General features: G+C 61.8%; 47 protein-coding genes (1 of these 47 cut by a window edge). 23 read left to right on the top strand and 24 right to left on the bottom strand.

Features of this window, described 5'->3' with window-relative positions:
* Positions 1–340: 340 nt before the first annotated feature.
* Together AC3QL2_RS01605 and AC3QL2_RS01600 are read right to left on the bottom strand one after the other, a co-directional pair.
* Positions 341–781, bottom strand: a complete 441-nt coding sequence (locus AC3QL2_RS01605) for a hypothetical protein (RefSeq protein ID WP_493236347.1) — start codon at positions 779–781, stop codon at positions 341–343.
* A 143-nt stretch (positions 782–924) separates the two neighbouring features.
* The gene (locus AC3QL2_RS01600) at positions 925–1653 is read right to left on the bottom strand and encodes a DUF2971 domain-containing protein (RefSeq protein WP_493236348.1); all 729 of its coding nucleotides are present in this window, start codon (positions 1651–1653) and stop codon (positions 925–927) included.
* Between the two features lie 290 nt (positions 1654–1943).
* On the opposite strand from AC3QL2_RS01600, the gene AC3QL2_RS01595 reads away from it, so the two are divergent.
* Complete coding sequence (locus tag AC3QL2_RS01595) at positions 1944–2564, top strand: tyrosine-type recombinase/integrase (protein ID WP_493236349.1); 621 nt, start codon at positions 1944–1946, stop codon at positions 2562–2564.
* Between the two features lie 273 nt (positions 2565–2837).
* On the opposite strand, the gene AC3QL2_RS01590 is transcribed toward AC3QL2_RS01595, so the two are convergent.
* The 4 genes from AC3QL2_RS01590 to AC3QL2_RS01575 all read right to left on the bottom strand — a co-directional run bounded on the left by AC3QL2_RS01590 (position 2838) and on the right by AC3QL2_RS01575 (position 7649).
* On the bottom strand, positions 2838–4328 hold the full coding sequence (locus AC3QL2_RS01590) for a GIY-YIG nuclease family protein (protein WP_493236351.1): 1491 nt from the start codon (positions 4326–4328) through the stop codon (positions 2838–2840).
* A 639-nt stretch (positions 4329–4967) separates the two neighbouring features.
* A complete protein-coding gene (locus AC3QL2_RS01585; RefSeq protein WP_493240332.1) occupies positions 4968–5156 on the bottom strand; it encodes a hypothetical protein in 189 nt (62 codons plus the stop codon).
* Positions 5157–5273: 117 nt separating this feature from the next.
* Complete coding sequence (locus AC3QL2_RS01580) at positions 5274–6845, bottom strand: hypothetical protein (protein WP_493236353.1); 1572 nt, start codon at positions 6843–6845, stop codon at positions 5274–5276.
* Positions 6846–7103: 258 nt separating this feature from the next.
* Complete coding sequence (locus AC3QL2_RS01575; protein WP_493236354.1) at positions 7104–7649, bottom strand: tyrosine-type recombinase/integrase; 546 nt, start codon at positions 7647–7649, stop codon at positions 7104–7106.
* Between the two features lie 322 nt (positions 7650–7971).
* Here AC3QL2_RS01575 and AC3QL2_RS01570 point away from each other — a divergent pair, with 322 nt between their 5' ends.
* Positions 7972–8646 (top strand): hypothetical protein, encoded by a 675-nt coding sequence (locus tag AC3QL2_RS01570; RefSeq protein WP_493236356.1) that lies wholly within the window; start codon positions 7972–7974, stop codon positions 8644–8646.
* Positions 8647–8799: 153 nt separating this feature from the next.
* On the opposite strand, the gene AC3QL2_RS01565 is transcribed toward AC3QL2_RS01570, so the two are convergent.
* Positions 8800–9894 (bottom strand): IS5 family transposase, encoded by a 1095-nt coding sequence (locus tag AC3QL2_RS01565; RefSeq protein ID WP_493240271.1) that lies wholly within the window; start codon positions 9892–9894, stop codon positions 8800–8802.
* Between the two features lie 185 nt (positions 9895–10079).
* On the opposite strand from AC3QL2_RS01565, the gene AC3QL2_RS01560 reads away from it, so the two are divergent.
* Both AC3QL2_RS01560 and AC3QL2_RS01555 read left to right on the top strand, forming a co-directional pair.
* The gene (locus AC3QL2_RS01560; protein WP_493234312.1) at positions 10080–10310 is read left to right on the top strand and encodes a hypothetical protein; all 231 of its coding nucleotides are present in this window, start codon (positions 10080–10082) and stop codon (positions 10308–10310) included.
* 75 nt (positions 10311–10385) lie between these two features.
* Positions 10386–10820 (top strand): hypothetical protein, encoded by a 435-nt coding sequence (locus tag AC3QL2_RS01555; protein ID WP_493234311.1) that lies wholly within the window; start codon positions 10386–10388, stop codon positions 10818–10820.
* Between the two features lie 624 nt (positions 10821–11444).
* Here the strand turns inward: AC3QL2_RS01555 and AC3QL2_RS01550 are convergent.
* Complete coding sequence (locus AC3QL2_RS01550) at positions 11445–12905, bottom strand: efflux transporter outer membrane subunit (protein WP_493234309.1); 1461 nt, start codon at positions 12903–12905, stop codon at positions 11445–11447.
* A 53-nt stretch (positions 12906–12958) separates the two neighbouring features.
* Here AC3QL2_RS01550 and AC3QL2_RS01545 point away from each other — a divergent pair, with 53 nt between their 5' ends.
* From AC3QL2_RS01545 to AC3QL2_RS01520, 6 genes are all read left to right on the top strand, one after another.
* On the top strand, positions 12959–13618 hold the full coding sequence (locus tag AC3QL2_RS01545) for a TetR/AcrR family transcriptional regulator (protein ID WP_493234308.1): 660 nt from the start codon (positions 12959–12961) through the stop codon (positions 13616–13618).
* A gap of 83 nt (positions 13619–13701) precedes the next feature.
* Positions 13702–14817: an efflux RND transporter periplasmic adaptor subunit gene (locus AC3QL2_RS01540; RefSeq protein WP_493234307.1), complete on the top strand. Its 1116-nt coding sequence runs from the start codon at positions 13702–13704 to the stop codon at positions 14815–14817.
* The gene (locus AC3QL2_RS01535) at positions 14814–17882 is read left to right on the top strand and encodes an efflux RND transporter permease subunit (protein ID WP_493234306.1); all 3069 of its coding nucleotides are present in this window, start codon (positions 14814–14816) and stop codon (positions 17880–17882) included. The genes AC3QL2_RS01540 and AC3QL2_RS01535 overlap by 4 nt, the downstream gene beginning before the upstream one ends.
* A gap of 55 nt (positions 17883–17937) precedes the next feature.
* On the top strand, positions 17938–18744 hold the full coding sequence (locus AC3QL2_RS01530; RefSeq protein ID WP_493234305.1) for an oxidoreductase: 807 nt from the start codon (positions 17938–17940) through the stop codon (positions 18742–18744).
* Positions 18745–19178: 434 nt separating this feature from the next.
* Complete coding sequence (locus AC3QL2_RS01525; RefSeq protein WP_493234304.1) at positions 19179–19343, top strand: hypothetical protein; 165 nt, start codon at positions 19179–19181, stop codon at positions 19341–19343.
* A gap of 89 nt (positions 19344–19432) precedes the next feature.
* The gene (locus AC3QL2_RS01520; RefSeq protein WP_493234303.1) at positions 19433–21238 is read left to right on the top strand and encodes a sensor histidine kinase; all 1806 of its coding nucleotides are present in this window, start codon (positions 19433–19435) and stop codon (positions 21236–21238) included.
* Positions 21239–21340: 102 nt separating this feature from the next.
* Here the strand turns inward: AC3QL2_RS01520 and AC3QL2_RS01515 are convergent, their stop codons facing one another.
* Positions 21341–21859 carry a carboxymuconolactone decarboxylase family protein gene (locus AC3QL2_RS01515; RefSeq protein WP_493234302.1) on the bottom strand — a complete coding sequence of 173 codons (519 nt, stop codon included), beginning with the start codon at positions 21857–21859 and terminating at the stop codon, positions 21341–21343.
* A 74-nt stretch (positions 21860–21933) separates the two neighbouring features.
* Between AC3QL2_RS01515 and AC3QL2_RS01510 the strand changes: the two genes are divergently transcribed.
* Both AC3QL2_RS01510 and AC3QL2_RS01505 read left to right on the top strand, forming a co-directional pair.
* Positions 21934–22620 (top strand): SDR family oxidoreductase, encoded by a 687-nt coding sequence (locus AC3QL2_RS01510; protein ID WP_493234301.1) that lies wholly within the window; start codon positions 21934–21936, stop codon positions 22618–22620.
* Between the two features lie 257 nt (positions 22621–22877).
* A complete protein-coding gene (locus AC3QL2_RS01505; RefSeq protein WP_493234300.1) occupies positions 22878–24704 on the top strand; it encodes a pyrroloquinoline quinone-dependent dehydrogenase in 1827 nt (608 codons plus the stop codon).
* A gap of 43 nt (positions 24705–24747) precedes the next feature.
* Here AC3QL2_RS01505 and AC3QL2_RS01500 read toward each other — a convergent pair whose 3' ends face one another.
* Positions 24748–26361, bottom strand: coding sequence for a phospholipase D-like domain-containing protein (locus tag AC3QL2_RS01500; RefSeq protein ID WP_493234299.1), 1614 nt, complete (start codon positions 26359–26361; stop codon positions 24748–24750).
* Positions 26362–26510: 149 nt separating this feature from the next.
* Entirely contained in the window at positions 26511–27035 is a 525-nt protein-coding gene (locus tag AC3QL2_RS01495) for a Crp/Fnr family transcriptional regulator (protein ID WP_493234298.1), read from the bottom strand.
* 252 nt (positions 27036–27287) lie between these two features.
* Here AC3QL2_RS01495 and AC3QL2_RS01490 point away from each other — a divergent pair, with 252 nt between their 5' ends.
* The 5 genes from AC3QL2_RS01490 (at position 27288) to AC3QL2_RS01470 (ending at position 31279) form a co-directional block, all read left to right on the top strand.
* The gene (locus tag AC3QL2_RS01490; protein WP_493234297.1) at positions 27288–28073 is read left to right on the top strand and encodes a response regulator; all 786 of its coding nucleotides are present in this window, start codon (positions 27288–27290) and stop codon (positions 28071–28073) included.
* Positions 28074–28249: 176 nt separating this feature from the next.
* Complete coding sequence (locus tag AC3QL2_RS01485; protein WP_493234296.1) at positions 28250–28855, top strand: DUF1326 domain-containing protein; 606 nt, start codon at positions 28250–28252, stop codon at positions 28853–28855.
* Positions 28821–29633 carry a DUF2182 domain-containing protein gene (locus AC3QL2_RS01480; protein WP_493234295.1) on the top strand — a complete coding sequence of 271 codons (813 nt, stop codon included), beginning with the start codon at positions 28821–28823 and terminating at the stop codon, positions 29631–29633. The genes AC3QL2_RS01485 and AC3QL2_RS01480 overlap by 35 nt, the downstream gene beginning before the upstream one ends.
* Positions 29634–29771: 138 nt before the next feature.
* Positions 29772–30182 carry a hypothetical protein gene (locus tag AC3QL2_RS01475; protein WP_493234294.1) on the top strand — a complete coding sequence of 137 codons (411 nt, stop codon included), beginning with the start codon at positions 29772–29774 and terminating at the stop codon, positions 30180–30182.
* 206 nt (positions 30183–30388) lie between these two features.
* Positions 30389–31279: an AraC family transcriptional regulator gene (locus AC3QL2_RS01470; protein WP_493234293.1), complete on the top strand. Its 891-nt coding sequence runs from the start codon at positions 30389–30391 to the stop codon at positions 31277–31279.
* A gap of 93 nt (positions 31280–31372) precedes the next feature.
* On the opposite strand, the gene AC3QL2_RS01465 is transcribed toward AC3QL2_RS01470, so the two are convergent.
* Both AC3QL2_RS01465 and AC3QL2_RS01460 read right to left on the bottom strand, forming a co-directional pair.
* Complete coding sequence (locus AC3QL2_RS01465; protein WP_493234292.1) at positions 31373–32431, bottom strand: alpha/beta fold hydrolase; 1059 nt, start codon at positions 32429–32431, stop codon at positions 31373–31375.
* Positions 32432–32464: 33 nt separating this feature from the next.
* Entirely contained in the window at positions 32465–34114 is a 1650-nt protein-coding gene (locus AC3QL2_RS01460) for a flavin-containing monooxygenase (protein WP_493234291.1), read from the bottom strand.
* Positions 34115–34740: 626 nt separating this feature from the next.
* Between AC3QL2_RS01460 and AC3QL2_RS01455 the strand changes: the two genes are divergently transcribed.
* Positions 34741–35553 carry an amino acid kinase family protein gene (locus AC3QL2_RS01455; RefSeq protein WP_493234290.1) on the top strand — a complete coding sequence of 271 codons (813 nt, stop codon included), beginning with the start codon at positions 34741–34743 and terminating at the stop codon, positions 35551–35553.
* 11 nt (positions 35554–35564) lie between these two features.
* Complete coding sequence (locus AC3QL2_RS01450) at positions 35565–36395, top strand: amino acid kinase family protein (RefSeq protein ID WP_493234289.1); 831 nt, start codon at positions 35565–35567, stop codon at positions 36393–36395.
* A gap of 57 nt (positions 36396–36452) precedes the next feature.
* Here AC3QL2_RS01450 and AC3QL2_RS01445 read toward each other — a convergent pair whose 3' ends face one another.
* On the bottom strand, positions 36453–36926 hold the full coding sequence (locus tag AC3QL2_RS01445) for a universal stress protein (RefSeq protein WP_493234288.1): 474 nt from the start codon (positions 36924–36926) through the stop codon (positions 36453–36455).
* Between the two features lie 209 nt (positions 36927–37135).
* Here AC3QL2_RS01445 and AC3QL2_RS01440 point away from each other — a divergent pair, with 209 nt between their 5' ends.
* Positions 37136–37621, top strand: coding sequence for a hypothetical protein (locus tag AC3QL2_RS01440; RefSeq protein WP_493234287.1), 486 nt, complete (start codon positions 37136–37138; stop codon positions 37619–37621).
* Between the two features lie 42 nt (positions 37622–37663).
* Here AC3QL2_RS01440 and AC3QL2_RS01435 read toward each other — a convergent pair whose 3' ends face one another.
* From AC3QL2_RS01435 to AC3QL2_RS01425, 3 genes are all read right to left on the bottom strand, one after another.
* Entirely contained in the window at positions 37664–38215 is a 552-nt protein-coding gene (locus AC3QL2_RS01435) for a hypothetical protein (protein ID WP_493234286.1), read from the bottom strand.
* Between the two features lie 90 nt (positions 38216–38305).
* Complete coding sequence (locus tag AC3QL2_RS01430; RefSeq protein ID WP_493234285.1) at positions 38306–41899, bottom strand: response regulator; 3594 nt, start codon at positions 41897–41899, stop codon at positions 38306–38308.
* A 71-nt stretch (positions 41900–41970) separates the two neighbouring features.
* Positions 41971–43212, bottom strand: a complete 1242-nt coding sequence (locus AC3QL2_RS01425; protein ID WP_493234284.1) for a sensor histidine kinase — start codon at positions 43210–43212, stop codon at positions 41971–41973.
* Positions 43213–43419: 207 nt separating this feature from the next.
* Here AC3QL2_RS01425 and AC3QL2_RS01420 point away from each other — a divergent pair, with 207 nt between their 5' ends.
* A complete protein-coding gene (locus AC3QL2_RS01420) occupies positions 43420–43704 on the top strand; it encodes a type II toxin-antitoxin system HicA family toxin (protein WP_493234283.1) in 285 nt (94 codons plus the stop codon).
* Between the two features lie 30 nt (positions 43705–43734).
* Here the strand turns inward: AC3QL2_RS01420 and AC3QL2_RS01415 are convergent, their stop codons facing one another.
* The 7 genes from AC3QL2_RS01415 to trxB all read right to left on the bottom strand — a co-directional run bounded on the left by AC3QL2_RS01415 (position 43735) and on the right by trxB (position 54660).
* Positions 43735–46116 carry an exo-beta-N-acetylmuramidase NamZ domain-containing protein gene (locus AC3QL2_RS01415; protein ID WP_493234282.1) on the bottom strand — a complete coding sequence of 794 codons (2382 nt, stop codon included), beginning with the start codon at positions 46114–46116 and terminating at the stop codon, positions 43735–43737.
* A complete protein-coding gene (locus tag AC3QL2_RS01410) occupies positions 46113–47360 on the bottom strand; it encodes a putative glycoside hydrolase (protein ID WP_493234281.1) in 1248 nt (415 codons plus the stop codon). The genes AC3QL2_RS01415 and AC3QL2_RS01410 overlap by 4 nt, the downstream gene beginning before the upstream one ends.
* A gap of 241 nt (positions 47361–47601) precedes the next feature.
* A complete protein-coding gene (locus tag AC3QL2_RS01405) occupies positions 47602–48024 on the bottom strand; it encodes a transcription regulator (protein WP_493234280.1) in 423 nt (140 codons plus the stop codon).
* Positions 48021–50201 carry a 4Fe-4S binding protein gene (locus tag AC3QL2_RS01400; protein ID WP_493234279.1) on the bottom strand — a complete coding sequence of 727 codons (2181 nt, stop codon included), beginning with the start codon at positions 50199–50201 and terminating at the stop codon, positions 48021–48023. The genes AC3QL2_RS01405 and AC3QL2_RS01400 overlap by 4 nt, the downstream gene beginning before the upstream one ends.
* Positions 50202–50392: 191 nt before the next feature.
* The gene (gene nosZ, locus AC3QL2_RS01395; RefSeq protein ID WP_493234278.1) at positions 50393–52336 is read right to left on the bottom strand and encodes a TAT-dependent nitrous-oxide reductase; all 1944 of its coding nucleotides are present in this window, start codon (positions 52334–52336) and stop codon (positions 50393–50395) included.
* A gap of 289 nt (positions 52337–52625) precedes the next feature.
* Positions 52626–53627, bottom strand: coding sequence for a Smr/MutS family protein (locus AC3QL2_RS01390; protein WP_493234277.1), 1002 nt, complete (start codon positions 53625–53627; stop codon positions 52626–52628).
* 73 nt (positions 53628–53700) lie between these two features.
* Positions 53701–54660, bottom strand: coding sequence for a thioredoxin-disulfide reductase (gene trxB / locus AC3QL2_RS01385; protein ID WP_493234276.1), 960 nt, complete (start codon positions 54658–54660; stop codon positions 53701–53703).
* A gap of 215 nt (positions 54661–54875) precedes the next feature.
* On the opposite strand from trxB, the gene AC3QL2_RS01380 reads away from it, so the two are divergent.
* Both AC3QL2_RS01380 and AC3QL2_RS01375 read left to right on the top strand, forming a co-directional pair.
* The gene (locus AC3QL2_RS01380) at positions 54876–55547 is read left to right on the top strand and encodes a Crp/Fnr family transcriptional regulator (RefSeq protein ID WP_493234275.1); all 672 of its coding nucleotides are present in this window, start codon (positions 54876–54878) and stop codon (positions 55545–55547) included.
* 145 nt (positions 55548–55692) lie between these two features.
* Positions 55693–57671 carry the 5' portion of a DNA translocase FtsK gene (locus AC3QL2_RS01375; protein WP_493234274.1) on the top strand. 313 nt of this gene lie beyond the right edge of the window, so 1979 of the gene's 2292 nt are visible here — the first part of the coding sequence; the start codon lies at positions 55693–55695; its stop codon lies beyond the right edge, outside the window.

Raw genomic sequence — 57671 nt, 5'->3', positions numbered from 1 at the left:
CATAGCGTTGTGCGATCTTCGGGGGGGGGGCTGAATCGGTTGAGGGCGCTGATCTGGTTAATCAACTCCGCTGATGGAGGGGCTGCTTGTCGGCCATTGCAGACGCTCATGGCCAGCGGAAGAAATGACTGCTATCAGGCAGTCAGCGGTCATCCAGGCTACTTCGAGTCCGAACGGCAGCTTTCCCTGCTGCAGGCGGGCAGGATCCGACCCAAAGCGGTCTGTCAGACGTAGGAAAAGCTGCCGTCTAGGAGCGTTTGACGTTAGGGGGCGCAAAGGGAATCCATAAGCGCAGTTTGTGGACGGTCCTTCTAGACGAAATTGTTAGGTAAAGGTTGATTCACAGTAGCTTTGCCTTCGACGGATCAGCGGTTGCAACAAGGTTTGAAAAGAACTCAAAATCTTGAGCGAGCGCTTCGACCCTATCAATGAAGATTAACGCATCAATTGAAACCAACTGCTCCCTGGGCAGTATCGTTTCCTCTAGCTCTTTGTTAAATAATCCGTAGAGATTGTGAGCCAGATAGTTGCGCTTCCTGGTTATGTCATCAAAGTGGCTCTTGCCGTTTTCGGTGAGAAGATCGGCAGCGTTGAGCTTTTTCACTAAACTGCCAAGTGTAGCTGTTCGGTTGTAATCAATAGATCTTGCATTTAGGTAGCTGCGCAAAGTTGATTCAAGCATGCCGGCTGCCAACATGACCTTACCTAGCCCGCAGCAAAAGTCTTTGTTGTCATTCAACTGACGGAAAAATTCTTCTGGTTCAACGAAGTCAAAAGGCATGGTGTCTAACGCCCTAGGTAAGCGGTGCCGGTAGAGTGCCGACAAGGACCATGAAAATACTTAACGCATAGCCCTTGTTCGCGTTCGCTTGACCGCCCAGTTAGGCCGAGTGTGTTAGATGTTGAAGCGTTTGCGCTACCCATTTATTTATACCTTGGTGTACCCAGCATACTAGATGTCCGTATGCACTCGCTAAGGCCAATCGCTGACGCGGCTTCACGAACAGCCTGCTCGTCGGATGGGGGAAGCGATGGGCCGATGAAGATGCGATAGACGAGTTGCGGTACGTCAAACTTCACGTTGATGCCTTCCGCTGGAACTGGGACTCCGAATTCTTCTGCTGTCCGGAGGGAGATTGCGAGACGGAACTCCCTTTCCCAAGAAAACGCTAAATGTTTGTACCAAAAGCGGTGAAGCATACTTACTCCGAGCCGCTCTTTGAGAAGATCAACGTACCGGACGTTTCCGGCCCAAAGATTTTCATAGCCGTATTCAGGTTTCAGTCGGAATGGTTCCACAGAAGCTGTGATGCGACTCGGGGTGCTGAGCATTGCGACACCTTTCCACGCTCCAGCATACAACTGCCACATCGCGTCGCTCTCGTACTGGGCTCGGTGCCAACAATTGATTTTCGTGAGGCGCCGTAGTTCCTCGAAGGCCCTATCTTCAGGCTCGATTCCTGCATAGCGCGGGTCAGCGGGGAAGCCCGGAGGAAGTACTGCAACAGCACCTTCGAAAGGGTCTTGAAATTGTCGGGCTGCTGCGAAGTAAAGATATCCGGTCTTTAGGAATTCTAGAAAACGCTCTGTCTTAAAATAGCGCCAGATCGGTTGTTCAAGGTCTATAGGTTCATCTTCGAAGACGGTTCGCAAATAACTCTCCTGTGAGGCCTAGCTGCTATTAAACGGACCCCTTAGGTCCATATATGAATGGATGCACATCCAGGAATTATGAGTCCGAAATCGATCGTAAAACGAGGAAGCATTCCCAGCGAATTCCATTCAACATAATGGACACAAATAAGACGGCTGGGACGTCCGCTATCTGGACAAATCATCAATGACCTTTGATGGCCGATAGTACCCCCCCAGCATCCGTTCCGGTAGCGGCCCTTCGCCATGAGTTCAAGAATTTGACTCCGATAAACAGCAAGGAGCCAATCATGGAGACCCGCGAACATCCGTATCGGGACGCCTGGAACAAGGGGAAGTTGGTTGGGCAGAAGGCACCCCTCAAACCCAAAGACATCTGGGCGATTCGTATTCATCTCCAGAATGCGCACGCAGTGCGAGACCTTGCCATGTTCAACCTGGCGATCGACAGCAAGCTCCGAGGCTGCGACCTCGTCGCTCTACGGGTGCGCGACGTGACGCACGGAGGCCAGTTGCTCTCACGCGCGATGGTTGTGCAGCGGAAAACGCAGCGACCCGTGCAGTTCGAACTGACCGAGCCTACACGCACGGCTGTGGCTGCCTGGATTGCGAAAGAGGGATTGAGGTCGGAGGACTTCCTCTTTTCGAGCCGGGTACGGAACTCCCCGCACATCTCCACGTGGCAGTACGCGAGGATCGTCGAGCACTGGGTCGTGGCGGCCGGGCTTGATCCAACCGCCTACCGTACGCACTCGATGCGGCGTACGAAGGCGACCTTGATCTGCAAGCGCACTAAGAACCTGCGGGCCGTCCAACTCCTGCTGGGACACTCGAAGCTTGAAAGCACGGTGCGATGCCTTGGCATCGAGGTGGATAATGCACTGGAGATCTCGGAGCAGACGGAGATCTAGTTAGTCATCTGCGGCCACACGAGCAACTGCTCGTGTGGCCGCTTTCTGGCATCATGTCGAACACGTACTTTCGGCCAGAAGCAGTCATGCAGGGATGGAGCCGGCAAAGACGGGTTCAGGCTGAACGGAGTCATTCGCCGCAAGCAGTCACTGCGAATGTCGAGTTCGTTAACCGACATTCAACCTCGCGCGGCATTTGGACCCAGACCGCCTTGAACTGAAACGCATCCCGGTGGGCGGCCCGCTGATTCGCACGGCCTAGACTGCGAGAGCTCAGAAGGCGCCCGTGTTGAAGCGGTACTTGGCCTGGTCTTCCGTGATGCCTCGCGTTTCTGCGATATAGAGAATCGCCTGACGCTTCGACCGGAACTCACGGCCATCGACCACTATCGGGTGTTGGGAGTGCTTGTAAGAAGTGGCGGCCAGGGGCGCGGCTATGGCTTGCTCAACAGACATGCCCTGCTGGTTGATGCGGTTCTTCAGTGTGCTCACGCCGATGCCATGTGTTCTGGCTACAGCAGTCAACGAGGGGTAGCTGACCCCGTTAACCGTGAGCTCCTTGCCATGCACCCTCTCGATCTTGGTTTGGGTGTTGACCCATTCGAAGTTGCCGGGACCCCAGGGCTCATTAGGTCGCTTCCGGACCAACTCCATGTCGGCAGGCACAGGTGATACATCAGCCTTGAAGCTGTCATAGTTGCCGACCCATTCGGCTACGACAGCGTCAGCGTGCCGTTTTTGCATCGATTTCCAGCGTCGGAATAGGTCAGAACCGGCTTCTGGATGCCAGCTACGTTGCCGTACCTTGTCTGCCTCCGGGAGGGGCAGGACTTTCTGGAGCCGGGTGCGAATGACATGCTTCGCCATGCCGAGGCGCGCACTCAGCACATCGGCTGCTTCCTCGATGGACCGAAACGTCTCGTCTCCATACTGGACGATCTTGCCGCCCGGGCTTCCTAGACCACCGGGCTTGGCTGTATTGAGACCCTGAGGCCCTAGCGCACCCAGACGCTCAACCCAGAAGGCTTCACGGGCTGGCAGCAAGAGGGGGTCCATGATGCCGGTTTCGAGGGCATCAATATCGAATCCCGCGGCTCCGTCCTCGCGGATCGCCATATGGAGCTTCGATGTCGACCCCTCAGTTGCTCTGCGCACATGAAAGGCCCAACGCTGTTCGACCGAAGTCACTGTAAGACCGACATACACGGCGCCGGTTTTGCGGCGTATGACGCGATAGATCGAACCGGACCGGTGACTGGCGAAGGCCGTAGGAACTGAGAGCGCGTCGTCAAGGTTCCAGCCGGCCTTCAGCCGAGACCAAACCAACGCGCGATCTTCGTACCTGTTCAGCGTGTGCAGCAATGCCGCAACGCTGTGAAAGTGCTTACCTGACTGCTCGGGATACTCGTCACCGTCATAGACGAAGCCCTTGCGACGACCACCGCCGTAAAAGCTCCGCCAGGTTGCCGCTGGCAGGGTCAAAGCATGCGAGAGAGTGTCGCCAGAGAGTTGGTTGCCTTTAGCCAGTGCACGCACACGCTGCCAGAAGTTTCGATAGTCCACCACCGCTTCTGTAGAGTGAGCCGAGTAGTAGGCCTGTATGTCGGTCGACTGCCCATCAATTTCGACCAGAGTGCGGCGTGCTCCGTACTTACGCCTGAACTCATCCGCAGTGAGCCAGAGGGCTTCGTCGATGTTTTCCGAGGAAAGCGCGCCGGCCTTGACCAGGCGCAGAAATCGGGCGCTGAACGTGGCGAGTGACACTGCGGGCGCACGCTCTGTAGACCAATAGATGCTGGCCGGGCCCGCATGGTCCTTGCCCCCATACCTGACGACATCAGGTGCCTTCGAATTGCTAGGTCGTCGCCCAGAAACCATCATCCCCCCAAGGTTGCGTTCTATAACGCTACGTCATGGTACAGAGAACGGGCAATGACTGCTTCCCGCCATGCAACGCGATCTAGGGGGCCAATCGCGAATGGCCGCAACCGCTGCATAGCGGTCACACGGTCTGGTTTAGTGACCGTCGGCTCAGGGTCGGTAGTTCCAGTTGGCAGGATGGAGAAGCCGCCGTTCACCGTCGCCTGACGCTCGAACGGCAGGTGACCAGCACATTGCTGCCTGACTGCGCCATCAAGCCACCGGCAGCTGAGGCCGAGGTTCTGCCGTTGATCTGAAAGGCTGTTCATCGGCCTTTGCTGACAGTGGCCTGATGAGCGGGGATAGGCTGCAATCTGTCGGTCACCGGCCGTTCAGCCGCCGATGACCTTCAAGGACCGCTCTCAGCCTGAGGCTACGACCGGGCACGCCCCTCAACGGCCCTTAGTTCAGCCCGTACTCGGAAGTCGTGTAACAAAGAACAGCAGCCGTGCCGGACTATCTCTCTCGACGGAGTTATTAGGCCTAACCAGCGCCCGACTTACTTTTTCCCACCGCCAGCGGGTGCATTGCTGCGCCCTCCACCAGATGGATTGCCTGTTCCACTGGGCCATCCACCGCCATTCCCTTGGCCACGACCACCTCCAGCTGATCCGCCACCTTTCCCACCACCGCCTTGGGAGCCACCACTACGGCCACCGCCGTTACCGCCATTTTTGCTCATTTTCTTTCTCCATGCCGGATAACTGAGGGTTACATCACTCTCCGGCGTAGTGATGCATTTTTTTAAATGCCATGCTTAGCTGGAAGCGCCCTGGAATTCGGGGCGTTTCAGCAGCGTAAGGTTCTTGCGAATGCGTCGATTTCTCTGATAAACCACTGAGTCTTCAGAGGAAGTGTTGTATGGGGCATCAGAGTTTCGGGATTTCGCACGTACTGTGGAGTATAGCCAATCAATCCTGCATAATTTGCTGCGCTCTGGCCCAAGCCTTCGTAAAAGCGATCAAACAACTCAACCTCATTTCGCTCGGAAAGCAATCGATACTGAGATTTGCAGAACGCACATACTTGGATGTAAAAAGAGACGAATAGTGGCCCGGCGGCGTACTTTGCCTGTTCAAGCGCTGACTTGAAGTGCGAGAGAGCCAGCAGGCTGTCACGGGCAAACATCGCATCACGGGCGCGTGCCCATTCGATGAGCCAACTGGGGGCAGTTTCTAACGTTACATGCCAAGCCCCTTCAGTGAACCGCCTATGTTCATTCTTGTAAGCGAGCTCAGCGCTGCCGGGCATGTCTGCGGCGAGGTTGAGTGAGCCAGGTAAGCTCCTGATCCTGTCGAGCAGCGCTTGATAGCGGTAGGGCGCCTGTTGAGCGACAGATTCGTCGGTAATGATGTAACCGTTGAGTTGCAGATCCATCAAGTCGCTGCTGGGAATTGAATGGCTGCGCTCTGCCAGGTGGTTCGTCAAGCAGCCTCGCTCCGAAGGCGCGAATGGCCCGAAACCTGCCACATGGACATTGAGGTTGTGCGCGATCATTGCCGCAAACGCATGAATCGCGAATACCTTTTCGCTGACCGCCTTCGGCAGGTGGTAGGTCAGCGGTTGAAGGGTTGGATAAAAGGTTTCCCACTTCATCCTACTGTGCTTACGTAGTCGATCGATCACCTGCTTTGACCGAGTGTTGACCCGCTGGGCGCTGAAGTCACGGCTCCATGCTTGCTCATAGAGCGGTCCTTCTTGCTGAAACTCGTGGTACTGATGAAGTTTATGCAGTGAAATACCGGTGATCCGGCAAGCGCCATCTGCGAACCCTTTCAAGGGCCACGGCTCATTCAGCGACGCGTCTGGCCAAGTGTCGCCTGGTAATAGTTCGCGGGTTAGTGTCTTCGGCAGCGCGAGAAGATCTTGGCTGAGAAAACACTGAAAGCTGTGCGTCTGACTTTGCGCATTGCAGGCGTGCTCTCTAATAAACTCCCGATAGTGACCAAGTGCTGATATGTAAAACCTTACCGCCAGTTCGGAGACGCCCCAGGGGGTATAACGTTCGGTAAGTAGAACCTCGATGTATTGGTGTAACTCACTATATTCATCGACGGATTCAAAGTCGTTTTTTGAAAAATGATTTACGTAGTCTTGGATTGTTCTGCTTTTTTTTACCTTCTGCGTGTCCTTGGGAGCAAAATGGGTAGTCACCGCGATCAGCTCGTCGAGGGATCCATACCCGCCACCTTCTTTCTTAATTGCCTTGAAAGCCTGCAGCAACGCGGCGCGCCGATCTTTCTCCGTGGCGGCGACGTGGAAAGTAACATCTTCGTTATCGCTGTTCCATAACCCTAGGCAGTTGCACACGACCTTGTGCAGGTAGCCTAGCGTCGGCAGTTGATTAGTAGTTGGCAGCATATTTTTCCCTTAAAAAAAGCTGTTACCATCCTACTGAGGTGACTGATTAATTACTAAGTATCAAAATTGCGATTGGGGCCAACACCTTGAACCTCAAGGTTCGCTGCCATTCGTTTATCAGGGCAACTATCTGAGCGGAGCGGCCCCCCGTCGCGTCTCCGATGCTCTGCGAGAAGACCGCTTCAGGGTCAGATCTCGGCCTGCTCTGAGATCTCTAAGGCATCATCGACCTCGATGCCAAGGTAGCGGACCGTGGACTCAAGCTTGGAGTGGCCTAGCAGGAGTTGGACAGCCCGCAGGTTCTTCGTGCGCTTGTAGATCAAAGTACGCCTTCGTACGTCGCATCGAGTGCGTGCCGTAGGCGGCAGGACCGAGACCAGCCGCTACGACCCAGTGCTCGACGATCCTCGCATAGTGACGGGTGGGGACGTGCGGGGAGTTGTGCAGTCGGCTCGGGAAGAGAGAATTTTCCAGCTTCAAGCCGGCCTTCGCGATCCAGGCTGCCACTGGCGTACGCGTCGGCTCCGTGAGCTCGAACTGGACGGGCCGCTGCGTCTTCCGTTGGACAACATTTGCGCGCGAGAGCATCTGGCCTCCGTGCGTCACATCGCGAACCCGTAGGCTGACGAGGTCACAGCCTCGGAGTTTGCTGTCGATAGCAAGGTTGAACATGGCGAGGTCTCGCACCTCGTGAGCTTTCTGCAGGTGAATGCGGATGGCCCAGATGTCTTTGAGTTTGAGCGGCGCCTTCTGGCCAACCAGCTTCCCCTTGTTCCAAGTCTCCCGATGTTCACGGTTTTCCATGACAGACTCCTTGCTGTTGATCGGAGCCTAATTTTTAAACTCATGGCGAAGGACTGCTATCGGCACGGATGCTAACAGGGTAGCATCGGCCTGTCGTCATCCGATCCAGATAGCAGCCACTTGGGCGAGACGGTATGCTATACACCTAGGTTCCACATGATCGATTCAACCCACCATGCAACGGCTGCTGCTTTTCCTGTCTTGTTCTTTTGCCTTGTGCGTAGTTCCTGCTTCTAAACAGTAACTTGCAAAGCGTGTTGTCCGGCATTCCGATTTTATGCGGCAAGACTGTCGCCCTAAAACAAAGTTAGAGCCCTTAAAAATGAGCGACATTAAGAAATACATACCCGACGGTACTTCGTGGCTGAGGGCCGCCGTCTCATCAATCCCAGTGGCCGGCAGCGCCCTCGACCATCTTCTATTTGATAAGGCTGATGCCATCCGTATGCGCAACATGGAAGCGGCTGTTGCATCGCTGTCAGATGAAGTTCAGAAGCTGGGGCAGCAGGCAATCGATAAGGATTGGTTTTCTTCGGAAGAAGCGTTAGCGGCGTTCAAAATTCTCTCCGACAAAGCCTCATATGAGCCCGACAAGGCAAAAATCGATGCACTAGGTCGGTTAGTGGCAACTTGCGGAACTGTCGAGCATGCCAACGATGCTAAGAAGCTTTCCGTTTTGGAGCATCTGGCGCGCCTTACTTCGGTCCAGATCAAGCTGCTTTCTGTGATACTGGGTACGCCACCACAGGAAAAGAAATTCTCCACGGGTGACCTTGAACAAACTGCTAAAGCGATTTGGCTCAGTGATGTTATTGCCGCGCTTAAGGCAGGGCCCCAATTCTGGAGCGGCAAACTAGTTGTCGATCAAGAGTTGGAAGTCCTTGAATCTTTAAACACCATCCGACGGGTGCAGTTATTTGGCCCCGGAGAACTAGGCTTCACCTTTACGGCTATTGGGCGTCATGCCGCTACTTACGTTAAGTCCGCCGGGCTCTAACAGGCCGATGCAAAAAGCTCAGACTCCACGTCCAGCCTGAAGCCCGTTGTTTGATCTCTCATGACTTCATTCCCGAAATTGGATTCTCAATCCCATTTTTATGCCCATAGACTGGGCAGGGAAATGGGTTTTCACCCGATTCCAAGTGCCGCTTCATGCCGCACTCCCCATCGTCTGCAATTTCGCAATCCGCAGCAGGTTGTACGCCGCTGCCGACAAATAGGCGGCGATCTGGGTTCGGGCTTCTCCGATGAAACGGGTCTTTCTCATTCCACCCACCGTCTTCAACCACCCGAAGATCTCTTCAACCCGCTTTCTCTTGCGCTGGCTGACCTTGTAGCCTTCGGTGCAGGTCGTCCGTCCATCGAGGCCCGGTGTCTTGCGTCCTTCAATTCGGGCGATATGAGGTTTGATCTTGTGCTCGCGCAAATGCTGGACAAAGTCCTTCACGTGGTAGCCCTTGTCGGCCCCCAGCGTCTTGGGATGAATCCTGCGGCGCCGGGCGCGGGTGAGCAGTTGGCGAGCCGCTTTGTGTTCGGCCATCGTCGCATCGGTGATGAGCAGATCGATACACAGGCCGCTGCGGTTCTCCATGAGCGCATGGCCGCCGTAACTGAGCTTGGCCGGTTGGCCGTTGCCTTTCCTCATGAGCTTCGCGTCGGGATCGGTCGTGCTCCGGTGGGTGGCGTTGGAACGCTTCTCGCCTTTGAAGTCCACCATGCCGGTGCCGTCACCGCCGGGCTTGGGGGGCTCGTCGTCGTCCTTGCGCTTGAAGCTCTTGAAGGATGCCCAAGCGTCGATCAAGGTGCCATCCACGGTGAAGTGATCGGACGACAGCAGCTTGTCCTTGCGGGCCAGACGCACCACTTCGTCAAAGAAACGACGGGCGATGTCCGTTTCCACCAATCGCTCGCGCAGGCGGCTGAAATTGGATTGATCCAATCCACCCGACTCCAGGTCCAGATCGAGAAACCAGCGAAACAGCAGGTTGTAATCGAGTTGCTCACAGAACTGCCGATCCGAGCGCACCGAGTAAAACGCGATCAGCAACTGCGCCTTGAGCAACCGCTCCGGCGGAATCGACGGTCGGCCGCCCTTGGCGTAAAGCCCATCGAGTTCCGCGGAAATCGCCGAGAGTGCCGAGTCGGCCAGTTTCTTCACCGGACGCAGCGGATGATCGGCCGGAATCCGGGACTCGACCGAGAAATAGTGGAACATCGAGGACTGGGGATCGACTTCGCCGCGCATCGGTGCTGTGCCTGGGGTTTGAAGGATACGGCTAGGACAGGTGGGTGGCCGGATCGTTCACTGGGTTCTGCATCAGCCTGCTAACATGGCACTCAACCTCGCTCTTTTCGGTCGCTGGACGCTGCTCCAATGAGCGGCGCAGCGACGGGTAGCTCAACGTTAGGCTTTACTAAGGAGAATCATCAATGAGTCGTAGTTTTAAGCACGAGGGAAAGACGTTTGAGATTCGCGAAGCGGTTCTTGACGACCGCTATGCTTTAAAAGTCTTCTTGGACGGAGTGCAGGTCAGTCCTGAATATTCCGCTACTTTTGAGGTGGGGCAAGGCTACTTCTCTCAGCACAAGGCCCGCATAGTTGAAGAGCTTGCCAAAATTGCCGAAAGCGACGTCCGCAATGGCATCTACCTCAAGGCCTAACCTGCTGTGCCCGCGGACCGCCTTCGGCGTCCGCTGAGCGTCGACGTTGGCCCTTTCATTGTTACCACGCGCCCCATGAACAAAGAACGATTTCTCGTCCCGTCCAACGGTCCTGATCCAACGGCCGTCGCGATCGGTGTCGAAGCATTGAAGGTTCTGTGCGAAAAGCACAACGCAAACGGTCTGGTGCTCGTTCCCGCATTGAAACACGCGGCCAATACCGTGCTTAACCAAGTTTGGTCAGAGCGCCATGTGAAGGCATTGGCGAGCGGAAAGACATTGAAGCTCTCTGAGCAACATGGAGTGTCAATGTGTTCCCAAGCCACGCTAAAGAACCATTCTTCCGCTCCTGTCGTCTTGGCACTGTTCGCTTCCGCGGACATGATCGAAAAGGCTGAAAAGGCATGGGGTTGCCGGGCATTGATTGTAGTGCCCTGGATCGCTAGCGACTCGGAGCAATGGGCAACAAGCCATGCGCCAAAAGTCCTTTCTCTGCCTGCCAAGGGCTAACCCGGCAGTCGAGCGAACCTGAGCGAAAGGCCGGGAGAGTTGTCGTTCAGCGCTGAAACACGCTCGGCGTCAGCTGACTGTCTCATAGCTGCCACTCCTTCCGTTGAACGTGACCGTCGGCAAAGGCCGACAAGCAGACGCGCAACAGGTATCTCACTTCGGCATCATCAGAACCGCCGCCAGATGGCAGGCACTGCTTTCCGTTCCTGCCATCCCGCAACACCTCTACACGCGTTCCCTTCCTTCCCGATCACCCCGCCCCGCAAACCCGCGCCCCTCAATCCTCCCCAGCAACTCCCTGGCTTCGTCCGCGATCATGCCGCAGGCCCACAAGTAGTGTTCCTGGTTTTCCGCATCCATGCGTCGGAACACGTCGCCGGCGTTGCCGCGGGTCATGGCGACCAGGGCCCGCCATTGGACAGACGCGACCATGCTCCGACAAGAAAAAGCCGCGTCAAACGTGGCCTTCATCGGCCGTGATTCAATCGGGTTCTCACGCCCGATCACCACTGTTTAGGTGACGTGGTGGGTATCGGCGCGGGCAGGGGAGTGTTTCACGAGCTAAAGGGCCGGAGGAAGATGAGTTGGCCGGGCGCTTACGTATTCTGTATCGATTGCCCTTCCTTATCGGGCTGCGAGCGCCTTAAATTCGCCGGGCTGCCATCCTCCGCCAAGCGCCTTGAAGGCAGCGACTGCTGCGCGGGCTGATTCCGTTCGCGCTTGCGCTCGCGCATCGGATGCACGTAGCAAGTTATCGTCGGCCTGCAAGACTTCGATCAGGCTGACCGTCCCTTTCTCATAGGCAGCAAACGAGGCTGCACGCGCACGGGCAAGCGAGTCCACGCCTCGGGCAAGCACTGTCGCCTGCTCTTCGCGCTTAACCAAGGCCGAAAAAGTGTTCTCAACGTCTTCGGTAGCATGCAGGGCGGCAAGACGATACGCAGCCAACATCTCGGCCTCCTGACCCTTTGCTTGCTCGATTTGCGCATTGATGCGGCCAAAATCGAACAGGCGCCAGCGCAGACCGAGTACGCCAGCGGCTTGACTGGCGCCGCCGGTGAACAGATTTCCACTGGCCACCGATGTTGCGCTGCCAACCAATCCGCTGAGCGATACCTTGGGGAAATACTCCGCGATGGCGATACCAATGCGGGCGCTTGTGGCGGCGAGGCGACGCTCCGCCACGATCAGATCAGGCCGCCGCCTGAGCAACTCGCTGGGTGATCCGGTGTCTGTGATTTTCGGTGCGACAGGTATAAGGCCCGCTTCAGCCAGTTCTGCCCGATGTGTTCCGGGCAGTGAGCCCAGCATTACATCGAGAGCATTCATGGCTGCCTCCAGACCCGTCTCAAGGGCGGGCACTGACGCTTGGACTTGGGCAAGGGCTCCTTCAGCCTGCCTGACTTGAAGTTCGGCAGCCAATCCCTTCGCATGCAAAAGACTGATGATCGAGAGCAGGTTTTGCTGTGTCTTGACTTGCTCTCGGGCGACTTCCAGACGGGTTTGCAATCCACGTATGCTGATGTAGATGTCAGCGGTTTGGGCTGCCACCGCCAAGCGTGTAGCAACTGCACCAGCTTCCGATGCCTGGTACTCGGCGAGCGCAGCTTCCTGCCCGCGGCGTAGCCCTCCGAACACATCCAGTTCCCAGCTTGCACCAAGATTGGCTTCGTAAGCGGTGCCATAGCGGTCGAAGCCTGGGGCCGAATTCAAAACCCGTCCCAACGGAGTTTCGACGGATTGATAGGCTCTGGCGGCCTGACTGCTAACGTTGCCAGATGGCACTAACGCTGCATTTGCAGCGCCTAGCCCTGCGCGCGCTTGAGCGACCCGTGCAGTTGCTTGTGCCAGATCGAGGTTTTGCGCCAGCGCCAGCGTCACGAATCGGGTCAGTTGCGGATCGCCGAAACCCGTCCACCACGCGGCAAGGTCCGCATTGGCTGTTGCGTCTCTGTGTTCTACAGCGCGCTGTCCTTGAAAGTGCTCTGGCAAGGGCACATCAGTACGAACGTAATCCGGGCCGACAGCACAGCCTGTTGATAGGCCGGCAACGATGAGCGCAGCGAAGGTATGTTTCGGCAGCATGGGGATTCATCCTCGGAAGATATTTTGTGACTATAGTACGAAATGGTCACAAATTGTCCAATGGTTTCGACCGGCGTAAGCTGCAGGCTATGAAGAAAACAAGCTCATCGACTTATCCTGCTGCAACCCGGGGGCCCGCCGACCACGAGGTGCGAAATCAAATTGTCGCCGCGGCGACGGAGCATTTCAGCCGCTACGGTTACGAGAAGACGACCGTCTCCGACCTCGCCAAGGCCATCGGTTTCTCCAAGGCTTACATCTACAAGTTCTTCGAATCCAAGCAAGCCATTGGCGAGATGATCTGCGCAAACTGTTTGTGTCAGATTGAGACTGAGGTCAGCGCGGCCGTTGCCCAAGCCGACCCGCCGCCCGAGAAGCTGCGGCGGATGTTCAAGGCCATTGTCGAGTCCAGCCTTCGTCTGTTCTTCCAGGATCGCAAGCTCTACGAGATCGCCGCATCGGCCGCGACGGAACGATGGCAGGCCACGCGTGCTTATGAGGAACACATCCAGAAGTTGCTTCAGGAGATCTTGCTGGAGGGCCGTCAGAGCGGGGACTTCGAGCGCAAGACACCATTGGACGAAACGACGATGGCGATCTACCTGGTCATGCGCCCCTACCTTAACCCGCTGCTCCTGCAATACAGCTTTGATTACACCGACCAAGCACCGGGCCAGTTATCCAGTCTGGTGCTGCGCAGTCTGTCTCCGTGAACGCATACTGGATTTGTGACTGTTGACGTAATTGGTCACTAGTACCAGAATGAAAGTCCTGAATATTTCACAAGGGGACTTTCATGCTCCGGCGTCGCATCGCTACAACTACTGCCATTTGCGCATTGCCGTTTGCGTTGGTCGCTTGCGGTGAAGCGACGCCAAACGATCCGCGTACCGAAGCCCCCTTGGTGCGTGCCGCGGTTGTTCAAGGGGCGACTTCTGCATCGCGTTCATTCACGGGAACCGTAGCCGCTCGGGTACAAAGCGACCTCGGATTTCGCGTCTCCGGCAAGGTGCTGGAGCGGCTCGTGGATGCAGGGCAAACCGTCAAGCGCGGCCAGCCCCTGATGCGCATCGATCCCGTCGATCTCAAGCTTGCTGCGCAGGCGCAGCAGGAGGCCGTCGCCGCCGCGCGGGCTCGGGCGCAACAGACGGCTGAAGATGAGGCGCGCTACCGCGACCTGCGCGGTAGCGGCGCCATCTCTTCTTCGGCCTACGATCAGATCAAGGCCGCTGCAGATGCCGCGAAAGCCCAACTCAGGGCCGCTGAGGCACAGGCAGATGTCGCCCGTAATGCGAGCCGCTATGCCGAGTTGGTCGCGGATGGCGATGGGGTGGTCGTGGAAACGCTGGCCGAACCCGGCCAAGTCATCAATGCGGGGCAGGTCGTGGTGCGCCTGGCCCACGCCGGACGGCGCGAGGCCGTTATCCAGCTGCCAGAAACGCTTCGTCCTGCCCTTGGCTCCGTTGGACAAGCCAGCCTCTTCAGCAAGGAAGACGTTCGCGTTCCGGCCAGGCTCCGGCAGCTCTCCAACTCGGCGGATCGACTTACGCGTACCTTCGAGGCGCGGTATGTGCTGGATGGTGAACTGTCAAACGCACCGCTGGGCACCACGGTCGTAATCCAGATCCCGGATGGACGTTTCTCAGGGCAAGACGGTCTGCACGTGCCGATTGGCGCTTTGTTCGACGCGGGCAAAGGACCCGGGGTGTGGACCATCAACGGCGAGCCGGCAAAGGTGTCCTGGCGACCGGTCGCGGTTCAGCGCATGGATGACACCGGCGCCTACGTTGCGGGTCAGATCAAGCAGGGGGAACGGATCGTTGCGCTCGGCGCACATCTGCTGCGCGAAGGCGAGCAGGTCCGGGTGGCGGGTCTCGCCGTCGCCACTGCGGCTGAAGGAGCGCGTCCGTGAGCGAGGGGCGTTTCAACCTGTCGGCACTCGCGGTACGCGAACGCGCCATCACCCTGTTCCTGATCGTCCTGATCTCGGCTGCTGGCATTCTTGCGTTCTTCAAGCTCGGGCGTGCGGAAGACCCGCCATTCACGATCAAGCAGATGACGATCGTCACCGCTTGGCCGGGTGCGACGGCCCAGGAGATGCAGGACCAGATCGCCGAACCGCTGGAAAAGCGGATGCAGGAACTGCGCTGGTATGACCGCACGGAAACCTTCACCCGCCCCGGGCTGGCCTTCATCATGGTTTCGCTGCTCGACAGCGCGCCGCCTGCGGAGGTCCAGGAGGAGTTCTACCAGGCCCGCAAGAAGATCAGCGACGAGGCCAAGAAGTTGCCTGCAGGCGTCATCGGTCCGATGGTCAACGACGAATATGCGGACGTGACCTTTGCGCTCTTCGCCCTCAAGGCCAAGGGCGAAGAGCAGAGACTGCTGGTGCGCGACGCGGAAGCGCTGCGCCAGCGATTACTGCATGTCGCCGGCGTCAAGAAGGTCAACATCATCGGAGAGCAGCCCGAACGCATCTTCGTGTCCTTCTCGCACGACCGCCTGGCGACGCTGGGTGTCGCGCCGCAGGATATCTTCGCCGCGCTCAACAGCCAGAACGTGCTGACGCCCGCCGGCTCGATCGAAACCAAGGGGCCGCAGGTCTTCGTGCGCGTCGATGGCGCCTTCGACTCGCTGGAGAAGATCCGCCAGACCCCGATCGTTGCGCAGGGCCGCACCCTGAAGCTGTCGGATGTGGCGAGCGTCGAGCGGGGGTATGAAGACCCCGCCACCTTCCTGGTTCGCAACGGCGGCGAGCCGGCGCTGTTGCTCGGCGTCGTGATGCGCGACCACTGGAACGGGCTCGACCTGGGCAAGGCACTGGGGGCAGAAGTCACCAAGATCAACGCGGAACTCCCGCTGGGCATGACACTGACCAAGGTCACCGATCAGTCCGTCAACATCAGCTCGGCGGTGGACGAGTTCATGGTCAAGTTCTTCGTCGCCCTGCTGGTGGTGATGGTGGTGTGTTTCGTCAGCATGGGTTGGCACGTCGGCATTGTGGTGGCGGCAGCCGTACCGCTGACGCTGGCGGCGGTGTTCGTCATCATGGCGGCCACCGGCAAGAACTTCGACCGCATCACGCTCGGCTCGCTGATCCTGGCGCTGGGGCTGCTGGTTGATGACGCTATCATCGCCATCGAGATGATGGTGGTGAAGATGGAAGAAGGCTATGACCGCATCGCGGCCTCGGCCTATGCCTGGAGTCATACGGCGGCACCCATGCTGTCCGGCACGCTGGTCACGGCCGTCGGCTTCATGCCCAATGGCTTCGCGCGCTCCACGGCAGGTGAATACACCAGCAACATGTTCTGGATCGTCGGTATCGCACTCATCGCCTCCTGGGTGGTGGCGGTGGTGTTTACGCCTTACCTCGGTGTGAAGCTCTTGCCCGAGCTCAAGAAAGTCGAGGGGGGGCACGAGGCGATCTACGACACGCCGCGCTACAACCGCTTCCGTCAGATATTGGGGCGCGTCATCGCCCGCAAGTGGATCGTTGCCGGCACGGTGATCGGCCTGTTCGTGATGGCGGTGCTGGGTATGGCCGTGGTCAAGAAGCAGTTCTTCCCGACCTCCGACCGGCCTGAAGTGCTGGTCGAGGTACAGATGCCTTACGGCAGCTCGATCGAGCAGACCAGCGCCGCGACGGCGAAGGTCGAAGCCTGGCTGGCCAAGCAGGAGGAAGCCAGGGTCGTCACCGCTTACATCGGCCAAGGCGCACCGCGCTTCTTCCTGGCGATGGCACCTGAGCTGCCCGATCCGTCCTTCGCCAAGATCGTGGTGCTCACCGGCAACGACAAGGAACGGGAAGCCCTCAAGTTCAGACTGCGTCAGGTGATAGCCGACGGCTTGGCGCCCGAGGCGCGGGTGCGTGTCACCCAGATCGTGTTCGGGCCTCCTTCGCCGTTCCCCGTGGCCTACCGTGTCATGGGGCCGGACCCGAACAAGCTGCGCGAGATCTCCGCTGCGGTCGAGGCCGTTCTGCACGCCAGCCCGATGATGCGCACCGTCAATACGGACTGGGGCCCGCGTGTCCCGACCCTGCACTTCACCCTCGACCAGGACCGGCTCCAGGCGGTTGGGTTGAGTTCCAGCTCGGTCGCCTTGCAGTTGCAGTTCCTGCTGAGCGGGGCACCGCTGACGGAGGTGCGGGAGGATATCCGCTCGGTACAGGTCGTCGGTCGCTCGGCCGGCGGTGCCCGTCTCGATCCAGTGAAGATCGCAGGCTTCACGCTGGTCGGATCGGCTGGGCAGCGCATCCCGCTGTCGCAGGTGGGCAAGGTCGAGGTGGGCATGGAAGACCCCATCCTGCGTCGGCGTGACCGCACGCCGACGATCACCGTGCGCGGCGACATCGCCGAAGGCTTGCAGCCGCCGGACGTGTCGACGGCCATGACCAAGCAGCTCCAGCCCGTCATGGACAAGCTGCCGAGCGGCTACCGCATCGTGGAGGCCGGCTCCATCGAAGAATCGGGCAAGGCTTCGGTCGCCATGCTGCCGATCTTCCCCATCATGCTAGCCGCCACCCTGCTGATCATCATCCTGCAGGTCCGCTCTATCGCCGGAATGGTCATGGTCTTCCTGACCAGTCCGTTGGGACTGATCGGCGTGGTACCGACGCTGCTTCTGTTCCAGCAGCCCTTCGGCATCAATGCGCTGGTTGGCTTGATCGCGCTGTCGGGCATCCTGATGCGCAACACGCTGATCCTGATCGGGCAGATTCGTGAAAACGAGCGGGCGGGGCTGGACCCTTTCCGTGCGCTTGTCGAAGCGACCGTGCAGCGCGCGCGTCCGGTGATCCTGACTGCACTGGCTGCGATCCTGGCCTTCATCCCGCTGACCCATTCGGTGTTCTGGGGAACGCTGGCCTACACGCTGATTGGCGGCACTTTTGCCGGGACGATCCTGACGCTCGTGTTCCTGCCTGCCATGTATTCCATCTGGTTCAAGATCAGGCCCGCTCACTCGCACCAGTGATTGGCGGTTGCCCCTGGCTCACTCCTCAATCCTCTGTTGCTGAAAAGGAATTGCCATGTCGAATGCTCAAGTTGTACTGGTTACTGGTGTGTCGTCCGGCATTGGACGCGCCACCGCGGAGAAGTTTGCCAAACGTGGTTGCCGAGTATTCGGTACCGTACGCAACACCAGCAAGGCAATGCCAATTCCCGGTGTTGTACTGATTGAGATGGATATCCGTGACGATGCATCGGTTCAACGCGGAATCCAGACAGTCATTGCTCATGCCAAGCGGATCGACGTGCTGGTCAACAGTGCAGGCGTAACCCTGCTGGGTGCGACGGAAGAAACGTCGATTGCCGAAGCTCAAACGCTGTTCGACACCAACCTCTTCGGGCTTTTGCGCGTGATCAAAGCCGTGCTGCCGCAGATGCGCGAGCAGCGTTCTGGTCGCATCGTCAACGTCAGTTCGGTGCTGGGCTTTCTGCCGGCGCCATATATGGCGCTCTATTCGGCCTCCAAACACGCCGTTGAAGGACTGTCCGAGACCCTGGATCATGAGGTGCGCCAATTCGGTATCCGCGTGGCACTTGTCGAACCCTCCTTTACCAAGACCAACCTGGATCTCAATGCACCCCAGGCAGTCTCCCGAATTCCTGACTACAACAAGGAGCTCGGTGTCGTTTCCCAGGCAATTCAAAACAATGTCAAAAAGGCGCCCATGCCCGATGGCGTCGCCGCCACGATTGTCGATGCCGCGTTGGGAGCCTGGAAGATGCGCCATACGCCCAAAGGCGAGGCCTCTCTTCTGGCCAAGTTGCGCCGCTTCATGCCTGCGACCCCGGTTGAGAAGGGGCTGCGGAAGACGTTCGGGCTCGCCTGAATCAATTCTGACCTTCCATATGACCGATTCGGATAGTCAGGCCGTCATGTCCTCACCCGCCACCATGGAGCAGACAGTACCAAGATCGCACCCCAGCACCGCCTCACCGTAGCCGGTGTTCTGGGTGGCCGGCATGGCGGTGTTGGGCGCGGTCGGTAGTCTGGCTGCAGCAATAGGCCCCAGCCTGGGGGCGTTCGTGATCGCTTTGCTTGGGGGGCGTCAGGTGTTGCTGTTAGCCACTTGCACTCGGACCATTACTCCGTCGGCAGGGCCATCAACCAGGCGCTCCTCACCCAGGCGTCGATCAAGGTGCCATCCACAGTGAAGCGATCGGACGAAAGCAACTTGCCGGAGGCGTTGATCACGATCAGTCGTGCCTTCTAATCACGACGAGTCGGACTGGATGATCAAGAGCAATCGAAATCTGCAGGGGCTTGGCAAGACTCTTCCCCGAGATCGATTTTCAGTCGGAACTGGCCTACTACCTGGTCTATCGCCCGGAATGCGCAACGCTGCCGCGGCTGCGTACCTTCCGTCAATCGACCATGGATGGGCAGGCGTGGGCTGCCGAACAATTGTTTAAAGATTGCAAACAGTGATAGCCCTAGAATATTGAGAAGCAACGCGCCGGCCTGCCAGCGAACGCAGTTTTTCGATTTCCTGCCACTCGACTGCACGTAGTACGAACATGAGTGATTTTCATATCCCGACGGCCTTCCAGCTTGCCGGCATAATAATTCTGGTCATGCCAGCCTTCACGTGGTGGGCATTGTCCAGATCGCCATCGCTGAAGCTCGGGCTATGGTGTGCCAGCGGTATCCTGATCGGGGTCGGGACCCTCCTGTTTGGCTTGCGTTTGCAAGTGCCGGCCTGGGTAAGCTATCCGTTGGCCAATTTCCTTGTTGTGCTGGGCAGTCTCGTTCGTATTCAGTCGTTGCGTCATGAAGTCGGCAAGCCGTGGCCAAGGTCCTGGATCGTGCTTGGCGCCATCGTCGCCATCGCCATTTTCGAGTTCATCAGAATCGGCCTTGATGATGTTGCCCTGCGCATTGGGTACATCCATGTGCTACTCCTGGTTCTGTTTGGCTATATCGCTTTGATTGCCTGGCAGATCGGTCGGAGGCTGCAAAACCGCAGCGCGCTGGTGATTGCAGGTTTCCATGGTTTGTTGGTGGTCGGCTTTTTGCTGCGCCTGAGCGAGCTTGTTTATGGCGCACTCAACGCGAACATGATGGCGACAACGTATGGCGGGATCCTGATCGCGATAGCTGGGCTATTGACTGGCGCAGTCTCCCACATGGCCTATTTGGGAATGCAGTTGGAGCTGACGCAGGACAAGCTGATCACGGTCGAGGGGGAGTATCAAGGAGTTTTGAATACCACGCCGGATGGTTTCGTATTGGCGAATGCGGAAGGCCGCTGTATTGATGTCAATGAAATCTACTGCCGCATGCTGGGTTATGCGCGTATGGAAGTGCTGCGCATGAATATACGGGACATCAAGGAGATGAGTGACTCCGAGACCATTCCCGAGATGCTGCACCGGATTCGAGAGAGGGGTTTCGACCGTTATGAAAGCCGGCATCGCTGCTGCGACGGGCGCTTGCTCGACGTTGAGGTCAGCGTTACTCACATGCCTGCGCCGGCCAATAAATTCGTGTTTCTATTTCGGGACATTTCCGAACGTAAGCAGGCACAACTCGAACTGGAGCGCCGCGTGCTGGTGCGCACAGCGGAGCTTGCTACGGCGCGAGCGGAAGCGGAGTCTGCCAATGCAGTCAAGACTCGGTTCATGTCCAACGTGAGCCATGAAATGCGCACGCCCATGCAAGGGATTCTCGGCTTTGTGCAGATCGGTAAAGGTAAGGTCGGTAGCGCACCCCGGGAAAAGCTGCGCGAGTATTTCGAAAAGATCGAGCTGTCTGGGCAGCGCTTGCACCAGCTTATCGAGTCGCTATTGAAGCTCGCCGAGGCCACCTGGGCAGAGTACTCGGTTGTGGCAGCTGAAAATCTACGCCAGCTATCGCCCTCGCAATTCGCTCTTCAATGTTGCGCCATGATGGAAGGAACAGCGCAAAGGCGACGGCAGAATATTGTGATAGAGAATCACTCTTCGCTCCCGGTGATCTTTGGTGATGAGGCACTCTTGCGCCAGGTGCTGGAGCATCTCATTGGCAATGCCCTGCGCTATTCACCGGAGCAATCGAAAATCATCGTCAAACTTGAGGATAGGCCGGCTCTGACGCAGCTGACCCCGTCCCGTGCCATTGCCCTGTGCATCCAGATCATTGATGAGGGGTGTGGTATCCCCGAAAAGGAATTGGCCGCCATCTTCGAGCCGTTCTACGAGAGTTCGCGCACGGCGACCGGTGCCGGTGGCACGGGCCTTGGGCTGGCACTATGTAAAGCTGTCGTAGAGCGCCACAAGGGGAAACTCACGGCCGCGAATCGTCCTGAAGGCGGCGCAATATTTGAAGTGATATTGCCGGCTTGATAGTGGGGGGAGGAGACGCTTGCCGAGATGTACCTGCGTGCTCATCCCGGTGTGCCCGTCGATCGGCCAGCATGACCGGGCGAAGCGTTTATAGGCTCAATTTCAGTCTGTAATCATCCCCATTTCCTTCAATACATCCTGGGCGGAGCGGAAGGCGTCGATGGCGAGGGGGAAGCCGCAGTAGACGGTGGCGTGCAGCAGTGTTTCCTGGATTTCCTTCACGCTGGCACCGTTGTTTACGGCGCCGCGCACGTGGCCTTTGAGTTCGGTTGCCCGGCCGAGGGCGGTCAGCATCGACAGGGTGAGCAGGCTGCGGGTCTTCAGGTCGAGTCCATCGCGGCACCACGTCGTGCCCCAGGCGTTGCGGGTGACGAGTTCCTGGAGGGGCGCGGTGAAGGCGTCTGCATTGGCAAATGCCTTGTCGACAAAGGCCTCGCCCATCACTTGTTTGCGTTTTTGCAGCCCCTGTTCGAATTGTGCGTCGCGGGTCATGGTGGACACTCCTGATGGAAATGGCGGTGAGCTTATCTGCTGGAATTCCAGATTGGCAATATCGGCGATGCCATGCGTGCCAATGGGTTGCAACCTTGTGATCGGATAACTGTCGAACAGCTCCAGCATCCTCATAAACCGGATCATCTTGGAGGCTGTGTGTTTCTCTCCACTAACATGCAAATACTTTGACAGGTGGGAGCATGCCAGATCAACTCAATCTACTAGGCAAGCGGGTACTGATTACCCACTCCGATACCTTCATGGGACCGACGCTATGCGAAGTGTTCGCAGAACATGGTGCCACGGTAATACCAAGTACTGCTACCTTGATCGGTGAGGATGAACCTGCCGCAATCTTTGCTGCTGCTGGCCATGTGGATATTCTTGTCGCCAATTTATCGATTCCGGCGCCAAACACCCCGGCTATTGAGGCCTCTGAAGAGGAGTGGAGGGCGACGTTTGCAGCGTTGGTGGATCCGCTTCCCCGACTCTTTCGCGTTGCCCTGCCACCCATGATCGAGCGGCAAGCAGGAAAAATACTGGTCATGGGAAGCGCATCTGCTCTGCGGGGTATGAGGCGTGCATCCACCTATAGTGCTGCCAGAGGTGCGCAGCTTGCCTATGTGCAGTCAGTAGGCGCCGAGATGGCCGCACACAACATCCAGATCAACGCCATTGCCCAAAACTTCGTAGACAACCCAACCTATTTTCCTGCTGACGTGCAATCCAACCCGCGTTTTCAGGAACGACTCAAGAGAGAGGTTCCGCTCGGTCGTCTGGTCTCTGCAAGGGAGGATGCAGAGTTCGCCGCCTATCTTTGCAGTGCACAGGCCAATTGTTTCGTGGGGCAGGTATTCCCTGTCTGTGGTGGTTGGGTGCAACGATAATCTCATTTCCGCTTCCATGCGCCGGAACACGTTGGCGGCGTCGCCGCTGTCTGGGCAATTTGCCCGATGAAGAGGGAGGGATTTCCACGCTCCCCGGTTTGGGCCTGGCGGACAGCTATTGACTCTCTAGAATCGAGTTCGAGCGATGTTGAGCTCATTCAAATAACCTGGAGTCACAGCATGTCCGCTTCCTTGTACTTCGGCCGCCTCCTGAGGATGCGGGCGGTAATTCCGAAATGGCTGGAGACTCCGCTCCCATGAGCCGGAAATCCACACGTGGCGTCCTGCCCGTAAATGGCTTTCGGGTATTGCGGGCACTTTGCCTCGTGGTGCTCTATGCCGCGTCCCCTTTGTTGCGAGCGCAAACCAGCGAGGAATTGCTCGGTGCTGCGGGTAAGGACGCCGACTGGCTCACCTATGGCCACGGGTATGCAAATCAACGCTATTCGGGATTGACCCAGATCCATCGCGGCAACGTATCTCGTCTGGTGCCGAAATGGATATACCAGACCGGGGTCGACGGCACGTTTCAAACCAACCCCATCGTCTTTGACGGGACGGTGTATCTGACGACGCCCCGCAATCACATCGTGGCGCTGGATGGCGCCACGGGTGAGGTGCGTTGGAAATACACGCACAAGATGGCGACGGACGTTCTGTGCTGCGGCTCCCATAGCCGCGGCCTGGCGGCAGGCTACGGGCGGCTTTATGAGATCACCGCCGACGGGCGGTTGATCGCGGTCGACCGCAACAGCGGCAAGCTGGTTTGGGATGTGCCGGTGGTGGATCCCGCTACCGGTGCCGCGGATGCTCCACGGCAAGTCCAGAAGATGGGTGATCTGCCCAAAGAAGAAACGTCGCAGTGGTCGCGCTTTGCGGGGAACATGGCGCCTCTTGTCTATGACGGGCTGGTCATCGTTGGCACCACCGGGGCCGGATACTCCAATGTTTTCGGGGATGAGGATGACACGGCGAGAGCGGCCTTTGGCCGGTCCGGCCCGCGCAGCGGAATGCGCGCTTTCATCTCGGCCTACGAGGCCGATTCGGGGCGTCTTGTCTGGCGCTGGTACTCGACCAAGGACCATGGCTGGGAGGGGAGTTTTGTCAGCCAGACGTCGATGGGCGATGCGCTGGATCGGGATCTGGATGCCGAACGTGCGAATGCGGAGAAGTTTCGCGATGCCTGGAAACGGGGAGGCGGTTCCATCAGTTCCTCGCCGGCGCTCGATCCGGCGCTGGGCTTGCTCTACTTCGGCACGGGTAACGCCGCGCCCTACGCCGACTTGTACCGACCCGGCGACAATCTCTATACCTCATCACTGGTTGCGCTGGATGTGCGGACTGGCCAACTGCGCTGGTTCCATCAGGTGACGCCGCACGACGTGTGGGGCTACGACCTGGCCTCGTCGCCGATGCTCATTGATGTTCCGACGAGCGAAGGGAAAGTACCCGGCATCGCTTTGGTGACCAAATCGGGCTGGATGTATTTTTTCAACCGGATCACGGGGGAGGTCATCCGGCGTTCGGACGGGTTTGTGCCACAGACCAGCCTCTTCAAGCGTGCAAAGGATGCTCAGGGGGTGCTTGCCGTGCCGGGTGAGGCGGGCGGTGCGAACTGGCCTCCGATTGCTTTCAGTGGCGAGACGGGGTGGGCGTATGTCGGCGGCAGCCATTATCCAAGCCGCTTCACGCTGGAGCTCGACGAGAAGGGCAATAAGGTCAACGTGCTCAGCTTTCCAAAGGACGTGGAGACCTACGGGACGCTCAGTGCAATCGATCCGGCGACCGGCAAGCTCGCATGGCAGGAACGCATCAGCCGGCCATTCTCCGGCGGCGTGACGACCACCGCCGGCGGCCTGGTGTTCATGGGGGAAGCGGATGGGCACTTCACGGCGCGCGATTCCCGGACCGGCAAACTGTTGTGGCGCTTCCAGACAGGCGCCGGCGTTAATGCACCGCCTGTCGTCTATGAACGCAATGGAAGGGAATATCTCGTCGTTGCGGCTGGCGGGAACAAGCTGTTCAACATTGCGTCGGGTAATGCAGTGATCGCGTTCGGGCTGCCCGAAGAGAGTTGCGAGTGACGTTCTAGACGCGGTCGTGGGGTGAAGGTCGGGTACTCGGGACTTATAGTTCCCGATCAATTGGCAGCAAGGACAGGAAGGTGGCCTTGATGCGCTGCCACGCATTTCTGGCGGGTTCGACGGTGTAGTCGACGCTCATCTTGTTTTCCTCCGTGTGCCAGACGAGGTTTGGGTTTCCATTGTCGTAAGGGGGCGGGCGCAAGCTCACCGTATAGGCATTGGCGGGTTGCGTCATTGCTTCAAAGCGGGCAACAACCTGTTGGGCCAGCGCGGGGCTGTCGATGATCAGGCCAATTTCAGTATTGAGATGCATGGACCGTTGATCAAAGTTCATCGAGCCAATGAACAAGCGTTGTCGGTCGAACACGAACAACTTCGCGTGCAGGGAGTAATTGCCAAGTCGTGCCATGGCTGCAGTTTGGCCAGTGCCTTTTGCGTTGCCGGGACGCGCGCGTATTTCGTAAAGCTGGACGCCACTTGCCAGCAACGGTACGCGATAGGCCATGTAGCCAGCCTGTGCCAGCAGCACGGATGATGATTCCAGTGAGTTGGTGAGGATGCGAATGCTCACGCCGCGTTTGCGCAGTGTGTTGAACAAGCGCATGCCCTCGTGTCCGGGTATCAGGTACGGCGTGACCATCAGCAGTTCCGAATCCACTGCAGCCACTTCGTCGGCAACGGCTCGCTGCATCAGGCGGCCGACCATGGCTCCGCTTTCCACGCGCTTCTTGTCGGGGCTGTCGTAGATCACCCGGGCGGGTGCCCAGATCAATGGCAGGCGGCCGGAAAGGATTCCGCCAAAGGGCTCGCCGGTGGCGACGCGATTTGCATAGCCCGTGCTGGCGGATGACGGCGGGCGACGTTGTTCCCGCATGGCCTGACGCCGCTCACGCAAGCTGCGCTCAGGTGCTGCTTCCGGGGACAGGGCGGCCATCGGGATTGCGAGGGGACTCTTCCAGAACTCGTCGAAGGTGGTAGAGAGTTTGCTGGAGATTGGGCCGGCGACAAATACGTCGTCGTCGGCAAACTGGGTGTCTGGATCGATCTGAAAATACTGATCACCAATATTGCGCCCGCCGAGCAGGGCAATGGCGTTGTCGACGACCAGCAGCTTGTTGTGCATCCGATAGTCAAGCCGGGAGGCGTTGAACATGAATTCGAGCCCACGTAAGGACTGGATGCTGCCGCGGTAGGCGAATGGGTTGAAGAGCCGGATCTGGATGGAGGGATGTTCTTCCAGTGCAGCAATCTGCTCGTCGCCGGCCTCTGTTTCACCATCGTCGATCAGGATGCGCACCCGCACGCCGCGATCTGCCGCGCGAAGGACCGCATCGGTCAGCAGTCGGCCGGTTTCATCCCCCCGAAAAATGAAGTACTGCAGATCAAGCGTGCGTTCCGCCGCGTTGATCATCTGCATTCGGACCAGAAAACCATCGGCACCAACCGGAATGATGCGGAACCCGGAGTCTCCGTCATGTTGGCGTGCGGCAATGGAAAACTGCCTCCCCAGGCGGGTTTCCTCCGGATGAGGCAGCGCGGATGAAACGTCGCGCGGGAAGTCCGAACCCGGTGGTAGTGTCGTACACCCCGCCAGCAGAACGATGATGACGGTAAGCAGGGATGGGAAAAGGCGTGCTGCCCGGCAAGCACTCTTCATGACTGGATGGGGATCGGTCGTGATGGTCTAAGCGCGGGATTTGACTCTATGCCGCCATCCGTTGAACTGTTGCAATACACCGCACGGGCATCGGTCTGCCTTCGGACCAAAGCACTGTCGTCGCTGCCAGCGGTGCTGGCGGCCGACGGCTAGATGCCTGTTCTCGTTATAGCTGAAGGAAACGTATTCGCAGGCCGCGTCTCTGGGTACAGGGCTGCCGACTGCAGCCGCTTGGCGAGGACCCGCATAACGAACGCTGCGAACTCCGGGGTGTCCCGGATGATCGCGTAGAAGGCCTGCTCGGTGATCTCGATGAACTCGCAGCTGGTCCGGGCCGTCACCGTCACCGTGCGCGGTCCGGGAGTAAGCAGGCTGGCTTCGCCGATGAGGGTGCCGGGGAGGAGAACTTCGACGAGATGTTCATCGGCGCTCACTTCGGCGCGCCCGTCGATCAGCAGATACATCGAATTGCCCCAGGCTCCTTCGCGGAAGAGGGATCGTCCGTTGGCGATCCGGAACGAGGGGTAGGCCCTGGAGAAGCGCATGAGCTCGATGGGGCTGAGGCATACGCTGTCCCGCGAGTAGGGAACGGCTAACGGCAGCGGATCTTCGGCCTGCTCACGTCCAAGAGCGGGCGCCTGGCTGCCGGGTTTCAGTAGGCTCAAGATCCACATAGCTCAAGCCTAGAACTTTTGTGTGACAGTTTTGCTTCAGGGCGTTGGCTGCGTAAGCGGAAAGGCCGCCAACCCTTGGGGATGCGCTTCTTGATCCGGCTCAAGCCCACCGGGCGCTTCAAGAGGAAAATATGAGCATTGTCGATAGGTAATCGCGGACGACGTGTTCAACCCGTTTGGTTCTGGCAGATATCGGTACGTAGATGTCATGGGGCTGCGGGATTGTCGTTCAGTGGGGGTAGGCCTGCCAGGATGTCAGTCGGTCTGAAAGGATGTTCGTTCATCGTTGCCGATACCAATTCGCAGACGCGGTCGGTATTGGCGACGATGGTGGCCCATGAGGGCGCGCATGTGCTGGCGACCCCGCGCACGTCGACGGAAGCGCTTGCGAGTGTCGGGCGTCTTCAGCCCGATATCGCGATATTCGATCTGCGCCTCCTGGCGTCGTCGATGCCCGATGCTCTTCGTGCCGTGATTGCCGACAATCCGGAGACTGCGGTTGTAGTGATGGGCATGGACAATGAAAGGGCGGTGGCAAGGGATGCGATGGACTGCGGTGCGCTCGGCTACATACGCAAGCCCTTGAATGAAGCCAACGTACTGACTGCACTCCTTCAGGTGAGGGCCATCATGGCGTGCCGGAAAGGCCTGCAGGCTGTGCCACGGCGCGAGGGGGCGCAGCACCGTGCCGTCATCGTCGACCGGGATGCGCTGGCGCGGGGCCTCTTGCGCGTCATCCTTGAAGACAACGGCTTCGAGGTGGTGGATGAAGCGGGCTCCGGCTTCGAAGGGCTGATGGCCGTTGAGCGCCACGAGGCCGACTTCGTTTGTCTGGCCGTCGATCTGCCGGAGATCGACGGCTTGAATACCGTGGCCTGCCTGCGCGCGGTTCACCCCGATCTACCCGTCCTCATGGTGACGGCCCGGGCCGACCGGGAAACGGTCAGCGCGGCCATCCGCAGCGGCGTTCAGGATTACGTCATCAAACCCTTCGATGCGGAGCGGGTGATTGCCTCGATCAGGAAGCTCGTGGCCTGACGCATCGGTCAATCTCTTCTGACGTCGAAAAGCGTTGCTTGTGGCTTCCTGAGAGCGCCGGGGAAAGGAATTGACGCACTAGATCAGTCAACTATTCTGATACTAAGGGAGTCGTACCGGGGATATAGAAGAGCAGATGAGCCCGACCCGGTTGTCGACGTGAAGGAGGAGCCGCAATGTCTTCTTCTACCTGGCAGGTCAGCGGAACCTATTTTGAGGCCTGCACTTGCACCTCCATGTGTCCCTGCGTCTTATTGGAGGCGCCGACCGACGACGATTGCACGGCGGCTATCGCATGGCACATCGACTCGGGCACTTACAACGGCATTTCCCTGGATGGCTTCAATGCCGCCCTGTTGGCCTATGCGCCTGGCCATATGCTGAAAACCCGCTGGAAGGTCGCGTTGTATCTCGATGAGAAAGCGAGCGCCGCTCAGCAGGAAGCCATGGGGGCGATCTTCTCGGGACAGGCTGGCGGGCCGCTATCGGCCCTGGCGCCTCTCATCGGAGAGGTGATGGGGGTCAAATCGGTCCCGATCGAGTTCAAGGCCGATGGCAACAAGCGTGCCTTGCGCGTCGGCAGCGTGATCGCGATGGATATCGCAGCCGTGGAGGGGCAGGGCGGAAAGCCGGTGACGATAGAAAACGTGCCAATGACCCCGGTGCCCGGATTCCCTGCGGTACTGGCGAAGTCGGATAGCTTGAGCATCCACGACCACGGCATCGAACTGGATATCAGTGAGCGCAATGGCTTCTATTCTCCATTCGCCTACCAACCGTGAGTCCGGCTCCGAGCCGCTGCAGCATGGGAGCCGCGCGACCGTCTGGCTCTTGATCGGCGCGATGACGGTCGCCGCGTGGGTTTACCTCGTCGCCATGACGTGGGGCATGAGCAACATGGATGTCTCCGCCGACTGGCTGCTGATGCCAAGGATGGTGGGTTGGGGCGCGGATGACCTGGCGATGGTCTTCCTGATGTGGACGGTGATGATGGCGGGGATGATGCTGCCATCGGTTCTGCCGTTGTTGCTCATGCTGCGCCGCATCGATCAGGCCGCAGCGGATGGCCGGCGCACGTGGCTGTGGACGTTCCGTTTCGTTGCTGGCTATCTGGCTGTGTGGACTGTCTTTTCTCTTGTGGCCACGCTGGCGCAGTGGGGTTTGCTGGAGTGGCGTCTGGTTTCACCGATGATGGAGAGTTCGAGCACCGCATTCAGCGGCATCCTGCTGATTCTTGCTGGCGTCTACCAGTTCAGCCCGCTGAAGAATGCCTGTCTGCACCAGTGCCGTTCTCCGCTCGGATTCCTGTTGACGCACAAGATCGAAAACAGGTTTCTGTTGGGATGGCGGCACGGCAGCTACTGCGCAGGCTGTTGCTGGATGATCATGGTGCTGTTGTTCGTATTCGGTGTGATGAATCTGGTGTGGATTTTTGTGCTGACAGCAGCGGTCTTTCTCGAAAAATTCTGGCGTAACGCCCAGTGGTTCCCTTATGCGATGGGGACGGCATTCATCCTTCTCGGCGTCACGCTGTTGTTAGGCGGACCTGCTATTTGGTAGCCCGCTGATCCGGTTGCGCCGGCTCGTCGTCTACCCATTGTCGGCGGGGTTACGGGCTTTGCCTCCTTGGCTTCGTCACACACGCATCATGGCCGCGTACTACGCTGATAGCTCGATCCCATTCTCAAGGAGCTGAGCATGAGTCTTTTTGACAAAGCCAAGGAATTGGCCCAGAACCTGACCGACAAGGTCTCGGATGCCGGAACCGCCATCGCCCACGGCGCGGAAGAATTGGCCTCCAATGTGAATGCCGAGGCGAAGGAAGTCGCAGAAGCCGCGTCGAAGCGTATCGAATCCCTTTCCGATGCCGCCAAGGAACTGGCTGACGATGCGCTGGAGGCCGGCAAGTCCGCCGTGTCGTCAGCCGCCGAACTCGCTGGCTCCGTGGCCGACCGCGCCAAGGCGGCCGGCCAGCAGGTTGTCGATGCGTCGAGCGAACTGGTGAGCAATGCGCGGCAACGGGTGCTGGGGGCGGACGAGGACAAGGCGGAGCCGGAATCGGAGTCCGCCGAGGACAAGGAGCCGGGGCACAAGGATGCTTCGGTCTGAGTTGTTGTAGGTCTTGGCCGCGCTGCTGTGGTGACAGTGGCGCGGCTTGTGTGCGTCCGTGTCGACTTGGACGAGTGGCGTCCGTTCCCTTTCTATATCCTTATCGCCAAAGCAGTTTTCTTGATCTGTCCGTGGACATATCCTAGAGGTGTATTAAGCGAGGCGCGTTGGCGCGCCTCTTTTTCCCTCCTTTCAACGCGTCCGCCATGGGTTCCTTGATCTCTCCGCAAGACTTGCCGACCTGGGTGCCGGGGCGGGTGTTGTCGGCCAGCGATGGGCTGGGGTGGAAGGACGTCGGTCATCGGTCCTATCTGTATACCGGGCTCGATGTGGCGATTCCGCCGATGGACCATTTCATGGTGGTCCGTTACCAAACCGGGCAGACGCCGATGGATCGGCGGGTGGAGGGGCGGTGGACGCGGCGGCAGTGTGCGCCGGGGGAGTTTTCCCTGCTGACCCGTTCGGAGGCGTCCCACTGGCATTGGACCGAGTGCATAGAGGTGTCCCACACCTATCTGTCGGACGCGCTGATGCAGCGGGTGGCGGCGGACATCACCGAGCGGGCGGTGGCGGACATCCGGCTGCACGATGTGTTGCAGGCGCGGGACCCGGTGGTGATGGGCATCGTCGATGCGATCACCGCGGAGGCGGAGCGGAAGGGCTTTGGCGGCAGCCTGTACGTGGAGGCGTTGTCGATCCAGCTGGCGGTGCATCTGTTCCGCCATTACGCGTGCATCCAGTTTCGTGACGAGGTGCCGGCGGGGCCGTTGTCGCCGGCGCGTATGCGGCGCTTGAACGAGTTTCTGGATTCCCACTTGCAGGACAGCATTTCCATCGAGCAGATGGCGGCGACGCTGGGCTTGGGGGTGTGGACCTTCTCGAAGCATTTCCGCGCGACGACGGGGGCTTCGCCTTACGACTACGTGACGCGGCGGCGTCTGGAGCGGGCGGTGCAACTGCTGACGGCGGGGGAACTGGCGATCAAGGAGGTGGCCTTGGATTGCGGTTTCTCCGATCAGGCCCACCTGACGAGGGTGATGCGGGCACGGATGGGTACGACGCCGGCGCGCATGCGCAAAGAGGGCGGCGGCGCATAAAAAAGGGGCGCAACGGCAATGCCGATGCGCCCGAAAGGCGCGTCCTGAAGAGAGGGGCGCCTGCACTTGCAGCCGGTCAGGGCCGCCTGGGCATCACCTTCCGGAGGTGATCGGTTGCGCCAGCAGTTCCTTCAGATGGCCATCCACTTCAGCAATGCAGTTGGCGTCGGTGCCGAACAGGGCGAGGTGGCCGTCGATGCTGTTGAGCGGCCGGAACTCGCTGTTGGGGACGAGCTGTTGCTCGGCCAGACAGTCGGTGGGCGGGAAGAACATGTCGTGGCTGATCGGCATCACGAAGGTTTTGGCCGTGATGCGGCCGAGCGCTTCGGCGAGGTTGCCGCCGGTGTGGCGGCTCACGTCGCCGCGCTGCCACTTCCAGGCCATGCACAGCAGGTTGTTCGGGTCCATCGGGCCGAAGTAGCCGTTCATGAACAGCTCGATGAAGCTCTGCATGGAATCAAAGCCGAGTACCCGGTGGCGGCCACAGCGGAAGAACTCAGTGCTCCAGCCCATCACCGTCCATAGCTTGGCGTGCCGCTGCAGGCCGGCGGCCACGTCGGCAGGCGACGCGTAGCTGCCGTCGCGAAAGCCGGGATCGGTGGTGATGGCTTCCATCAGCGTGTCGGCAAACACGAAGTCATGCTCGGTGTTGCGCGCCGTGCCGGCAATCGGCGCGGCGCGGTCAACCATCTCCGGGTAGCGTACCGCCCATTCGTAGGTCTGCTGGGCGCCCATCGAGCCGCCGACCACCAGCGCCAGCCGCTCGATGCCGAAATGCTGGACGAGCAGCCGGTGCTGGGCACGCACGTCGTCGCCGATGCGCACGCGGGGGAAGCGCGGCCCGGCGATGTCGGCCGGCGCGTTGCTGGGCGACAGGGACAGGCCGTTGCCGATCTGATTGACGACGATGATGAAGTAGCGCTCGGGGTCGAGGGCGTGACCGGGGCCGATGTAGACCTGCTCCATGATCTTGCTGGTGCCGGAATACCAGGTCGGCACCAGGATGGCGTTGTCCCGCGCTTCGTTGAGGCGGCCGTGGGTGGCCACGGCCAGCGTGCAGTCTTCGAGCACGCCGCCTTCTTCGAGTTCGAGGCGGCCGATGTCGATCAGCTTGAAGGGGCCGTGGTTTTCCTGGGTGTAGTAGGTGTTCATGGTCTTGTCTCCTCCTGGGGTCGATGGCTTGGCTCAGCGCATGGCGAAGCCGGGGTAGCCCTGGCTGGCGAGGTCGTCGCACTGGCGGTTGTAGTGGCCGACGCCGCCGATGTAGGAGATCAGTCGGCGCGGCTTGCCTTCGACGTTGGAGCCCATGTACCAGGAGTCGGTCTTGACGACGAGGGTGGCGGCGGCCGTCTCGTCGTGGTGCTGCACCCAGGCGTCTTCGAAGTCCTGGGTGGCCTCGATGACCTGTTTGCCGTTCTTGCGGGCGTAGGCGATGCAGTCGGTGATCCAGTCCACCTGTTGCTGCAGGCAGGTCGTCATGTTGCACAGGGCGGCGGAGGGGGCGAGGGGTGCGCCGGTGGTGAACAGGTTGGGGTAGCCGTGCACCTGCAGGCCCATGGAGCTGCGGATCTCCTGGCTCCATTGGTCCTTGAGGGAGCGCCCGCCACGGCCGCGGATGTCGATACGGCTCAGGGCGCCGGAACCGGCGTCGAAGCCGAGGGCCAGGATGATCACGTCTACCTCATGCACGGTGCCGTCGGCGGTCTGGATGCCTTCGGGGACGATGCGCTCGATGGGCGCCTTGCGGCAATCGATGCCTTCCACGTTGGGCTGCAGGTAGACCTCCAGGTACTTGTTCTCCAGCGGCACGCGGTGGGTGCCGAAGCCGTAGTCCTGCGGGATCAGCAGGTCGCACAGGTCGGCGCGGTGCTGCAGGCGGTCGCGCATCTTGGCGCGCACGAACTTCGATACTTCCTCGCTGACGGCTTCGTCGAAGAACATTTCGGGGAAGGAGGCCAGCCACAGGGCCAGGGAGCCGTCGTTCCAGTTGCGCTCAAGGATGGCGGTGCGTTCCTCGGGCGTCTTTTCGTCCCAGGGGCCGGCGTCGAAGTCGTAGTCGAAGCCGGCGAAAGTGGTGCGCACGCGTTGCTTGGTTTCATGGAAGCGCTCGCCCCATTTCTGCCAGTCCTGCTCCGAGTATTTGGGGTTCTGCATCGGGATGATGTACTGGGGCGTGCGCACGAAGACCTTCATCGAGCCGACTTCCGGCGCGATGGTCTGGATCACCTGGATGCCGGTGGCGCCGGTGCCGACCACGGCGACGCGCTTGCCCTTCAGATCCACGGGCTCCTTCGGCCACAGGCCGGTGATGAGCACTTCGCCCTTGAAGCTGGATTGGCCCGGGAAGCGGTCGATGATGGGGGCCGACAGCATGCCGCAGCAGGCGAGCAGGTACTGGGCGGTTACCGTTGCGCCGTCGGCGGTGGTGATGCGCCACAGGTCCTCGGCCTCGTCGAAATGGGCCGAGGCGATGCGGGTGCCAAACTGGATGTCCTTCTTCAGGTCGAGCTTGTCGGCCACGTAATTGAGCCAGCGCTCGGTCTCCGGCTGCGCGGGGAAGCGCTCGGACGGCTGCCAGGATTTGTACAGCTCTTCGGAGAACCAGTACTGGTAGATCTCGGCCTGGGAATCGAAGCGGGCGCCGGGGTAGCGGTTCCAGTACCAGGTGCCGCCGACGCCGCTGCCGGTTTCATAGGCGCGCACCTTCAGGCCCATCTCGCGCAGGCGATGCAACTGGTACAGGCCGGCGACGCCGGCGCCGATCACCAGCGCGTCGAGATGTTCGGTTTGGGGCTGCTGGGTGGCAGGGTTCTGCGGGATGTATTGCGTGCTCATTTTTGTCTCCGTTGCCTCGTTGTTGTGGAAATGGCCACCGGCCGGTTTCCGGCGCAGGTGGCGACACGTGCTGCCGTGCCTGGGGCGTGGTTGCGGTCGTGTCGAAGACAAATCTATGAGCGCTGGGCCAGAGGGCTCTTGTCGATCCTTGGCGAAATTTTGAACAAAACGGGAAAGGCGCCAATCGGCGCTGGGCGAGCTCGGTTTGCGGCGGGAGGGATCGGGTCCCGGAGGCGCCGGAACGTAGTGCGGTCTCGAAGGTACGGCGCGCCAACTGGGCGGCTTCGCAGTGGATCTATTTCGATTTGAAGCGGAATAAGGGTAATGGATTTGTTTTTCTTTTAATCCTATTTCCCTTTTGAATGCACCAGTGTTGAGTATTGGCGTCTATTCATGAACCAAGTTGGTGCGAATTGCCATATATATGGCGTTATTCATGACGTACGGTTGAATCTATATAGCGCTATTTCCTATCATTTCGTCGTGATGTGCATGTTATGTGCACGCCTGATATGCACTGGGCACCGCCTGTCGAAAGTGGTTTCGCCTGCTTACTCCTGGTTATTCAGTGAAATTGCGGGTTAAGCGCGGGTGCGGCAGTGAATCGATACGATGAAAGGACTCATATGACCAACACGACGGCGGAGCTCGAAGGGCTCCTCATGCAGCGTTCGCTGACCGACGCGCAGCTTCTGGCGGCGGCGGATCAGGCGCCGGAATTCCGCATCCTGCCGGATGCAACGGTAATCAAGATCGGCGGCCAGAGCGTCATCGACCGCGGTCGTTCCGCAGTCTATCCGCTGGTGGAAGAGATCGTGGCGGCGCGCAAGGCGCACAAGCTGCTGATCGGTACCGGCGCGGGGACCCGCGCGCGGCATCTGTACTCGATCGCCGCCGGCCTCAATCTGCCGGCCGGTGTGCTGGCGCAGCTTGGCGCCTCGGTGGCCGACCAGAATGCCGCCATGCTGGGCCAGCTACTGGCCCAGCACGGTATCTCCATGGTCGATAGCGCCGGCATGTCGGCGGTGCCGCTGTTCCTGGCCGAGGTGCATGGCGTCGTCTTCAGCGGCATGCCGCCGTACAAGCTGTGGATCCGTCCGGGGGCCGAGGGCGTGATTCCGCCTTACCGTACCGATGCGGGTTGTTTCCTGGTGGCCGAGCAGTTCGGCTGCAAGTCGATGATCTACGTGAAGGACGAGGACGGCTTGTACACCGCCAATCCGAAGACGTCGAAGGACGCCAAGTTTATTCCGAAGATCTCGGTCGATGAGATGAAGGCGGCCGGGCTGCACGATTCAATCCTCGAGTTCCCGGTGCTCGACCTGCTGAAGGACGCCCGCTACGTCCGCCAGGTGCAGGTTGTGAACGGCCTCGTCCCCGGCAATCTGACCCGCGCGCTCGCAGGTGAGCACGTCGGTACCCTCATCACCGCGAGCTGAGAACCACCGCCATGGCTGAAACGACCAATACCACCAAACACCTGGCCTCGCCGCTGGCGCGTCAGACCCTTCTCGACGGCGATCTCGTCCGTCCCGTTGCGGGTGTTCGCCCGATCCGCCTGCTGCCGTGGCTGCAGGTCGTCAAGATCGGTGGCCGCGCAATCATGGACCGCGGCGCCGAGGCGATCCTGCCGATCGTTGAGGAACTGCGCAAGGTGCTGCCCGAGCACCGCCTGCTGATCCTCACCGGCGCCGGCATCCGCGCCCGCCACCTGTATGGCGTGGGCCTCGATCTGGGCCTGCCGGTCGGCTCCCTGGCGCCGCTGGCGGCCAGCGAGGCGGGGCAGAACGGCCATATCCTCGCGTCGCTGCTGGCGCCGGAAGGGGTGTCCTACGTGGAGCATCCGACCATCGCGAGCCAGCTGGCGATCCACCTTGCCGCCGCCCGCGCGGTGGTGGGCAGTGCCTTCCCTCCGTATCACCACCACGAGTTCCCGGGTTCGCGCATTCCGGTGCACCGAGCCGACACCGGCGCCTTCCTGCTGGCCGACGCGCTCGGCGCGGCGGGGCTGACCATCGTCGAGGACGTGGATGGTGTCTACACCACCGACCCGAACGGGGCCGACGGGGCGAAGGCCGAGCTGCTGCACGAGACGAGCGCCGCAGATCTCGCCAAGCAGGAAACCCTGCCTTTCGACCGCGCGCTGCTCGACGTGATGGCCAATGCCCGTCACCTGGAACGTGTGCAGGTCGTCAATGGCCTGGTGCCGGGCCGCATCACCGCCGCGCTGCGCGGCGAGCACGTGGGGACCATCGTCCACACCGGTCTGCGTCCGCTGTAAGCGCAGTTCCGGCAACGTGCCCCCTCCAGCCTGGTGCTGGAGGGGGCACGTTTGTTTTCAGCGGTCGATCGGCACGAGGATGACCGGCACGTCGGCCTTCATCGTGACCTTGTGGGCGACGGAGCCGAGGATGAGTTCGCCGATGGCGCTGTGGCCGCGGGAGCCCATGACGATCATGTCGGCCAGCACGTGCTTGGCCATGTCGAGGATGCAGCGGGCCGGGTCGCCCTCGACGGCGCGGATGCTGGTCAGCACCTTGGCCACATCCATTTCCGGGTGGGCCTCGGTGAAGACCCCGATGCGCTGGCGCAGCAGGTCCTCATCCTTACTCTGGCCGGCGGCGCGCATGGCGTCGAATTTCTCTTCGGACATGAATTCCATGTAGGGCAGGCCAGTGGCCGGCAGCGACACGGTCATCGCATGCAGTTTGGCGTCGAATTTCGCCGCCAGCCCGACCGCATGGCGGAAGACCGCCGGGGAGCGCGGCGTCAGGTCCGACGCGTAGAGGATCGATTTGATCTGGTAAGCCATGTCTGCCTCCTGGACGTTTGTTGTGCGCCCAAGTCTAGGGGCTCGCCGGCGCGGCAGTGTCGCCGGAAGCTGATGTGCACTATTAGCGTTGGGATATGTGCGGATAGGGACTTGCGCCACGCGGGGTGCTGCGCGTCATCCAATGGCATCGAATCTGCTAGATGGCGATATGTAGGGGGCAAAGCCCCTGTTTTTGTCGCAAATCTTCCATGGAGACCTGCATTGTGCCCACATTGGCCGAGAACACGACACACATCGATCTGGCGATTGCCAAGCCCAAAGGCCTGAGCCTGACGCAACTGGGGGTGCCGCTGCTGGAGGGCACGGTGATCAAGAAGGGCACGCTGCCGGAGTTCCTGCAGCTGTTCGAGGACGGCACGGCCGGGCGCCGCTACCAGAACATCCGCATCACCGCCGCCAAGGCGCTGGAAGGGGCGGTCGAGACGGCCCGCGTGATCGTGCAGTTCGAAGTCTTTGGTGACGAGAACGTGCCACTGGCCGACAACAGCGGTTTCGGCGTCACCCTGTGTGCCGCCGGCGAGACTGTGCTGGAGCTGCCGCAGACGGCGGCCTTCCTGCCCTACGCGGCATGCTGGTACGAGAACCAGTTCTTCTACGAGGTGCCGCCGGCCCTGTTCGACAGCATGGACGGGCTGCGCTTCACGCTGAAGGCGGATCAGGTCCGGCCGCTCTGAGCGGTACGGAGGCGGGCCGGCGGTGACGCGGCCCGCCGCGGCTTACTGGCGCGGGCCGATGCGCACGGCCAGCGCGTCGGCGCTGGCTCCGATGTCCTGCACGCGCTGGCGCATCAGCGCCAGCATCTCCCACAGCAGTTGTTCCGGTGCCGCCTCGACGACGCCTTCGCCGATCAGCCAGCAGGCTAGCGTGCCTTCGTCGCGCCTCAGCGCCCGGGCGGTTTCCCGCTGCCAGTCGCTGCCATAGAGCTTGCGAGCGCAGTCGCGGAACAGTTTGCGGGCCTGCTCGTCGGTGATCTGGCCGGGGGCACCGTCCGGGTCGGCTTCCGCTGCGCAGGGCGTGTCCTGCATGGCTTCCGCCAGGCGGCTGAGTTCCGGCAGCACCGAGCGGACCAGCTCCAGTCCGCCCAGCGGCACGATCCAGCAGCGCTGCCGTGCGCTCCAGCGGGCCTTGGGCACCCAGCGTAGCAGGCGTTCTATCGTGTCGGTGTATTCCGCCTTGATGATGATGGCCTCGTCCGTGGCGTAGATCCACGGGTTGGCCGGCAGGGGATGGCTGGTCAGGCGGGCGAAGGCTTCGTCCTTGCTTAGCATTGTTGTTGCTCCGTTTTCTTGTTCGGGGATGAATCGATCAGGAGCGGATAGCAACGAGAGTGCCAGCGTGGCCGGAAAGCCCGGCGGGCCCTAGTCCGGCGACGGTGCGAGGTGTACCTGTGGGTGGGCTTGCCGCCATTTCTGCAGGATCTGGTAGAAGTCCGCGGGATTGAAGGGCTTGCTGAGGTAGTCGTCCATGCCTGCGTCCAGGCAGCGCTGCCGGTCTTCGGCGAAGGCATTGGCGGTGAGCGCCACGATGGGCGTGCGCCGGTGCAGGTCGGACTTGCGCAGCGCCCGTGCGGCGCTGGGGCCGTCCATGTTGGGCATCTGCATGTCCATCAGGATCAGGTCGTAGCGGGTGTCGCGGGCCATCTCGAGGGCGATGAGGCCGTCGTCGGCGACGTCCACGCGGATGCCCACGTCGAGCAGTAGTTCGCGCGTGATCTCCTGGTTCACAAGGTCGTCCTCGACCAGCAGCACGCGTGCGCCGTCGAGAGTGTCGGGGGCCGGCGTTGGCCGGGCCTGCGGATGTTGCGGCGCGTGCCACAGCGGGGAAGGGGCGCTGCCGGCCTGGGCGCGGGGGAAGCGCAGCGAGAAGGAGAAGCTACTGCCCACCCCCACCGCGCTGTCGACCTCCAGCTGTCCGCCCATCAGCTGGATCAGCTGCTGAGTGATCGACAGGCCGAGGCCCGAGCCACCGTATTTGCGCGTGGTCGAGCCATCGGCCTGCTCGAAGGGCGAGAACAGGCGGGGAAGCTGGTCGGCGGCAATGCCGATGCCGCTGTCCACGACCTTGAAGCCCACCTGCACGTCAGCCGGCGTCTGCGCCTCGATCACGACGGACAGGTGCACGACGCCGTGTTCGGTGAACTTGATCCCGTTGCCGATCAGGTTGATGAGTATCTGCTGCAGGCGCAGGGGGTCGAAGATCAGGCTCAGCCCGTCGAGCTCCGGCGCGATGGACAGTTCGAAATGCAGGTCCTTTTCCGCGGCCTTGTCGGTGAGCACATTGTCTACGGTATGCAGGACGCTGGCCAGGTCGCCGGGTGTGGCATCGAGGGTCAGGCGTTCGGCCTCGATCCGGGACAGGTCGAGGATGTCGTTGAGCAGGCCGAGCAGGTGGTTGGCGGCGCTGGAGATGCGGTCGACCCGGTGGCGCTGCACCGGGCTGAGATTGCTGTGCGCGAGCATGTGGGAGAAGCCGATGATGGCGTTCATCGGCGTGCGGATCTCGTGGCTCATGTTGCTCAGGAAGGTGCTCTTGGCACGGCTGGCCGTTTCGGCGGCTTCCTTGGCGATGGACAGCGCCGTGGTGCGTTCGGCGACGAGTTCTTCCAGGTGTTCGCGGTGGCGGGCCAGTTCGGCGTTGCGCTGTACTTCCTCGGCGATGTCCTCGACCAACGACCAGATGTAGCGGGCACCATCGGCACTCTTGATGGTCACGCCGTTGAGCCGGATGGCGGCCAGGCTGCCGTCCTTGCGTCGGTATTCCTTTTCGTAGGGGCCGTAATGGCCGGTGCGTTCGAGGGACTCCAGCTGCTGCATTTCTGCCGCCTGGTACTTGGTGGGCGTCAGCTCCCAGTAGTCGATGGCCTTCAGTTCGGATTCCGAGTAGCCGCAGATGCTCCGGAACGATTCGTTGAACTCGATGAAGTGGCCGTCCATGTCGGTCAGCGCGATGCCGACCGGCGACATGGCGAAGAGTCCGCGCAGCTTTTCGTCGGTTTCCGCCACCCGTTCCTGGGCTTGGTGCCGTTCGATGGCGGCGCCGATCCAGCGGCTGAGGAGCAGCATGAACTCCTCATCCCGACCGTCGAATTCACGGGAGTACGGCGACGGGGCGCTGAAATTCACCGTTCCGTAGAGGCGGCCGGCCACGTAGACGGGCGAGCCGATGTAGGCCTCCAGCTTGAAGCGCTGGTAACAGGGATGTTTGGCGTAAGCTGAGTTTGCCATATGGGCAATGGTCAGCACGCCGTCGTCGCGCGCCAGCGTGATCGCGCAGTAGGTGTCGGCGTAGGGGAACTCCTGGCCGTCCTCCAGCGTATCGGGCGGGGAAACCTGGGAAACCACCTTGTAGATGTCACCGTCGATCCGGCTGATGATGCCGATGTCGAGCCCGAACTGGGTGACGCCGATGCGCAGCACGGCCCGCAGCTCATCCTCCAGGGCGTCGTAGTGAAGGACGCCCAGCTCGTTGAGGGCCCTCAGGCCAGCCAGCTGGCGCTGCCGCGCCTGGTCGTTGGCCCGCTGCTCGTTGATGTCTTCCAGGATCCAGATGCTGTCGTGTTCGGAAGGCGCCCCCGCCAGTGGCCGGCCGGACAGCCGGATCCATAGCGGTGCGCCGCTCCGGTGCCGCATGCGGAGCTCCAGCGTGTGCTGCAGCCCCTTGGCCAGCGTCGGGTAGGACACATCGCCGAGCGCGGTGTGGTCGTCGTCGTTCAGGTAGAAGCGGCGCGTCGGCTGGTTTTCCATTTCGGTGCGTGTGTAGCCGAAGATCTCGCCCATCTTCCGGTTGGCCCACAGTACCTTGCGATCCTTGATCAGGGAGATGCCGACGCCCGCGTTGTCGAGGATGTCGGCCAGCTCTTCGTGGCGCACTGTGGCGTTGAGCAGGTCGATGTTCATGCGCTGCTCGCGCCGTTCCACCTCGATCAGGCTGGCGTGCATGTCGTGGAGTTCGCGCACGAATGTCCTGGGCGGCGGAACCGCTTCGCCGCGCTGCAGGGCACGCGGCGCTTCGGCGAGCGCCGCGATCTGGCGGGTCAGCGCGCGGGCCAGCCACAGGGCACCGAGGCCGGCCACGGCTGCGCAGCCGAGGCCGGCCAGCAGCAGGTTGCGCAGAGGGGTGTAGAAGGTGGCGTTGAGGGCGTCCACCGGGGCGCCGACGATGACGCGCCAGCCCCAGTCCGACACGTAGGTGACCGAGGTGCTGACCCGCACGCCGTCGAGCGTGGCGCTTTCGAAGATGCCTCGCTTGCCCTGGTTCAGGGCCGCTTGCAGCGTCGTGGAGATTTTTTTGCCGATGAACTCGTCCGGCACCCGCGAGCGGGCCAGTACGAGGCCTTGCTCGTCGACGATGACGCCGGTCCAGTCGCCGGGAAAACGCTGCTCGAACAGCAGCCTGTTGAAGGACTCGGCGGCGAGATTCATGCGCAGGCCGTAAGCCGGCTGGCCCTGCAGGATGACCGGCACACCCAGGGCAGTCTCGAAGCGGCCGGAGGCGGGGTTGCGCAGCGCACCGGACACGACCGGCCGGCCTGTCGAGAAGACGCGCTTCATGTCGCCCTGGTCGTCCACCGGCAGCGTCCGGCTGCCGAAAGGCTCGGAGGTGGAGAACAAGGTCCGGCCGTCCGCGGCGAAAAGGGTGATCGACACGGCGTCCGGGTTCAGGTCCATCACCCGCCGCGCGTGTTCGTAAATGCCTTTCAGGTCCCGGTTCTGTGCCGAGGCGGAGGTGGCGATGCCGTTGAGTTGCCCGAGGGCCATCTTGAGGCGCTCATTGGCGGCGCTGGCGGCGGCCTCGGTGCGCTGCTGCAGCCCGACTTCCATGGCGGTGTGGCGGGCCGTGTCGCTCTCGGAAACCGTGTAGGCGGAGAACAGGAAGAAGGGGATCACGCCGAGGGCGGCCAGCACGAGCAGCCAGGCCCGCATGCCGAGGCGGGGGAAGCGAAGTCTAGACATGGTTGTCGATGCGGCGGTTCATTTGGAGCTCAAGCTGTTGCGGGTCATTGGTTTTGGATTGCAGCGCTGAGTCAGGCTACCGCCTGCAGGCTGGTGAAGCGGAAAGTGGAGCCCGTGCCGGGCCGGCTGTTTACCACAATTCCGCCGTTCATCAGGTGTGCGAGTTTCTGGCTCAAGGCCAGTCCGAGGCCGACGCCGCCGTAGCGGCGGGTGGATGAGCCATCGCCCTGTTCGAAGAGGGAGAACAGCCGCACCTGCTCGGCTGCCGGAATGCCGATCCCCGTGTCCTCGACATCGCAGCGCAGGGTCAGCGCATCCGCTGTCTCCCGCTCGATGTCGAAGCGGATGTCCACGCGACCCTGGGTGGTGAATTTGACGGCATTGTCGGCGAGGTTCAGGACGACTTGGGTCAGGCGCGGCGCATCGCCGACCAGTGTCCGCGTGGCGAGGGCCGGCGCGATGTCGATGCGGAAGGCGAGCCCCTTGTGGTCGGCGGCGGGGCGGATAACGCGGTCCACCTCCTGGCAGATGTCGGCCAGTATGAATGGCTGGTGTTCGAGCACGACGCGCTCGGCCTCGATGTCCGCGATGTCGATCAGGTCGTTGATCAGCGACAGCAGGCGCCGGGACGAAATGCGCGCCTTGCCGAGGCAGTCCTGCACCTTGGGATCATCGCTTCTTTTCATCGCGATGTTGGTCATGCCCATGATCCCGTTCAGCGGTGTGCGCAGTTCGTGGCTGACGTTGGCGATGAACATGTTCTTGGCCCGGTGGGCGCTCTCCGCCGCTTCCTTGGCGATGCGCAGGGCCATGGTGCGTTCGTTGACCAGGGATTCGAGATATTCCTGCTGCTCGGCAATGGCCAGCTCGGCGCGCTTCTGGTCGGTGATGTCCATCAGCGCGCCGCACAGCGCTTCGCCGCCTTCGCCGTAGACGACGCGGTCGGCGAGTTCCCGGTGCCAGCGCACCTCGCCGGAAGGCAGGATGAAGCGGTACTCGATATTGAGCGGGGCCTGGCCGTTCTTGCAGGCGATCTCGGCGGCGAGCAGCGGGGCCCGGTCGTCCGGATGCACGCGGGCGTAGAAGGCTTCCGGATTCACGTAGCGCTTGTCCTTCGGAAAGCCGCGAAGCTCGAAAACCTTGTCCGACCAGAACCACTTGTCGCTGGTGGACTCCCAGCGATAGAGGCCGATATTGGAGACGCGCAGGGCCTTTTCGTACCAGTTGCTGAGTTGCTGCAGGCGTGCCAGCTCAGCGCTGGATGCTGTCGACTGGGCGTTGGGATCGGGTTGGTGGTCGGTTGAGGGGTTCATGGTCTGTTGTCGGTTCATGCTGGGCTGACCAGACTTTGCATTATCACCATGTTGGCAGTGACTCTTGTCATTTACATCACGACTTTCATTCGATCCATGGGGATGGTGCCCGTCATCTGCTGCCAGGTGTGTCGCCTTTGCCACAGCGCTGCCATCGCCGTGGTGATGGTGCAAGAATGCCGTTGTAGACAACGGGAGGAGCAAGCCATGAGTCATAAGCATCGGAACGTGCTGGAAGCGATCTTTCGCGATCCGCTCAGCAGCAACATCCAGTGGCGTGAAGTGGAGTCCCTGTTGAATCACCTGGGGGCGGCGGTCGAGCCGAATCACGGCGCGCGCTTCCGCATCGTGCTGAACCGGCACGAGTTCTTCATCCATCACCCGCACCACGGCAACGAGTTCACCAAGCAGGAGGTCAAGCACCTGCGCGAGGCGTTGGCCGGCGCGGGGGTTACGCTGTCGGCCTACGATGAACTGGAGCGCAAGACCTGAGCCGCGCGTCGCGGGGCGGGCGCCGGCTCACTACTCGTAGAGCAGGAAGGTGGCTCGGCGGGTGAGATAGGACGATAGTGCGTCCCGCCCGGCGGCGGCGATGGCCGACGGTGGCGTGCCGGCGCGGATTGCGTCGAGGGTCGCCCGGCTGCCCAGGTTGCCGAGGATCCGGTCCAGCGTGAACTTGCTCGGGTAGAGGCGGTGCAGGCTTGCCGCGAGGGCGATGCCGAGGGTCGGTGTGTCGATGGCGTCCCGGTCGTCGACGATGATGTGCACGCCTTGACAGGTTTCGCCGGCGTAGGGGCCCGCCACCGGCTGGAAGCGGGTGCCGCTGAAATGCACGCCGGTCAGCTGCAGGCTGTCCAGTTCGGCGGCCAGTTGCGGGCCGTCGACCCACGGGGCGCCGATCAACTCGAAGGGGGTCGGCGTGCCACGGCCGACGGAGACTTCCGCCCCCTCGACGATGCCGACGCCTGGGTAGAGCAGCGTGGCGGCGAGGTTTGTCAGGTTCGGCGACGGTGGCAGCCACGGCAGGCCGGTGTCGTCGTACCACATGTCGCGGCGGTAGCCCTGCATGGGGATGATCTGCAGCTTCACGTCCAGGGCGGCTTCGGCCTGGAACAGGCGGGCGAATTCGCCGAGGGTCAGGCCGTGGCGTACCGGCAGCGGCCAGTAGCCGGTGAAGCCGCGCCGGTCCGCGTCGAGCAGCGGGCCTTGCACCCGGTCGGCGCGCAGCGGGTTGGGGCGGTCTAGCACGATGACGCGCAGGTCCTGCGTGGCGGCGGCCTCCATCAGGTAGGCGAGGGTGCTGGCGTAGGTGTAGAAGCGGGTGCCGGCGTCCTGCAGGTCCACCACCACGGCGTCGAGGCCGTCGAGCATGGCCGCCGTCGGCCGCCGGTCCTGGCCGTACAGGCTGCGCACCGGCAGGCCACTGAGGCTGTCGCTGTCGTCGCCGATGCGGCCTTCCTGGTTGGCGGCGAGTCCGTGTTCGGGGCTGAACAGGGTGACGAGCGTGACGCCCGGCGCATGGGCCAGCACGTCGATGTCACGCCGGCCGGCGGAATCGACGCCGCTGCGGTTGGTGAGCAGGCCGATGCGCAGGCCGTGCAGCGGCGCGAATGCGTCCGCTTCGAGCACGTCGATGCCGGTTCTTACCGGCTGCGGGACGGCCTTCGGGAGGTAGGGCGCCACGCGTTCGGACAGTTCGGGGTAGGCCGCCACGATGCGTTCGGCCGGCAGCGCCGGCAGGGACGACGCGACGGCATCGACGATGCGGGCCCGCAAGGGCGCGGCGTCGCCCCCGCCGTTGGGATGCACGCGATTGCTGAGAATCACGATATAGACGCCGGACAGCGGATCGATCCACAGCCCGGTGCCGGTGTAGCCCAGGTGGTTGATGGCACCGAAAGGCGGCAGCGCTGCCCGGTTGGCGGCGAGCGGCGCCTGCGGCTGCCAGCCCAGGCTGCGTGGCGGGGCTGCCGGGTAGGTCTGCGGCAGGAAGAGCGCGCGGATCGAGGCTGGCTTCAGCAGGGCCGGGTTGTTGTCGAGCACGGCGCGAGCGAAGCGCGCCAGATCGTCGGCGCTGCCGAACAGCCCGGCACTGCCGGCCACGCCGCCGAGGCGGGCGGCCAGCGGATCGTGTACGACGCCGCGGCGCGGGCCGTCGCCGTTCCAGGTGGTTGGCGCGATGCGTGGCAGTTGTACGGCCGGCGGCAGGAAGCCGGTGTCCTGCATGTCCAGGGGCTGGAACAGCCGGCGCCGGCAGTACTCGTCGAGGGGCAGGCCGGACACCCGCCGGACGAGTTCGCCGAGCACGATGAAATTGAGGTCGCTGTACAGCGGGTCGCCGCCGGCGCGCTTCTGCGGTTTGATCGATGCGATGCGGCTCAGTACTTCGTCGGGCGCGGTGATCTGGCGTACGTCCATGCCGGCCGGCAGCCCTGAGGTATGGGCCAGCAGCTGGCGGACCGTGATCGCGTCCTTGCCTTGGGCGGCGAAGGGCAGCCAGTAGCGGACCACCGGCGCGTCGAGGTCGAGCAGGCCCTGTTCGACGAGTTGCAGCACGGCCGGCGTGGTGGCGACGGCCTTGGTCAGGGAGGCCAGGTCGAAGACCGTGTCGACGCTCATCGGCTCCGGTGCCGGCACCAGGGCGCGTTGTCCGAAGGCGCGCCGGTATACGACCGTATCGCCTTCACCGACGAGCACGACCGCGCCGGGAATGTGCCCGGCAGCGATCTCCGTTTCGACGATGGGGGTGATGGCGGCGTCGAGCCGGGCTCCGTTGAGCTGGCTGGCGGCGATGGCCTGGAATGACAGGCATACCGCGAGCAGCAGCCACAGTCGCGCGAAGAGGCCGCTGCTATGCGGTCCTTGCCGCTTCCGCTGGCCGTCGGGGCGCAGGGCGTAGCTCATTTCTTGCCAAGTCCGTCCGCCGTGTAGGCATTGCGGGGGTTCCACAGCATCCAGCCGTTGGTGCCGATCTTCTCGGTGGCTTCGATCTGTTCGCGGATCTCGGGGCCGCCGAAGCTGCGCTGGTCGAAGGCGTAGTCGCGGAAGCCCTGAAGCCACGGGCGCAGGCGCAGCGGCGAGATGCCGGTGCGCCCGATGCCATGCTTGAGGGTGAGGAAGACGATTTCGTTCGGGTTGGCCACCGGGTTGGTATAGCCGGGAATGCCGAACTTGAAGCCGGAGGGGTAGAGCATGGGCGCGAGGTAGTCGAGGCGGCTCACCAGCACGTCGAGCTTCTGGCCGATGAGGGTGTCGTTGGTGTTCCAGAACACATAGCCGAAGATGTCGGCGGTGAGGAAGACGTTGTACGGGAGCAGGCGGCTGCGCGCCATCGCCAGGAAGCCGGAGATCGCGGCGACGCGGTTTTCCTCGGTGTTGGCGACGGAGAAGGTGAGGCCCGGCGAGTCGGGGAAACGCACGTAGTCGAACTGGATCTCGTCGAAGCCGAGGCGCGCCGCCTCCACGGCCAGGTCGAGGCTGTAGTTCCAGGCTTCCTGCCGGGAAGGGTCGATCCAGGCCAGTTCTTCCCGGTCGCGGAAGAGCGCGCCGGCGCTCGTCTTGACGGCCCATTCGGGGTGGGCATTGGCCAGCGGTTCGTCCTTGAAGACGACGATGCGGGCGATCAGGTAGATATTTTTCGCCTTCAGCTGGGCGATCAGCTTGCCCATGTCCGCAACGGTGGTGACCTTCCTGGCGCCGATGTTCTCCGCCGTGACAACGGTGCTGGGATAGGGCACGCCGCCCAGGTCGCCTTTCACGTCGATGACCAGCGCGTTGAGTTCGGTGTGTTCGATGAGCTCGAGGGCGGCTTCGCGCAGGCCCTGGTGGCCGATGCCCCAGAAGGACAGGTACAGCGCCTTCGGGCGGATGGCAGCCAAGCGCATCGTCGGCGCGGATTCACCGTCGGGGGGTATGACCGCCGCGCGGCGGTAGCCGATGGCGCGGGCGGCGACCGTCGCACAGCTGCCGGGAAAGGCGTAACGGCCGTCGGCGCCGGTGGTCAGCATGTCCTTGCCGCGGGTGACGAGGGCGCCGGCCAGCGGTTTGCCGCTGGCGGCGTCGAGGACCAGGCCCGTGCAGGCCTGGGCTGCCGTGGCGACGAGCAGCAGCGCGAGGAAGGCCAGCGCGTACTTGGCGAATCGCTTCATGGCATGACTCCTGTGCCAGATTGCTCCCCGGCTTGCAGGTGGTGGGTCAGGCCGCTGGCGATCGGCTGTTGCCGCCGTACGTGACCGGCGAGACCGTCCACGGGGAGGCGAGGGGACGATGCTGTCACCCGCGGCGGCGACGTCCCGCAGGACCGCGCGCCGGCCTCCTTCTCTTCAGGATAGATCGTTGCGTGCCCGGCAGAAGGCCGGTGTGAGGCCGGCCGCCGGATCTGGGTAAAGTCTAGATGATCAGGATGCCCGCGGTCTTCAGTGCGATGAACAGCACGGCGCCGATCAGCAGGTTCTTGAAGCTCACGTAGCAGATCATGTCCATCACCGTTGCACGGCGGTACAGGCGGCCCCACCAGGGGCCTTCCTTCACGTAGGGCTTGGCGTCGAGGCGGACCAGCACCTCGAAGACGCTCCAGCCGAACCACCAGCCGATGATGGCGCCGGCCTCCAGGCGGCCGAGCGCGGCCATCACCCAGGCCAGTGTGGCCGCGATGGCCAGCGCGAAGCCGGCGCCCTGGATTGCTTTGCGGGCCGGCTGGCCCTTGCCGGCCCACGGCCACAGGTGGTCGCGGATTTCGGCGACGAGCCAGGACAGGCCATGGGCTTCGCCGTAGGCGGGCTGGCGCAGTTCGTTGCGGTCGGCGATGGTCATGCCGTGGCTCCTTTCTTCTGCGGTTCGGCCGGCACTTGATGGATGGGGATGAAGTAACCCTTGCCGTTGATCGGCGTGAGCGGCTGGCCTGCCTTGGTGCGGCGCTTGCGTTCCTGGGCCAGCGGCGGGCAGGCGTGGTCGTCGTAGTAGAGCACCATGCAGTCCAGGCACAGCATGCATTCGCGCTGGTCGATGTTGCCCTTGGCGTCGATGGCCTGGGAGCCGCAGCCCTTGGCGCAGGCCTTGCACGAGGTGCATTCGTCCTTGCGCTTGAGGCCGAACCAGCGGAAGGTGGTCGGCATCGCCAGCGAGGCGCCGAGGGGGCACAGGTACTTGCAAAACGGCCGCTCGATGAAGATCGACAGGCCCAGCAGGCCGGCCGCGAACAGGCTGTAGGGCCAGCTGCGGTTGGTGATGCCGACCAGGAAGGTGGTCTTGAAGGGCTCCACCTCGGCGAGCTTCTCGGCCAGGCCCATGCTGAAGAAGGACACTGCCAGCAGGCCGAAGAAGACCACGTACTTCACCCACTTGAGCTTGTCGTGCAGGGGCTTGGGCAACTGGAACTGGAAGCGCTTGAGGCCGACCAGCCGGCCGAGGCGGAACAGCAGTTCCGACAGGGAGCCGAAGGGGCACAGCCAGCCGCAGAAGAAGCCGCGCCCCCAGATGAAGACGGTGACGATGATGAAGACCCAGAACACGAAGATCAGCGGGTCGGACAGGAACAGCTCCCACTTCCACTGGAACAGCAGGCTGTGGAACCAGGTGAGCACCTGGGTGATGGACGGCTGGGCCATGGCTGAGAAGCCGACGAAGCCGATGGAGATCACCCAGCCGGTGTACTTGAAGGCATTGACCGGCCAGCGGCGCTGGCGGTTGGCGCGCCGCACCAGCTTGTCGCGGCTGGCGTAGGCGGCGGAGATGGCGAGCAGGAAGACGATGAAGCCGGCGATCTCGACGGCGCGTTCCTTCCACACCTTGAGCCAGGTCGGGTCGGGCTTGACCACCACCGGGCGGCCACCTTCCAGGTACTTGTCGGCCAGCCAGTATTCCTTGTCGAAGTTGGCGAAGGTCTTGGCGGCGGTTTCCTTGTCGATCTTGTTGCCGAGGAAGACCAGCCGCCACGGGTAGGCGGCGGAGAAGCCCTTGCCGCGGATGATGAAGATCGCCGATTCGTTGAAGGCCGGCGCGCCGGCGGCAGCGACGCTCCACAGATTGACGTAGTCCAGGTCACGGAAGGTGAAGGCGTCCTTGTCCTGGCGAACCTGCACGCGGTCGTAGATGCCGCCGCGCACGAAGCCGGAACCCTTGAAGGAGTCCATGCCGGCGGGCTTGATGATGAAGATGGCGTGTTCGCCGTCCTTCAGGCGGCTCATCAGGCTGGCGTAGCCGTCCTTGCCGAGAATGGCCTGGCCGAGGGTGGGCTGGTTGAGGTAGCCGAACCACAGGTCCATGTAGGGGCCGTCGCCCTTCAGGCCGACTTCCTCGGGCTTCACCGTGAGGTGCTGCACGCTGCCGTCGGCGACCAGGTCGCTCCACGACGGCGTGCCCGCGGCGGGCGGAAACTTGGCCTGCGGGCGGATCACCGGCTTGAGGATGCCGACCTGTTTGGCGACCGTGGTGCCGGAGGTCATCATCACCTGGTTCTGGGCGATGACGGTGACGGTGGCACCGGTGATCGCGTCGAGGCCGATGATGTTCTCGTCGGGGCGTGACTTGCCGATCTCGATGTTGTCGCCGACGAACTTGCCCAGGTACTGGTTGTTGAACTTGATCAGCAGGGATTCGGGAATGCCGAGCAGCAGGATCGGTTCGGAGTGCTTGAGGATCTTCACGCCGACGAACTTGCCGGCGGTGTCCATGCCGATCAGCGTCACGACAGGCTTGCCAGAGTAGGCCGGCGTGTCGGTGATGTCGGTGGACAGCATGACGTAGCCGAGAAGCTTCTTCTGGCCGCCTTCGTCCTTGTAGGCTTCGACGAAGGGGGGCTGGCCTTTGCGTTCCGAGAAGCTGGTGGCGCCGGGCATGACTTCCGTGCACGGCGCGTAGTCGCACATCTTCGGCGACGTGCCCAATTCAGGGGGGAGCTTGACCTCGTAGGTGTTGGCATGAGCCGCGCTGGCGAGGACGAGTCCGGCCAGGGCGGGGAGAAGGCGGCGCAGAGCGCGCAGGGCGAACATCGGTGACTCCGATCGATCAGGATGTCGACAGATTGTGAGGATGTGTGGCGGCCGACGCCTTAAGCTGAGTCAATTTGCCGCAGTACCTTGTCTGGCGTCGCCTTGCGTGCCGACCGCAGGCACAAAAAAAAGGGAGACGCGGACGTCTCCCCAAATTACTTCGTCGATAAGGAACGGGTTGCCGAACGGGCTTACTTCTCTACGATCATCCGGCTACGCATTTCGAGGTGCAAAGCGTGGCAGAAGTTCGTGCAATAACACCAATAAACGCCCGGCTTGTCGGCTTTGAAGGTGACGGACTTGGTTTCCTGCGGGTTCACGATGAAGTTGATGTCGTACTTCGGAATCGCGAAGCCGTGGGTCAAGTCTTCGACCTTGTCCAGGTTGGTGAGGATGATGGTGACCTCATCGCCCTTCTTGACGGTGAATTCCGGCAGGCTGAAGGCCGGTGCCTGGGACACCATCTTCACGGTGACCTTGTTGCCCTTGCGCTCGACGCCGGATTCCTTCGGGTCCTTGATCGCATTGGGGAAGTCGTCCAGGTTGTAGACCTGACGGGTCTTGATGAACTCACGCTTGACGATGATGGAGTCGTGCGGCTCGGAATACACCGCATGGTCGGCCACGACCTTCATCTTGTCGCCGCTGATGTCGATGAGCTGCGCGGTTTCGGGGTGCAGCGGGCCGACGGGCAGGAAGCGGTCCTTGGAGAACTTGTTGTCGGACAGGAAGTACTTGCCGTCCGGCGCCTTGGTTTCACCCATCGAGGTGAAGCCGTGGCCCGGCTGGTATTGCACGTCCACACGGTCGAGTACAACCTTGGCGTTCTTGTCGCCCTTGAAGGCCTGGATGGCCGCTTCCACGTTCCACTTCACGATCTGGCTGTCGAGGAACAGCGTGGTGTAGGCGTTGCCCTTGTTGTCGAAGCCGGTGTGCAGGGGGCCGAGGCCGATTTCCGGTTCACCGACGACGGTGTCGCGCGGATCCTTCAGGTCGCCATCGAACCACTTCAGCACCAGATCCAACTGGATCACGCTGGCGGTAGGGGACAGCTTGCCGGAGCATACGAAGTACTTGCCGTCCGGGCTGGCATTGACGCCGTGCGGGTTCTTCGGGATCGGTACGTAGCAGGTGAGGGCGGTTTTCGGGTCCGGGTTGGCGGCCTTCGTGCCGTCCACGACAGGAACCTTGGAGCTGCCGTAGGTCTTGGTCTTGCCGGCCTTGACCGCTTCCTCGATACGGGCGACGTTGAAGAACAGGCAGGCGTCGCGCTCGGAGGACATCATGTCCTGGTAGTGGGCGCCCATCTCGGTGTTGTACTGGTTGGTGGCGGCCAGCTTGCCGTCGTAGGAGGTAGCCACCAAGTCACAGTTGCCGTCGATCAGCACCTGCCAGCGCACTTCCATGGATTCGGCATCCACGCAGGTGAACAGGGAGTGGTACTTGGTCGGGTCGGTCATGTCGTTGCCGTCATTGGGCAACGGAATTGAGAACTCGGCGCCGCAGAACACGCGGGTGGTGTGATTGATCTTCTCGTCCACCGGATCGCGCTTGTCCGGGAAGGTGCCGTGGAAGCCCTGGATGTTCGGCAGCTCGATGATCTTGTCGGTTTCCATCGTATCCATGCGGATACGGGCCAGGCGGCTGTGGATCTTGTCGTTCACGAAGATGTACTTGCTGTCGTACATGCCGTCCGTGTAGGACTGGTGAACGTGGTGGGTGTCGCCGGTGTGGTACTTGAGGCTGCCGTCCGGCTTGGTGCCGATGATGGCCTTGGATTCGTTGGTGATGCCCCAGCCGACCAGGCAGTCCATGTTGAAGACCGGGATGCGCTTGAACAGGCGGCCGGAGGGCATGCCGTAGATGCGCACTTCGCCGGAGTGGCCGCCGCTGGAGAAGGAATAGTATTCGTCGAGCTGGCCGGGGGGCACTTCGTACTTGCCGTATTCACCGCCGGTGTGGGCGGCAGGCGCTGCAGCCGGCGTGCCGGCCGGGGCGGCGGCTTCCTGTTTGCAGGCGGACAGGCCGACGGACAGGCCGGCTCCAGCCAGGCCGGCGAGGGCGGCGGAGTTCAGGAACTTGCGGCGGGCCGGAACGGGGCTGGCGTCGTCGTGCTTGATGTCTTCGATACTCATTGTAGATGGTCTCCGTATGTCCCTAAGCTGAGTGCGAGCGGGCCGCGCGATGCGGGCTGCATTTCCAGACCAGGCGGGGAGGGGCGCCGATGATGGCGCTCTGCCCCTGCGGCAATCTGTCGCAGCGCACTGTAGGGGGGCGGACGCGGAAAAAAATTGACGGCGGGCAAGAATCGCCGAAGAGCACTGAAGAAAGCGCCAAAAAACGCCCGGAACTCTTTAAGAGTATTAGAACATACTGAAATAAAAGCGGAATTTCCCGGGGCGCGTCGGCCGCACCGGGGATGCATCAGCTGCGCGTGGCAGTCCCGGCTTGCAGCAGCACCAGCAGCGCGCCGTCGCCGCCGTCGTGGGGGCGGGCCTGGCAGAAGGCGAGGATGTCTTCGCGCTGGGCCAGCCAGCCGCGGGACAGGTGCTTGAGGACCGGCATGCGGCCCGGTGAGCCGTGGCCCTTGCCGTGGATCACGCGCAGGCAGCGGCGGCCCTGCAGCACGGCCTGGGCGATGAAATGGGCCAGCGCCGCGCGGGCTTCGTCGCGGGTCAGGCCGTGCAGGTCCAGTTCGCCCTGCACCACCCAGCGCCCGCGGCGCAGGTCGGTGAGGACCCGCCGCGGCAGGCCGACGCGCAGGTAGGCGGCTTCGTCACCCATGTCGAGGCGGTCCTCGAAGCTCAGCGGGGTTTCCAGTGCTTCGCGCAGGACTTCCCGCTCGTCTTCCTCGCGCTTGCGGGGCAGCGGGGCGGGCACCGGCTTGGCCACCGCGGCGAGGTTCTTGTCCTTCAGCGGGGCGACCTTGCCGGCGATGTGGCGGAACAGTTCGGCGGGGTCGTGCAGCGCGCGCTCGTCGACGGCCGCCTCCGGGGCTTCCCAGTCCTCGAGGGCGCTGACCTGGGGATTGGCCTGCTGGCGCTGGCCGCTCAGGTCGACGCGGTTGAAGTCCTTGATCGGCGCGATGTCGCCGAGGGCGGCGCGGAACACCGCGGAGGGATCGTTCTCGTCGACGTGCCGGGGCCTGCGCGGTGTTTCCGGCTCCGCTTCGATGACCTGGGGGCGGGGCCGCGGGACGGGCTTGGGCCTGGCGATCTCGGCCCGGTCCTGGCCGCGTATGGCCTGCAGCGTGCCGACCTGCTTGCGGAAGAAGGCCGCGTCGTCTTCGGGCGGAGGCTCCGTTGCCGCCGGGCGTGTCGGGGCTGCCGCCGGACGGGCGATGACCGTCTTCAGCGTGCTGTTCGGTACCTGCTGCCGGATCGCCCTGAGGGCATCGAGTCCGGCGGGGCGCTTGTCCTTGGCCATGATGGTGAAAAGCGGGGGTCCAAATGGAAACGGACCGGGTTGCCCCGGTCCGTTCTGGGGCGTACAGGCGGTTTTAGCCCGCCAGGCCCAGGCCGTCCAGGTAGCGCTCGGCGTCGAGCGCGGCCATGCAGCCGGTGCCGGCGCTGGTGACCGCCTGGCGGTAGATGTGGTCCTGCACGTCGCCTGCGGCGAACACGCCCGGCACGCTGGTGGCGGTGGCGTTGCCCTCGCGGCCGCCCTTGGTGACGATGTAGCCGTTCTCCATCTCCAACTGGCCTTCGAAGATGTCGGTGTTGGGTTTGTGGCCGATGGCGATGAACACGCCCTTCAGCTCGACATCACGGGTTTCGCCGGTCTTGACGCTCTTGACGCGCATGCCGGTAACACCAGTCTTGTCGCCCAGCACTTCGTCCAGCGTGGAGTCGAGGGCCAGTTCGATCTTGCCGGCGGCGACCTTCTCATGAACCTTGTCCACGAGGATGCGCTCGGCCTTGAACTTGTCGCGGCGATGCACGAGGGTGACCTTGCTGGCGATGTTGGCCAGGTACAGGGCTTCCTCGACGGCGGTATTGCCGCCGCCGACCACGGCGACTTCCTGGTTGCGGTAGAAGAAGCCGTCACAGGTGGCGCAGGCCGACACGCCCTTGCCGGAGAAGGCCTCTTCGGACGGCAGGCCCAGGTACTGGGCGCTGGCGCCGGTGGCGATGATCAGCGCGTCACAGGTGTATTCGCCCGCATCGCCGACCAGGCGGATCGGCTTTTCCGTCAGGTGGGTGGTGTGGATGTGGTCGAAGATCATCTCGGTGTTGAAGCGCAGTGCATGCTTCTCAAAGCGGGCCATCAGCTCCGGGCCCTGGACGCCATCCGCGTCGGCGGGCCAGTTATCCACTTCAGTGGTGGTCATCAGCTGGCCGCCCTGAGCGATGCCGGTGATCAGCACCGGGTTCAGGTTGGCGCGGGCTGCATAGACTGCGGCACTGTAGCCGGCGGGGCCGGAGCCGAGGATCAGGAGCTTGATGTGTCGGGTAGCCATCTTCGTGGGTCTTTCTTGTCTGTGAGGCGAGGAAGACCAATTATAAAGCGCGAGGTTCCCGCTCGCGTCGGGATTTATGGACGTGCTGGTGGTGTTTGGCATCACGGCCGAGCGTGATATGACGTCAGTTTGATTTATACTTAATTGCAGCAGTTGAACGACAATTTAGTCACGTCGCCGAAAAATTAGTTAGCGTCCCGCCGAGGAGAGGCTTTATGACCGTCACCAGCTCCGTGTCCACCATTGCCCTGCGGACCTTCCCGATCTTCCAGGGCCTGAGCGACGACCGGCTGGCAACCGTGGCACGCGTGGCGATGATGCGGCGCGTACCGCGAGGTGCCGCGGTGGTTCATGAGGGCGACCGTACCGATTTCGTGTACTTCGTATTGACCGGCAACCTGAAGGTGATGGTCAGCGACGAGGACGGCCGCGAAGTGATCCTGACCATCCTTGGGCAAGGGGAAATGTTCGGTGAAATGGGCGTGCTGGACGACAGCCCCCGTTCCGCGTCGGTCGTGGCCGTGGCCCCGTCCGACCTGGTCACGATCGCCAAATCCGATTTCAAGCGCCTGATGCAGGAGAACTTCGAGCTTTCCTGGCACGTCATGTGCAATCTCACCCGCCGTCTGCGCGACGCCGACCGCAAGATCGAGAGCCTGGCGCTGATGGACGTCTATGGCCGCGTGGCGCGCCTGCTCCTCGAGATGTCGGAGGAGATCGATGGCGTGAAGGTGGTGAAGAAGAAGATCTCCAAGCAGGACATCGCCAAGATGATCGGTGCCTCCCGCGAGATGGTCAGCCGGGTCATGAAGGACCTGGGGCTGCGTGGCCTGATCGAGGAAACCGACGGTGGCGTGATCCTGAGAGAGAAGATCTACGACTTGTGACTGGTCAGGAAATCCTTCCTTACGTATTCGCAAACGTACGGGGAAGGGACGACCAGAGACCCTGGTTTATAATCGAAGCGCGGTGAAGAGCCGCGCTTTTGCTTTTTTGGTATCCGCTTCCGCCGCGCCCGATCCTCGCCGAACCATGTCTGAACTTCCCTCCACCCGCCCGCTTCCGCTGCCCGAAAAGATCGCCAGCCTGCTGCAGGAAGCCCGCTGGCTGTTCCTCGGCGTGCTGGCCCTGTATTTCTCGATGATCCTGTTCGGCTATTCCAAGGCCGATCCGGGCTGGTCCCACGCCGTGCAGGTCGAGCGCGTCAGCAACCCGGGCGGTAGGTTCGGCGCGTGGTTGTCGGACCTGCTGCTCTACCTGTTCGGTGTGTCCGCCTGGTGGTGGGTAGCCTTCCTGGGGTTCGGCCTGGCGATCGGCTTCCGGCGCCTGAAGCTGGTGTTCGGGGCCGATCGGCGCTCCCTGTTCATCGTCGTCGTCGGTTTCCTGATGGTGTTGATCGCCAGCAGCGGACTGGAAGCGATGCGCTTTCATTCGATGAAGGCCAGCCTGCCGCTCGAGCCAGGTGGGGTGATCGGTATCGAATTCGGCAACCTGGTGCTGCAATACTTGGGCTTTACCGGCGGAACCCTGCTGCTGCTCGGTGCTATCGCCGGTGGCCTGAGCCTGTTTTCCGGAGTGAGCTGGGTCGAGGCTTCCGAGCTGCTCGGCACTGGTCTGGAGCGGCTGTGGATCTTCGCCACCAACGGCTTCCAGACTTGGGAGGACCGCCGCGTCGGCCGCGAGGTGGCGCAGAAGCGCGAGGAAGTGGTCGAGATCAAGCGCAAGAAGGAGGAGGTCGAGCCGCCGCCGCCGGTGCGCATCGAGCCGGCTGTCGTCAAGGTCGAGAAGTCGGAGCGGGTCGAGAAGGAGCGTCAGCCGCACCTGTTCACCGAATTGCCGGGTGGTGCGCTGCCGCCGCTATCCTTGCTCGATGAGCCGTCCCACGACGTCGAGCCGCCTTCCGTCGAGACGCTGGAATTCACGTCCCGCCTGATTGAGCGCAAGCTGGCCGATTTCGGCGTCGAGGTGAAGGTGCTGGCGGCCTATCCGGGCCCGGTGATCACCCGCTTCGAGATCGAGCCGGCGGTTGGCGTGAAGGGCAGCCAGGTCGTCAACCTGGCCAAGGATCTGGCACGGGCGCTGTCGCTGGTCAGCATCCGCGTCGTCGAGACGGTGCCGGGCAAGGCCTGCATGGCGCTGGAGTTGCCCAATCCCAAGCGCCAAACCGTGCGCCTGTCGGAGATTCTCGGGTCCCGCGCCTACCATGACATGACTTCGCCGCTGACCGTGGCGCTGGGCAAGGACATCAGCGGTCAGCCGATGGTGGCGGACATCGCCAAGACGCCGCACCTGCTGGTGGCGGGCACCACCGGCTCCGGCAAGTCGGTGGGCATCAACGCGATGATCCTGTCGCTGCTCTACAAGTCCGAGCCGACTGACGTGCGCCTGATCCTCGTCGATCCGAAGATGCTCGAACTGTCGATCTACGAGGGCATTCCGCATCTGCTGGCGCCTGTCGTCACCGACATGAAGCACGCCGCCAACGCGCTCAACTGGTGCGTGGCGGAGATGGAGAAGCGCTACAAGCTGATGTCGGCGCTCGGCGTGCGCAACCTGGCCGGCTACAACAAGGCGGTGGCCGAGGCCGTGAAGGCCGGCGCGCCGCTGAAGAACCCGTTCTCGATCACACCGGACAGCCCCGAGCCCCTCGAAAAGCTGCCCTACATCGTCGTGGTCATCGACGAGCTGGCCGACTTGATGATGGTGGTCGGCAAGAAGATCGAAGAACTGATCGCCCGCCTAGCGCAGAAGGCCCGGGCGGCAGGTATCCACCTGATCCTCGCTACCCAGCGTCCCAGCGTGGACGTGATCACAGGCCTGATCAAGGCCAACATCCCGACCCGCATGGCCTTCCAGGTGTCCAGCAAGATCGACTCCCGCACCATCCTCGACCAGATGGGGGCGGAAAGCCTGCTGGGCATGGGCGACATGCTCTACCTGGCGCCGGGCACTGGCCTGCCGACCCGCGCCCACGGTGCTTTCGTCGCGGATGACGAAGTCCATAAGGTCGT

It is taken from the genome of Zoogloea sp. GW822-FHT05C07, from assembly GCF_058800215.1.
Note: the sequence above shows the minus strand (reverse complement) of the source record. Positions and strands in the feature narration are given on the sequence as shown.

Bases quoted from the DNA above. Each gene is read 5' to 3' on its own strand.
- AC3QL2_RS01440 (WP_493234287.1), top strand. From the start codon at position 37,136: ATGGAGACCTGCATTGTGCCCACATTGGCCGAGAACACGACACACATC.
- AC3QL2_RS01495 (WP_493234298.1), bottom strand. From the start codon at position 27,035: ATGTGGATCTTGAGCCTACTGAAACCCGGCAGCCAGGCGCCCGCTCTT.
- AC3QL2_RS01505 (WP_493234300.1), top strand. From the start codon at position 22,878: ATGAGCCGGAAATCCACACGTGGCGTCCTGCCCGTAAATGGCTTTCGG.
- AC3QL2_RS01510 (WP_493234301.1), top strand. From the start codon at position 21,934: ATGCCAGATCAACTCAATCTACTAGGCAAGCGGGTACTGATTACCCAC.
- AC3QL2_RS01550 (WP_493234309.1), bottom strand. From the start codon at position 12,905: ATGCTGCCGAAACATACCTTCGCTGCGCTCATCGTTGCCGGCCTATCA.
- AC3QL2_RS01575 (WP_493236354.1), bottom strand. From the start codon at position 7,649: ATGGAAAACCGTGAACATCGGGAGACTTGGAACAAGGGGAAGCTGGTT.
- AC3QL2_RS01390 (WP_493234277.1), bottom strand. From the start codon at position 53,627: ATGGCCAAGGACAAGCGCCCCGCCGGACTCGATGCCCTCAGGGCGATC.
- AC3QL2_RS01405 (WP_493234280.1), bottom strand. From the start codon at position 48,024: ATGACCATCGCCGACCGCAACGAACTGCGCCAGCCCGCCTACGGCGAA.
- AC3QL2_RS01595 (WP_493236349.1), top strand. From the start codon at position 1,944: ATGGAGACCCGCGAACATCCGTATCGGGACGCCTGGAACAAGGGGAAG.
- AC3QL2_RS01585 (WP_493240332.1), bottom strand. From the start codon at position 5,156: ATGGCGGTAACGGCGGTGGCCGTAGTGGTGGCTCCCAAGGCGGTGGTG.
- nosZ (WP_493234278.1), bottom strand. From the start codon at position 52,336: ATGAGTATCGAAGACATCAAGCACGACGACGCCAGCCCCGTTCCGGCC.
- AC3QL2_RS01530 (WP_493234305.1), top strand. From the start codon at position 17,938: ATGTCGAATGCTCAAGTTGTACTGGTTACTGGTGTGTCGTCCGGCATT.
- AC3QL2_RS01570 (WP_493236356.1), top strand. From the start codon at position 7,972: ATGAGCGACATTAAGAAATACATACCCGACGGTACTTCGTGGCTGAGG.
- AC3QL2_RS01555 (WP_493234311.1), top strand. From the start codon at position 10,386: ATGAACAAAGAACGATTTCTCGTCCCGTCCAACGGTCCTGATCCAACG.
- AC3QL2_RS01480 (WP_493234295.1), top strand. From the start codon at position 28,821: ATGGCTTCTATTCTCCATTCGCCTACCAACCGTGAGTCCGGCTCCGAG.
- AC3QL2_RS01490 (WP_493234297.1), top strand. From the start codon at position 27,288: ATGTCAGTCGGTCTGAAAGGATGTTCGTTCATCGTTGCCGATACCAAT.
- AC3QL2_RS01605 (WP_493236347.1), bottom strand. From the start codon at position 781: ATGCCTTTTGACTTCGTTGAACCAGAAGAATTTTTCCGTCAGTTGAAT.
- AC3QL2_RS01455 (WP_493234290.1), top strand. From the start codon at position 34,741: ATGACCAACACGACGGCGGAGCTCGAAGGGCTCCTCATGCAGCGTTCG.
- AC3QL2_RS01425 (WP_493234284.1), bottom strand. From the start codon at position 43,212: ATGAACCCCTCAACCGACCACCAACCCGATCCCAACGCCCAGTCGACA.
- AC3QL2_RS01520 (WP_493234303.1), top strand. From the start codon at position 19,433: ATGAGTGATTTTCATATCCCGACGGCCTTCCAGCTTGCCGGCATAATA.
- AC3QL2_RS01465 (WP_493234292.1), bottom strand. From the start codon at position 32,431: ATGAACACCTACTACACCCAGGAAAACCACGGCCCCTTCAAGCTGATC.
- AC3QL2_RS01500 (WP_493234299.1), bottom strand. From the start codon at position 26,361: ATGAAGAGTGCTTGCCGGGCAGCACGCCTTTTCCCATCCCTGCTTACC.
- AC3QL2_RS01560 (WP_493234312.1), top strand. From the start codon at position 10,080: ATGAGTCGTAGTTTTAAGCACGAGGGAAAGACGTTTGAGATTCGCGAA.
- AC3QL2_RS01460 (WP_493234291.1), bottom strand. From the start codon at position 34,114: ATGAGCACGCAATACATCCCGCAGAACCCTGCCACCCAGCAGCCCCAA.
- AC3QL2_RS01400 (WP_493234279.1), bottom strand. From the start codon at position 50,201: ATGTTCGCCCTGCGCGCTCTGCGCCGCCTTCTCCCCGCCCTGGCCGGA.
- AC3QL2_RS01470 (WP_493234293.1), top strand. From the start codon at position 30,389: ATGGGTTCCTTGATCTCTCCGCAAGACTTGCCGACCTGGGTGCCGGGG.
- AC3QL2_RS01410 (WP_493234281.1), bottom strand. From the start codon at position 47,360: ATGAAGCGATTCGCCAAGTACGCGCTGGCCTTCCTCGCGCTGCTGCTC.
- AC3QL2_RS01415 (WP_493234282.1), bottom strand. From the start codon at position 46,116: ATGAGCTACGCCCTGCGCCCCGACGGCCAGCGGAAGCGGCAAGGACCG.
- AC3QL2_RS01450 (WP_493234289.1), top strand. From the start codon at position 35,565: ATGGCTGAAACGACCAATACCACCAAACACCTGGCCTCGCCGCTGGCG.
- AC3QL2_RS01445 (WP_493234288.1), bottom strand. From the start codon at position 36,926: ATGGCTTACCAGATCAAATCGATCCTCTACGCGTCGGACCTGACGCCG.
- AC3QL2_RS01565 (WP_493240271.1), bottom strand. From the start codon at position 9,894: ATGCGCGGCGAAGTCGATCCCCAGTCCTCGATGTTCCACTATTTCTCG.
- AC3QL2_RS01515 (WP_493234302.1), bottom strand. From the start codon at position 21,859: ATGCTGGAGCTGTTCGACAGTTATCCGATCACAAGGTTGCAACCCATT.
- AC3QL2_RS01475 (WP_493234294.1), top strand. From the start codon at position 29,772: ATGAGTCTTTTTGACAAAGCCAAGGAATTGGCCCAGAACCTGACCGAC.
- AC3QL2_RS01485 (WP_493234296.1), top strand. From the start codon at position 28,250: ATGTCTTCTTCTACCTGGCAGGTCAGCGGAACCTATTTTGAGGCCTGC.
- AC3QL2_RS01380 (WP_493234275.1), top strand. From the start codon at position 54,876: ATGACCGTCACCAGCTCCGTGTCCACCATTGCCCTGCGGACCTTCCCG.
- trxB (WP_493234276.1), bottom strand. From the start codon at position 54,660: ATGGCTACCCGACACATCAAGCTCCTGATCCTCGGCTCCGGCCCCGCC.
- AC3QL2_RS01420 (WP_493234283.1), top strand. From the start codon at position 43,420: ATGAGTCATAAGCATCGGAACGTGCTGGAAGCGATCTTTCGCGATCCG.
- AC3QL2_RS01540 (WP_493234307.1), top strand. From the start codon at position 13,702: ATGCTCCGGCGTCGCATCGCTACAACTACTGCCATTTGCGCATTGCCG.
- AC3QL2_RS01430 (WP_493234285.1), bottom strand. From the start codon at position 41,899: ATGTCTAGACTTCGCTTCCCCCGCCTCGGCATGCGGGCCTGGCTGCTC.
- AC3QL2_RS01580 (WP_493236353.1), bottom strand. From the start codon at position 6,845: ATGCTGCCAACTACTAATCAACTGCCGACGCTAGGCTACCTGCACAAG.
- AC3QL2_RS01435 (WP_493234286.1), bottom strand. From the start codon at position 38,215: ATGCTAAGCAAGGACGAAGCCTTCGCCCGCCTGACCAGCCATCCCCTG.